Raw genomic sequence first — 57,671 nt, 5'->3', positions numbered from 1 at the left:
TCGCGGCCCTCGATCTGCTCCGGAGCCATGAATGCCGGTGTGCCCGGGGCATTTCCGGTATCGGTGTAACGGGTCATCTCGGCATCGGTGGTAACCGCCAGCCCGAAGTCGAGCACCTTCACCGTTCCATCGCCGCAGAGCATGAGATTGGACGGCTTGAGGTCACGATGGTAGATCCGGTTACGATGCGTCGCCGCGAGCACCGCCGCGACCTGCGCTCCCAGTGCGGCCACCGCTCCGAGGGCCAGCGGTCCGTGGCGGACGAGCAGACCATCGAAGGTGATGCCCTCGATGAATTCCATTACCAGATAGGGACGTTCGGGCGGGCCGAGCGAGATGCCGGCATCGTGGATCGCGGGCATACCGGGATGGCTGAGCTGCGCCATCAGCTCGGCCTCGCGCAGAAATCGCTTCGCCCAGTTCGGATCCCGATCCAGATGCGAGTAGGTGAGTTTCACCGCGATCCGGCGTTTGAGATGCCTGTCGTAGCCCTCGTACACCTGCCCCATCCCCCCGGCGCCGATCTCCCGGACGAGTTCGTACCGATCTCCGTCGATCTGTGGTTGTTCCACCACTACCTCCGCGAGTACCGAACCACCGGCCTACTTCTCGACGTCGACCGGTCGCAATTCCCCTGCCGCCAGTCCCCGCACACCGGACCGGACCAGCTCCTCGATCATGGTACGTCGGTGCCGCCATGTCATTTCGAGTTCGTTGAGCTGCCGGAACGCCGCGCCGATGCGACGCTGCTCGATGAGTGGAACCCGTGGTACCGACACCCGGTACAGATCGGTGGGACCGGATTCGACGGCCGCCCGCAGCACTCCGGCCAGAAACTGCGGATCGATCGAGTTCACGTTCCCGCGCACCAGGTGGATCCCGGGGCCCAGCAGTACATCGGCCTCGGTGCACACCTGAACAGCCGCTTCGCCGCCCATGACCACCGCGACGTCCGCGACCCGCACGACGACCGCACCCGGCACGGACGCATTTCCGCGCCGCGAGGCTGGCCGCCCCAATCGAATATCCTTGGCGGACAACATCGGTGTCTCGACATCATCGAGCCCGACGGTCGCCGGCGACTCGTGGATGCTCAGCGCGTCCGCCGCGACCAGATCCTCGAGCGAAATGGTGTCGAACACCGCCGGACCGGTAGCGAGATCCGGTGGGGCAGTGAGTGGCTCGCCGATCAACGCCGCCCGCAGCCCAGCATAGCCTCCAGCCGCATCACCGATCATGGCTTCCCCCTTTACCTTTCGCTACCGGATGCGGGGGTGAGCGCACCCGCGGTCAATCCGGTGGTGATCAGTTCGACGGCTTGCTCGGCCGCCTCGTCCGCCCTGCGCGCGGCCGTCCGCAACAGGAACAGTTGCCGGAACACCGCGCCGTACCGACATTGCTCATCGAGCGTGAACACCGGAACCCGCAGTCGGCTCGGATCGAACCGCACGGTGGATGTTCTTGTCGCCGAGATATTTTCGGCACCGGTCAGGAATCCGGCCAGGAACCACGGGTCCAGCCGCCGGGTGTCGACCCGCAGGAGATGGACGTGCGCGCCGAGCAGCACACCGGCGTCGGCCGACGTGGCGACGCGCGCGATCCGGCCGCCACCGCGTGCACTACGCACCGCGGGCATCAGAACGTCACCGGAGCGCACCTCGACAGGTTCGTCGGGCGCCGAGCCGATATCCCCGGACGCGAGATCCCCCTTCGCCACATCCGGCGCGGTCAGCACTCGCCACACGTCGCCGGTACCCGTCTCCGATCGCGGTGGTGCGGCCCGAAACCATTGCAACTGACCATGATTGGCCAGATCAGCGACGGTGACGAACCTCCGCGTCTGCCCGTCGGATTCCATGCAACCGGGCATCGCGTCGACGACACGACCCAATTCCGCGGTGGCGGCATTCAGATTGCCGAGCGACAGGGCGACCTGCTGGGACACCGCCGTCGAATCGAGTGCGGACCGCACATATCGAGCGGGGGTGAGATCGATGTCGTCGTCGAGCAGATCGACCAGCCGCACCACGGCCGAAGTCCCCGACTCGGCCGCCGAATCCGGATTCGCACCCTCGAAGGTTCGCCACATCTCGACCACGGCCTCGCGATCGAGTCGCTCACCGTCCGAATGCACCGCGGCGCCGGTGGCATCGACGAACAGCAGTGAATCCGGCACCGCGGCACCGGGTTCGGGCCGCCGCAGGATCCAGATCTGCAACCCGACGTGCCACGGTTGCGCGATTCCGGGCACCAGGCCGATCACCGCGCGCAGGGCTCCGGTGCGCACCAGATTCGACCGGATCTTGCGTCCGGAGGTCCGGGTCGCGACCGCGGGCGGCAGCAGCAGCACCGCAACCCCGCCGGGCCGCAGATGTGCGAGCGCGTGCTGCACCCAGGCGAGTTCCGGTTCGCCGCGCGGCGGCAACCCGTGATCCCAACGCGTATCGAAGGCCAATTCTCCTGAGCCCCAATCTCGTTGGCCGTAGGGCGGATTACACAGCACCGCGTCGACCAGGAGTCCGGGATGGGCGTCGGCGGTCAGGCTGTCACCGGCCAGCACGGTCGGTCGCACCGAGGTCTCTGCCTCGATCAGCAGCCGGGTGCGTTGCACCTGAACCGGGAGCGAATCCTGACCGTACAGTTCGTCGGCCCCCTGCTGTGCGGCCGCGAGCAGCAGGGATCCGCTGCCGCACGCCGGATCGAGCACACTGCGCACGGTGGGCGTGGTCGAGGACCGTGCCAGAGCTGCCATCGCCGACGCGACACCGGTCGGGGTGATGTAGACACCGGTCGCGGTGGCTTCGTCCAGGGCTCGTTCGGACAGAATGTCCAGAACGGCGCGCGCCCCGTCGACCGCCACAGCCGCGCCTACCGCCGCGACGACCTCGGCCGCCAGTTTCCCATCGGCGACGCCGGGGGCGGACCAGGTGTCGCCGGATCGGCGCATGGCCGTCATGACCTCGGTGATCGCCTGGGGTGTCGCGCGCGACCGCACCAGTGTGCGCAGCTGCGCCGTCGGCGACTCCGCCGCTTCGACATTGTGTTCTACCAGCCACTTTCGCACCGCATGCAGATCGAACAGCGGCCTGGTCTCACTCCCGTCGACCGGATCGGGGAAGTCCTCGTGCCGCCGCCGCCAGTTGCTGACCGTCGCCCGGGTGACCCCGGCGAGCCGGGAGATCTCCGCGGCACTGATCTTCGATACGGGTTCGGACATACCCCTCCTCTGAAGGTCCTGCTCACACCATGCGTGACCGTTGACCAAAAATCAATCTCCAAATCACAATTGACAATGTTTTCAGCTCATCATACTGTTTGCATCAGCGCCGCGAACGCGCCGGAACGTACCGGCTCGGTCCCGATCAGCTCATCTCCCGACCCGGCGACAACCGATCCGGTTGCCGTCCGAATCCACACGACTCCAACCGTTTTCACCCCTCAGGAAGCATCATGAACACCGCACGTACCTTCGCGTCCCTACTCGCCGCCGCGGCCACCGCCGCCCTGCTCACCACCACCGCCTCGAACGCCTTCGCTGCCCCGGACACCGGCTCGGCCTCGGGCTCGAGCGGTTGCGGCACAAGAAGTTCGGCCGATCAGCTGTTCCTGAACAGCTACGCCGAGGCATACGACACCTGCGACAGCCAGGACGCCGCGATCCAGCTCGCTCGTGCCGAATGCAATTGGCTTCGCGCATACGGGAATTCGGCCCACAACCAGATCGTCATCGCCGAACGCTCCCGCCCGAGCGTGAAGTATCCGTACATCTTCCTCGACGCCGCCATCACGGCTTACTGCCCGCAGTACGAGATCTGAGCCATCAGGGCCCCGGTCGGCTGCCTCGAACCCCATCACGGAAAGGAACGCATGATGTCTCGCCGAAGTTCGATCTCCAAACGCATGAATCTCTATCGCATGGCCGAAGATACGGCCCTCCCGGAAGCACTTCGAGAGCAGTACCGGGAGCCCTCGGAGAAGTTCGCCGTCCGGCCGGTCGATGTCGCCGGATCCAGGGCACTGCTGGTCGAGGGCGCTTTCGAAGGCCCGAGCGCGTGGACCGAGGACATATCGCGGCTGGCCGAGGTCGAGGTGTCGCAGGACAACCGCTCACCCGGTGCGGTCCTGGTCATCCAGGACAACTTCGGGGCGCTGTGGGCGTTGACCTGGGGTGTCGGCTTCCAACTGCTCGATCAGGAGAAGGTCGACTTCCGCTTCGGAACCAGGGTTCTGGCCCGCTCGGCCCTGCCGCGGGAGATCAAGTCGATCACCCGGTCGGTCCTGGGTCACCGGGCCCGCGTCGACCACACCGTGCTGCCCGGTGGCAGCACGACGCGCGGGTTCGGTGTCGACGGGTACGGCGAGATCATCAACCGGGTCGACGCGACCGCGCGGATCCCTGGACTGGCTTGGGGCAATGCACCGATTCGGTTGCACGCCAAGGATTCCCTGAGTCTGCCACTGGGCAGGCGGCCCGAAAGGCTGGTGGCGGATCTGCAGGTTCTGAACAAGTTGCTGGACGAGCCGGTCCTGCCCGGTCTGGAAAGTATCGAGCGACTGGTCGCCTTGAAACCGAAGGATCCGATGGTCGCCGAACTGAACAACCGCCTCGCCACGCGGCTGCTGGGCAAGTCCGATGAGCCGATCGGCATCAGCTGGCCGCACGCCCGCGCGGGCATGTCGAATCTGATGGAAAGCTGCCGGGTCCGCGGCCTCGGCCGGGCTGGAGACCGCGAGGACATCCCCGAGATCGACGAGGTGCTGACCTGGTTCACCGGGAAGGACCCGCAGTCCGTGCTGCGTGGTCTCGGATCGATCTCGCTGGAGATCCACAACGAGCAGGACCCCGGCGCGACAACCCCGGTCTCGACCTCGCTGCTGCTGCGCCACTGGTTGGCCTTCGAGGTGCGCGAGCACGCCAGCCGCTACTGCTTCCGTGACGGACTCTGGTATCGCATGGACGACCGTCACGCGGAGCGGATCGATCAGCGAGTGACCGAAATCCTCGCCGCGAAGAGCTCGATCCCCTTTCCGCCCTGGCTGCCGGGTGTCGAGGAACGGGCGTACAACATCGACGCGGCGGCAGCGATCGACGGCTATTCGCTCGACCGGAACCTGATGCGCACCGCCTTGCACACCCACGGCATCGAACCGTGCGACATCCACCTCCGGCCCGGCACCTTCATTCACGTCAAACGCGGCCGCGGATCCTCGGACCTGAGCCACCTGTTCGCCCAGACCCTGGTCTCCTGGGAAGCACTCACCTACGACGAAACCGCAAGGGCCGCATGGCTGGAGAAGATCTCACAGCAGGTCGGCAGTCCGGTTACCGACGCGACGATCGACGAGGTGGTGATCGCCATCGGCAAGGTGAAGCCGATCACGACGGACTCCCTGTTCACCTTCTCGAAGGTGAACCTCGTCAAACAGTTCGACCTGCTGCGCGATGTACGAGTTCGCATCGCCTGGATCCCGGAGAGCTGAACCGTCCGGATCGCGTGTCACGCAGCGCGTAACGGTTTCGCTCCACGAACCGAGAGAGCGATGTCCGAGCTTCAACCATCATCGAACAGATCCTCCACCGGATCTCGGAATCTCTACCGTTTCAGGGGGTTTCACATGTCAGACAACCATATGGGGCTGATGGAGCACGACGGCCTCGACAACGCACTGAAGGCCGCGTCCGCCGACGCCGCGGCGGCAGGGGCACGGGTGTTCCCCTGCACCGTCTTCCAGCAGGGCCGGCGCACCATGATCTCCACATCGTTCCCGTATTCCTTTCTCACCCGCCAGGTCGTCTCCGAATCGGTGGAGAAAGGCGGCGATCCCGCGAACACGACGAACCGGCCGCTGCTGACCGATCACGTCAAGAACATCAACGCCTACGTGCGCGACAACGCCGAGAACTACATCCTGCCGCCGGTGACGCTCAATGCCCGCCAACTTCCCGCTCTGCACGTCCCGCGCGGCAACTTCAAGAACCGCCTGGGCTTCATGGTGATCGGCGACAATGTCAGGTTCTACGTCACCGACGGCCAGCATCGCATCACCGCGATCAAAGGCCACGGCTCCGGCCGCGGCGCTGTACCCAGCTTGGTCGATTTGGATTGCGGCTTCGAAGACGACAGCCTCGCGGTGTTGATAGTCGTCGAAGACGAGCTCAAGCGGATTCACCAGGACTTCGCGGATGCCGCACAGACGAAGCAGATTCCGGCGAGTCTGCTTGCGGTGTACAACACTCGCGAGCCGGTCAATGGTGTCCTCGCCGACCTGGTCGACCGGACCCAGCTCTTCCGGGGTCGTATCGATGCCACGTCCAAGACGCTGCCGAAGGCTTCGCAGTCGGTCTTCCTGCTCAACCAGGTCCGGCAATTCGTCAAGGAACTGCTGTTCGCCGACTACGCCCTCTCCGAGGACTCGGTCGCTCGTCATAGTGCCCAACAGTTGGCCGACGAGTCCGCACGTGAAGAGTTCGTGACCGATGCGGTCACTTTGATCGACTCGCTGTCGGAGCATATGGACCCGTGGCGGGAAATCTGTGCCCTGCCGATCACCGGCGGGCCCGCGAACCAGGTTACGAGCTTCCGAGAGCAGTATCTGAACATGACCGCGACCGGGTTGGTCGTCATCGGACGGGTCGCCTACGAGATCCGCAAGAGCCCGGATCCGGTATGGCGAAAGGAGATGTACCGGAGGCTTGCGACGCAGGTCGATTGGCGTCGAAACGCACTGATCTGGCGGGGGAACGTCATGACTGCGGACGGCAAACTATCAACCACTCGTGTCCCGGTCCGCGATGCCGCAGACCGAGTGATGACCGAGCTGGGCTTGAAATCAGCGGTCTGAGAACGATTGCGCCGACCGGACGGCGTGTCGCTTCGGTCGGCGCGAAGACCGCCACCAGCCGAAGCGACATCCGGCCGAATCCAGGTGTCACATGACGTCCACAACCGCCGATACTGGTTTGGTCCGCCCACCCCGACCCGCAGGAGCACTGTCGATGACCGTCGCCGAACAGCCCGATACCTTCGAGGTAGCCCCCGGCTCGATCGTCGTTGTCCGCGACGAGGAGTGGCTGGTCACCTCGGCCGAACAAGGGTCCGACGGCTGGTTGTTACGGGTGCGCGGGCTGTCCGAACTGGTCGCCGACACCACGGCGACCTTCTACCGCAGTCTCGACGACATCGAGGTGCTGGATCCGGCGAAGGCGCATATCGTCCCCGACGGGTCTTCCGGCTATCGCGATTCCCGGCTCTGGCTCGAGTCACTGATGCGCAAGACCCCGTTCCCGTACGGTGATCAGACGCTGACGGTCGCGACCCGCATGCTCGCCGACTCACTCGGCTACCAGCGAGCCGCTGTCGCGAAAGCTCTGGACCCGCAACATATTCGGCCCCGCATCCTGTTGGCCGACGCGGTGGGTCTGGGCAAGACTCTCGAGATCGGCATGATCCTGTCGGAGCTGGTGCGACGCGGCCGCGGCGAACGCATCCTCATCGTCACCCCGCGGCATGTCCTCGAACAGATGCAGCACGAGTTGTGGTGCCGTTTCGCGCTGCCGTTCGTGCGCCTGGATTCGGCAGGTATCCAGAAGGTCCGGCAGAAACTGCCGGCGACCCGCAACCCGTTCACCTATTACAAGCGCGCCATCATCTCGATCGACACCCTGAAAAGCCCGCGTTACAAGGCGCATCTGGAACGTCAGCACTGGGATGCGGTGGTGATCGACGAGTCACACAACCTGACCAATGTCGGCACGCAGAACAACGAGTTGGCCCGCATCCTGGCACCCAATACCGAGGCTCTGATCCTGGCTTCGGCCACCCCGCACAACGGCAACGACGAATCCTTCGCCGAACTGCTGCGGCTGCTGGACCCCACGGCGGTGGCGGCCGACGACTCGTTCACCAAGGAGGATGTGCGATCGCTGCTGATCCGCCGCCACCGCCATCATCCGGAAGTCGCCGCCGAGGTCGGCAGCGACTGGGCCGAACGCGCCGAACCCGTGCACCGGCTGATCACCCCGTCACCCGTGGAAGAACTTGTTGCCCAGGAACTTTCACAGGTCTGGTTGCATCCGGAATCGGGACGCTCACCCTATTCCGGTGAGACCAAGGCACTGTTCCCCTGGACGCTGGCCAAGGCATTCCTGTCCTCCCCCGCCGCACTGCGCGAGTCGATCAACCAGCGCCGCAACACACTTCGCGACAAGGGCGGCCCACACGGGCCCGAACAGCGGACCGAACTCGAGGCCTTGAACACGCTCGCCGACCTGAACGACAAGGCGTTCACCGAGTCCGCGGGCAAACAGCAGGCCCTCATCGACCGGCTCCGCGAGATCGGCATCGGACCGAAATCCAGCACTCGCGCAGTGGTTTTCGCCGAGCGCGTCGCCACCCTGAAATGGCTCACCGATCTGCTGCCGATCGCCCTGGGCCTGAAACCGGACGCGGTGGCGATGCTGCACGGCGGCCTGTCCGATACCGAACAGCAGAAGATCGTCGACAGCTTCAAATTGGAGACCTCCCCGATCCGCGTCCTGGTCACCGGCGATGTGGCCTCGGAGGGTGTGAACCTGCACGCGCAGTGTCATCACCTCATCCACTACGACATCCCGTGGTCGCTGATCCGGATCGAACAGCGCAACGGCCGCGTCGACCGGTACGGCCAGAAACATCCGCCGGTGATCTCGTCGCTGATCCTGCAACCGTCGGACCCGGAGTTCTCGGGTGATCTGCGCGTACTGTCCCGCCTGCTCGAACGCGAGAACCAGGCGCACGACGCGCTCGGTGACGTGGCCTCACTGATGGGCAAACACAGTGTGGCAGCGGAGGAATCGGCGATCCGGGATGTGCTGGCGCGCAAGTCGTCCCTCGAGGACCACCTGCGCACGATCGAGGAGGTTGCCGAGGGCGACGACCTGGACGCCTTCTTCGCCGACTTCGATCTCACCGAGGACGACCCGGTCGATCTCCCCGAGGAACCGCGCCACAGCCTCTACGCCGACGACATCGGTTTCCTGGACGAGGCGTTCCGCGCCGCATTCCACGACGTCCCGCACGCCGACCCGGCCGCCGGTGGTGTGGGCTGGACCCGGCACACCAATCACGGTATCGCCGAACTGATTCCACCTCGCGACCTCAAACAGCGCTTGGGTCAGCTGCCGCAGAACTATCTGAGCCAGGGCCGGGTGCTGGAGCGGTTGCTGCTGGCCACCAGCACCGCCGTCGGCAACGCCCAGTTGCGTGCGGCGCGAGAGGGTAAGGGCGTCAACGAGACGACCTGGCCGGAAGCGCACTTCCTCGGTCCCCTGCATCCGGTCCTGGACTGGGCCAGCGATCGGGCGCTCAGCGCCCTGGGCCGCAACCAGATCTTCGCCATCCGCGGCGAGGTCGAGGCGGTCACCGTGCTGCTGATGGGCACGTTGATGAACCGTCGCGGCCAGCTCGTCTCCCGGGTCTTCTCGACCGCCGAATTCCCCAATCCGGAGAATCCGGCGTTCTGCCTGGTCGAACCGATCGAGAACCTGAATTTCCTGACCACCGACACCGGCCTGCGCCCCGGCACCTCGAATCCGGGGCCACTGCGGGATCTGGAACAGCTGCAACCACTCGTTCCCGTGGCGGTCCGCGAGGCCGCGCAGTCGATGAAGGTCGTTCTCGACGCGCAGACCACCAACGCCCAGGAACGTCTGGCGGCCTGGCGGCGCCGCGCGGACCGCTGGCACACCGGCGCCGAACAGCTGGAGTTGTTCAGCGGCAGCCGCAAGAAGGTCGAGAAACTGTCCCAGCGCATCCTCGAAGAACAGCGCCTGGCCGAATCCCTCGCTCCCACACAGCAATTGGTACGTCCCCTGCTCGTCATCGTCCCCGAAAAGGATCAGTGATCATGCCCTCCTTCGATTCCATCGTCGTCGGCGAGGATTGGATCAGCGAGCACTACTTCACCACCGATTCGGTGAAGGAGTCGTTCCACGGCAAGGTCCTGGAACTGCGCAAAACCTGGGACGCCGAGGCCAAGGAGAACCGCTCCACGGTCCGCAGCACCCTGCTGTCGGCCGCCCGCGACCTGCAAACCACCCTGGCCGGCCTGGTCGAGGATCCCCTTGCCACCTCCAAGGCGCATGCGGCGGTGCGCGCCGCCCTGGGTTACCAGGGCGAGTTGACTCCCTTCAGCAGCGAACGCGCCGGCGCCGTGTTGGAAATTCCGAACGCCCAACTGCTCGATGTTCCCAATGTGCTGTTCCTGCAAGCAGATCCGGTCGCCACTCTCGAAGAACTGCTCTCCCCCGAGACCGGCCTGCTCATCACTCCCGCTGTGGCGGATGGCAAGCCGATCGAATCGGTGTCCAAGACGCTCTCGGCCGCGTTCCTCTCCGACAACGCGCCCGCGTTCATCGTGGTCCAGGCCGGGCAGTGGCTGCTGCTCGCCGAGGCCGATCGCTGGCCCGAGGGCCGATACCTGGCCGTGGACCTGCTGGTCGTAGCCGAACGCCGCCACGAGGCCCGGGGTGGCGAAATCGACCGCACCGCAGCCATCTTCGGCTACCGATCACTGAAGGCCGATGCCGACGGCAACATCTGGTGGACCGGCGTCCTGGAGGATTCGGTCAAGCACACGGTCGGCGTCTCCAAGGATCTGCGCGAGGGCATCCGCCTGTCCATCGAGATCATCGCCAACGAGGTCGTGCAGCGCCGCGCCGCGCAGGGTCTGACGATGGAAGGCATCGACGGCAACGAACTCGCCAAACACTCCCTGCGCTTCCTGTACCGAATCCTGTTCCTGCTCTACGCGGAAGCTTCCCCCGAGATGCAGGTACTCCCCACCGGCGCAGCCGAATACGAGGAGGGCTACGGTCTCGACCGCCTCCGCGAACTCACCCTCACCGAACTCTCCACCCACCGCGCCCGCACCGGCACCCACCTCTACGAATCGTTGAAGAAACTCTTCGACCTCGTAGACATCGGCCACCACCCCGTAGTTCGAGAGACCGTCCTCGACGATCCCGCCCCCGGCCTCGAATTCAACTCCTTGCGCGCGGACCTGTTCTCCTCCAAGGCAACCGAGCTCATCGATAAGGTCGGCCTCGGCAATGAAGCCACTCAGCGAGTCCTCGAACACCTCCTGCTCACCAAGGAATCCAAAACCCGCAAGGGCGCCGACCGCGGCTTCATCAGCTACGCCGAACTCGGCATCAACCAGCTCGGCGCGGTCTACGAGGGCCTGATGTCGTATACGGGCTTCTTCGCCGAGGAAGACCTGTACGAGGTAGCCAAGAACGGCGACCCCGAAAAAGGCTCCTGGGTGGTCCCGGTAACCCGCGCCGACCACCTCGCCGAATCCGACTTCGTCCGCGCAGAAGACCCCGACACCCACGAACTGAAACCGGTAGTACACATCAAGGGCGAGTTCGTCTTCCGCCTCGCCGGCCGCGAACGCCAACAGTCCGCGTCGTACTACACCCCCGAGGTCCTGACGAAATTCGTTGTCTCCCAAGCCTTGGAAGAGTTGCTCGACCAGAACGACACCTACACCACCGCCGACGAAATCCTCCAGCTGACCATCTGCGAGCCAGCTCTCGGATCAGGGGCATTCGCCATCGAGGCCGTCCGCCAACTCGCCCGCCAATACCTCACCCGCAAGGAGAAAGAACTCGGCAAACGAGTCGATGCCGACCAAGTTCCGCTCGAACTCCAAAAGGTGAAGGCACACATCGCACTTCACCAGGTGTACGGAGTCGACCTCAACGCCACCGCCGTAGAGTTGGCCGAAATCTCCCTCTGGCTGGACACCATGGTCGCAGGCTTGCAGGCCCCCTGGTTCGGCCTCCACCTCCGCCGCGGCAACTCTCTCATCGGTGCCCGCCGCGCGGTGTACCTACCCAACCAGCTCGCCAAAAAAGCCTGGCTGAAGGCAGTCCCGAAGGACGTACCCCTCGGCGAAGAAATCGGCACAGGTATCCACCACTTCCTTCTGCCTTCAGAAGGTTGGGGCGCAGTCGTGGACACCGCCGAGGCCCGAACCTATGCCAAGGAGAAGCGTGAAGAACTTCGCCTGTGGCGCAACGAGATTCGGAAGACTCCAAGCAAATCGATCATCAAACGACTGAGCGCACTGGCACAACGAGTCGAAACCCTGTGGGATTTCACCCTGCGCCGCCTGACCATCGCCGAATCCGAAATCCGCCGAGACCTGCACCTCTGGGGCCATACCCCAATCGACCACCGCCCCGCAGTAACCCGCGAACAAATCGAAGAGGTCCTCGGCAACCCCAACGGCGCCTACCGCCGCCTACGCTGGGCAATGGACGCCTGGTGCGCACTCTGGTCCTGGCCACTCACCACCGATTTCGCACCGCCGGACTGGGATTCATGGGTCGGCGGCCTCGAAGCCCTACTCGGCGTCGCACCACAGGAAACCCGAGCCGAACGCCGAGGCCAACTCAGCCTCGCAGCAGACGCCACTTGGCAGGAACTGGGCATCGCGGAGGAAAACGACCTCATCCTGGCCCGCGCCGAAAGCGTCGGCCATGCGTACAAGCAGTTCCCATGGCTCTATGTGGCGAAGGGAATTGCTGATCAGCAAGGATTCCATCACTGGGAGCTGGACTTCGCGCCGGTGTTCGCGCGCGGCGGGTTCGATCTGCAAGTAGGTAATCCACCGTGGGTTCGGCCGGACTGGGACGAGTCGAGTGCGCTCGCGGAGTTCGATCCGTGGTGGCAGTTGGCACACAAGCCGTCGGAGCAGGTGAAGCGCGAGAAGTTGCAGGATGCGTTGGCCGACCCCGTCATTCGCGATTCGCTGCTCAACGAACGCGCCGAACAAGCCGGGCAGAACCAACACGTCGCATCCAGCGTCGACCGACCTGTACTCACCGGCCTGCAACCTGATCTGTACCGCTGCTTCATGGAGCGAACATGGCGATCAGCCTCACCGCGCGGCATCGTCTCACTCATCCACCCTGAGAGTCATTTCACCGAAGTGCGGGCGAAAGTTTTGCGCAAGGAGTGTTATCACCGGCTCCGTCGGCATTGGCAGTTCTATAATCAATTGAAAATTTTCTCCGAAATTGGAAATACTCGCCTATTCGGTGTCCATATTTACGGCGCTCGAGAGGAAATCCAATTTAAACAGGCTGCCGCGATTTACCATCCCGATGTTGTAATCCGTTCGTTGTGTCACGATGATGGCGGTCCTACGCCAGGCGTCAAAGATCCCGATGGCCGTTGGGACTTACGCCCTCACGCCCAGCGCATCATCGATGTCCAGGAAGGGGTCCTCGCCGACTGGGCAGCACTACTCGATGAGACCGATACACCCCCCACCGAATCTCGCATGCTTTACCCAGTGAACCGCTCTAGCGCTGAAGTTTTGGACAAGTTCGCTGCCGCTCCACGTCTAACCGACGTCACCTTCCTATGGACCCGCGGTTGGGAGGAAGACCGTGACCGCAAACTTGGTTACTTTGAATCTCACTCAGCTATTCCCGACCGTTGGAACGATGTGATCCTGCAAGGCCCACATCTCACGGTGGCTACCCCTCTATTTCAGCAAGCCAACCCTACTATGCAGAGCCACAAGGACTACTCATCTGTCGACCTTGAAAAAATTTGTGAAGACTTTATTCCGCGCACGAACTACCAGATAGCCCGCCCACTCTCCGACTACACCGCCGCATACCCCCACTGGAATGATGAGCCAAGTTCGGACTTCTTCCGCCTCGCCTGGCGCGAGATGTGCGACGTCGCCACCGTCCGTACTCTCCAATCAGCACTGCTCCCGCCGGGTCCGGCCCATGTACACGCGGTTCACTCCCTTACCTTGCGCAACAACAATCTTGCCTTGGTCGAACTGGCCGGAATCAGCCATTCGATCATCGCCGATTTCATGATCAAGGTCATCGGCAACGCCCACATCAAACCCTCCACTTGGCTACAACTTCCGTTCCCCCAAAACCACCCTCTCAAGCCTAACCTAATCCTCCGCACCCTCCGCCTGAACTCCCTGGTCCAGGCGTATGCCCCTCTCTGGTCCGAGCTCTACACCCCTCCCTGGCAACAGGATTCCTGGGTCCCGGACATCGAAGCCACCTACCCGAACAGGCCAGAACTCGGCGCAATAGAACCGACCTGGACCTGGCACACCCCTCTCCGCAAAGCCGCCGACCGCCGCCAAGCCCTAATCGAAATCGACGCCATTGTCGCCGTAATGCTGAGTATCACCGCTGACGAACTCCTCACGATCTACCGAACCCAATTCCCCGTCCTCCAAAAATACGAACGCGAAGCCCTCTACGACGCCAACGGCCGCCAACTCCCCACCAAACTAGCCTCCGAATACCGCAAAAAAGGCCCCCTCCCCCAATCCGACCTAACCGTAGCCGGCATCACCTACCAAGAGCCTTTCATAGGCGTAGACCGCGAGCACGACATGCAACTAGCTCACGCCCACTTCTCCACGCTTGCCAAGGCATCCGAAGGCTAGTCAGGGACTGCACAGCTCTGTCGACACTCCCCCGGATTTTCAGCAAAAGTTGCGTCTACTATCCGAATCGACTACACGACAGGTTATTCCAGTGACTCCGACTCCCCTCGCTCTCGCTACGAAATCTCGCCGTTCGAATCCCGGCGACGACAACCAGCCATACCGGTCATTCGCTCATTTCGATGCGGATAGTTCGTCACTGTTGATCATCACCCGGGAGTTCGAGGGATGGCTGGAGCGCCAGAAGAATTGGGTTGTCGATCTCAGTTCGACCGGCGCACAAGCCGACAGCAGCCGATCATTGGTTGCTGTCCGTCATTCAGTCGGAAACGCAGATCTACTGCGATTCCGACTCACTGAGGAGCAGTCGGGCACCGGTACATGGACAACCGAGTTCTCCGCCTATGCCCCGGCGCAGGGCGGCACGGGGTGGTTCCTTCTCGAGGTTGGGAACAGTCGCAAGAACTGGGTACAGGCACCCCGCGTTGTCACAAGTCTGGTCGACCTGCTTCCCGTGCGACCGGATGAATCGCAACAGTTGACACCCCAGCCTGCCCAAATAGGCATACACAGCGTGGAGGACCTCGCCACTCGTATAACCGATCCCGACCGCCACGGGTTGATCGTGGTAGCAGGCACCGACGAACGGCTGGATTTCGATCGGTTCTACGAGAAGGTCGCACTGTGGACCCAGCAAGTTGTCGGGCAGGCGGAGGTCGCTGTGCTCGACCCTCTTGCGACCGCTGAACTACGCAATGTTCTCGGTGATACACACGCCGTATCACCTTGGACCATAAGGACTTTCATCCCTGGTGCCGATCCAGCGGAACCCGGGAACCACCGGCAGCACAGGTACCTCGGCACTGGGCCACTCACCGAGCTTTCGACGCACGTACTACAGCGGATACTCGGCCGGACCGCTCGCCGTAATGCCATGCAGCGCAGGCTACCTCCGGATATTTTGAAGTATGTCCGAACTCTGAATCGGGTTGAGAACAATGAGGCCCTGACAAGCCTTCTTCCAAGGTCGACACCGGAGAAGCACACCGAGCTGACCGAAAGCTCAGCTTCACCGGAAGACTCGACTCCATACCGTCCGGCGACTGCGGAAAGTCCGGCACCGCTCAAGAGTCCCGTCGGCGCTGTCGACATCGAAACGCCTGATACCCCGCCTCTCGCTCCAGGGCAGACGCCGATTCCCCCCGCCGCTGCTCCGAAGCAGACTTCGGACAGCACTGCGCAGCAAGCACTGCATCTCGTGATGGAGGTGCTGGGCGTGACGAGTATCGACCGGGCAGAGCTCGAATCGATCAGACACCGGGCCGAGCAAAGCACAGACCGCGATGCCCTGCGCGGTGCCGCAGTACAGCTGGTGAACCAGAAGCAGGAAGAGATCGATGAGCTTAGAGACGAGCTCGCTGAGCTTCACGAGGACGTTCAGTCGTGGCAGCTCGAAGCGGGTGAGGCACAAGAGGATCGGCAGCGGCTCTCTGATGAGACTCGTTGGCTACGCGGGAAGCTCCGAGAGGTCAAGGCATTCGAGGTAGCCAATTCGCTCACGCCGGACTCGGAAATCACCGAATACCCCAACGACTATCACGATCTTCTGAAATTCCTCCGGGACATCGAACACGAAGGCATCGTGTTCACCGGCGATCCGGAGGAATGCCGCTCCTTGGCAGACCACGATCCGCTCTGCACGTCTGCCCGCACCTGCTGGGAGGCAGTGCTCGCCTTGCGCGGGTACATCCGTGCCCGCACCGACGGCGCATGGTCCAGAGGAGTTCACGACTACCTGATGCAACCTCCCGATGGCTACCGCGCAATCTCGGCGAAAAAGCATCGGCCTAAAGAATCGAATCCCACCATGCAGCAGTGGGGTGATCAGCGACGCTTCCCGGTCCCGCTGGAGGTCTCACCTGCAGGAAAAATTGAAATGAAAGCCCACTTCAAGATTGGCACAAACGGTACAATCAGCCCACGCATGCACTACCTCGACCGCTGGTCCCAGGATCACAAGATCTACATCGGCTACATCGGCCGACACCTGAAAAACACCAAGACAAACTGATATTGGTCCCTACGGTCGGGTGCCCGCTGCCGCACTTCTCGGCCGCAAAATCCATCTCCATTGAGGGTAGCGTTCCATTGACGGGCGCTATCACCAGAGTCGAACATCAGAGAGTAGGCAGACCCATGGTCAGAGGGCGGGCGTGGACCGGGTTCGAGGCCGCTGCGTTGCAGGAGGCGATGCGGAAGTCGGTGCGGGACTTCGCATCTCTGCTGGGTATCGAGGCCACAACTGTGGTCAATTGGCGGACCGGGCTTGGGGGTGTGAAGCTGCGGTCGGGTACGCAGGGGATCTTGGATACGACCCTCGACCGGTGGGCGACCGCTGACGACAGGGCTCGGTTCGAGCAGATCGTGGCTGAGGGTGAGGCCGTCTGGCGGCAGAGGCATCGTGGTGCTACCGAGGCGACGAGCCTGACACTGGACAGGACTGCTGTCTCGGCATCTCCAGTTGGCGAGAGCACCTCGACAGTCGACCCGCCGATGCCTTTCCGAGAGTTCGATCGTGAGCCTGGAAAAACCGAGGAGCACAACGACTCTCGGCGGACAGGAGGTCTGATCGATGTGCTCCGCCGGATCCATCAGCTGAGTCGATCGATCAATCCGGAAGTCATTCAGCACCTCCGTGACAGCACACTGCACAACATCGCGCACTACGAAACTCTCGATCCAACGGCGCTGCTGCCGGACCTCCAGCAGCAGCGCATCTGGCTCGATGAGCTGATCGACGAGTGCAGCCACCCGGACCAACGTCGGCAGCTGTACGAAATTGCTTGCGCCACTTCCGGTCTACTCGGATATATCGCGACCGGACGAGGCGAGTTTCCCCTCGCCCGGGCCTACTGCCGGGAATCGCTGCATCTCGGTGATCACGCCCAAGACCGCAACCTCGAGGCGTGGGCGCGGGGGCTCCAGAGCTTTTGCGAGTACTACGCCGGTCGATACGACGATGCGCTTCGTTACGCGGAGCAAGGGCTCGCGGTCGCCCAGGACGGACCGCAGGCCGTGCGGCTCGCGGTGAACTGCGCCGCAAGGGCTTCAGGGAAGCTGGGGAATGTCGGCGGTGTGCATCGAGCGGTCGCTCATGCCTATGAGCTGTTGTCGTACGGCCCAGCGCCGGACGGGGTGCCGTCGAGTATCTCGCTCGATTCCTATAGTCCAGCGCAGGCGGCCGGTAATGCTGCGACAGCGTATCTTTCGCTCGCGATGCCGGATCGAGTCGAGCATTATGTGGCGCTCGCGCTGCCGGAGATGAATGGCACGAATTCACCGTGGGGGCGCTCGCTGGTGATGATCGACTCGGCCCGCTCACACCTCCTGTCCGAGGGACCGGACCTGGATATGGCTACCGACATCATGCTGGACGCACTGGCCTTGACACCAGGTAGGCCGGGGATTCAGATGCAACGGCGAGCAACGGAGTTCATTCGCGCCGCAGAGGCACGATGGGGATCCACGACACCGGTCGCCGAGGTCCGAGACGCACTGGCAAGTGCAGCAAACCCACGATGACCACCGATGATTCATATGACCGGCGTCCAGGCATACTCGGGCACTACTGGTTCCTGACCTTCGGGCATGCGCCCGCGCTCCACGCCATGGCCACAGCCGTCCAGCAAACGATCCCGGTCACCGACTTTGCCCCGGTACCTGTCACCGGCCTGCATTTGACCCTGGACCGAATCGCGCGACCCGAAAAGTGCAGTGCGCAGCAACTCGATTCGATCGCCCGAGCAGCCCAGCACGCATGTCGTGACCGAACGCCGTTCACCGTTCGGATCGCTGGGGTGACCAACCTGCACGGCGCGTTGGCGTTCACGTTCGAGTCGTCCAACCGCATCCGAGAACTGAGCGGAATCCTGCGCGCGGCGACGTTATCCGTGTACCCCGCAGCATCATTCAAGGATTCTCACGCTGCGCCACACATCACGATCGCATATCCGATCGCCACGGACATGTCGGTCGACGCAAGCTCGATCGCCGACAGGATGAATGAGGCAATCGCTGAGGTCGGTGTAGTGATCGCAGAAGCCGAGCTAGTCCTGTTGGAACGCCATCTACACGCTTATTCCTGGACCACAGGGTCCCGAATTCCTCTCGGCAGCAACATCAATCGATAGAGTCCGCGCGTCAACCACTCCGGGGCTCCCTCTCCTTGAAGCATCACTGATTCTGCTTCCGTCTGTCGTAACCGCGGACCGCCGAACGTCGAATGCCGCGCCCTGATCCGGGCAAACGCTCACATTGCGCCACCAATACCCCACCTCTACACGATCGCTACGCCCCTACTCCGTCCAGCAGAGTTGATCAGGTACTCGGCGGCAAGCCGACGTCGTTCTCCGCAGCGACGCACCCGGCTCGGAGCGGCCGGGCGGGGTGGCGAAAGCCCTTGCCGCCGAGTGCCTCCCGGATCCTCCTATCGGAAAGTGCCGATCATGTCCGAAGCGACCGATCCGCCAGGGCCCCTCAAGCGCATTCGGATCGAATCCGGTTCCCTCACAGCGGAATACCGCGCATCCGCCGAGCAGGCTCGGAACGTGGCCGACCGGTTGAGGCACACAGGGCTCGAGCTGACCGTGACCGTCGACGCCGATGTCCGACCGGATCTGCCGCTGCTGCCGTGTGCTCGGTTGTGGCAGTGGCCCGACCACCGAGCAACAGGCAGCTCACCCAATCGGAGCGACTGAATGCGATCGAATCCCGTGCAGCACAAGGTATTCGTCCACGCCGACGGTGCACTCGCCGAATTCATGTGTCACGTCCACGTGATCGGGCTGACCATGGCTCGTGCCCGCGAGCTCATCGATATCCACCGCACACATCTACCCGACGAGTGCACCGTCCATCTGGAGTCCGCATACCTCTTGACCACCGAAGACGGGCTTTGACATCCGTCAGTCGAACGGGTGGCGATTCACAGACCCCGCGAACGGCCTGCCGGATTCACCACGACCTCTGGCGTGGAAACAGGAAGTGGTCCAACGCCTGTGATGTGATGACCGACCCACCACACGGTGGGTACCGGGACAGGACCTGGTGATATTGGTGCTGGCCGGCCCGAGCAACGCCCCCCAGGCGCCGATCGGCTCGGAAGAGGTGCACTCGCTCTGCACACTGTGGCAACATGTGCTGAAAGACCTTGCAGGGGAGGCAGAACCGGGTGGGACTCTACGAACGAGAGGCATTGCTGCCACAGCAGCGGCAGTATGCGCAGGAGAAACTTCGATGCTTGCTCGAGACGAAATCCGGTGCTGAATTCGAAAACCTCTTTCACCAGCTGATGGAGTTGCGCCATGGCGACTACATGCAGGTTCGAACGCACGGCCAGCTCGGTGACCTCGGGGCCGACGGCCTACGTACCGGTGTCCGTCGTCTATACGCATGCTATGCACCGGAGACCTTCGATATAGGGAAAGTCCGCGCCAAATTTCACAGTGATGTGTCGAGCGCAATCATGCACCGTCCGGAGCAGTTCGATACTTTTGTGTTCGTACACAACGACAGACGCGGCGGTATCCATCCGGTCGTATCATCGCTGTTGGTCAATGCGCATACAGATTTTCCCGATATCACCTTTCAGCAGATGGGCCCGAACAAGCTCTGGATCGAGGCCGCCTATCTGGATCGGGTGCAGATGGAGCACCTCATCGGTGAGGCTATCCCGATAAATCCTGTGGTCTACGCCATAGGACTGGCCGATATCGAACCACTATTGACGCACCTTGCCGAGAATCGACGACCGGACGCGATCGTTGGCTCGATCCCGATCCCCACGGTTTACAAGGTTGATTTCAATAAATTGTCGCAGGATGCCCGGGAGACACTGCAATCCGGCCGACCGTACTCATATCTCGTCGACGAGTACTACCGCGGACTGCTCGACCCGCGTGAGCGCGACGAGGCCGCAGCGGCCTTCCGCGCGTACTACCACGCAATGCGTAGCATGCATGGCGACGACACCGACGAGATCCTGTGGGAGATGGAGGGCTACGTGCTGGGCCAGGAACGCCCCCGGCCCAGCCGGGGCGCTGCGGCCAAGGCAGTTCTGGCCTACTTTTTCGACGAGTGCGATATTTTCGACGTACCGCCGCCCGGCTGGCGCCCGACATATCCGAGCGGAGGTGCCACTTGATCACCCCCACGAAAGGCATCGCACCGGATCGCTCGCTGCTGGCTGTCGGGGCACAGATCGCCATGCAGCTGGACCAGCCCCGCACGGTCAGTCAGGTCTGGACAAAGCTACGAGAATGGCGCAAGGCCAACGGACATCCGGCACCGATCTCATTCGGTTGGTTCGTACTGGCACTCGATACGCTCTACGCGCTCGGTTCGGTCGAGTTCGCCGACGATCTTCTGGTTCGGAGGCCCGCTGATGTTACGTAGGCTGAGCGCGGACGATGATCGATTCAAGACCTTGGAATTCCGGGACGGACTCAATCTTGTCGTTGCGAAATCGACTTCCGATTCCAGCGCGACCGACAGCCGAAACGGCACCGGCAAGTCCAGCACGATTGAGCTTCTCCACTTTCTCTTGGGTGCGCGGGCAGACCGCAGACATCTCGTCGCCCGGAAAGAATTGCGGCGGATCGTTTTTTCTCTGGATATGGACTGGCCGACACTCACCGGCCCACTCGTCATTTCCAGGTCTGGCAGCAATCCCCAGAGCGTTACTCTGAATCCCGGCCTCCTACCCGATGGCGGAGCATCAGGCGACGGCAGAATAAGTAGGTTGGGCCGGGCCACGGAGAAATCTCCCACCACGCACCAGGAGGAATTCCACTTTCCGTACGCCGTCCCGGGGAGTCAAAGGCAGGGCAAAACCCTTGCATCTCCGCGAACAGTACCGGTCACGGACTGGCAGCACATGATCGAACGGCAGCTTTTCGGACTGCGCGGCGAATATCCGGGCGTATCCGGCCGGACATTACTGTCTTTCCTGATTCGCAAGGTCGGCGATCACGGATTCAATGAAGCCACCCGAACCTTCGCACGTCAGCCGGAAGCTCAAGCGACACCCAACCTTGCCTATCTGCTGGGGCTGGATTCCACGCTCGCCGCAAAATATCAGGACATCGCCGCTCGCCGAGCCACCCGAGACCAGCTCAAGAAAGTCGTCGATGATCCGGTATGGGGAAAAGTGGTCGGGCGGGCATCGGATCTGCGCGGCGAGATCGCTGTGCAGCGTTCCAAGATCTCCGACCTCGAGCGTCAGATGAACAGTTTCCGCGTGGTTCCACAGTACGAGGCGCTCAAGATCCGCGCCGACGAGCTGGCGCGCAGGATTCAGCAACTGCACACCGAAGATGCGATCGATCAGCGCAATCTGGATCATCTGGAGCGAGCGGTAGCCGAAGCGATCGATCCCGAAGTTCGTTATCTGGAACCCGTCTACCAAGAACTGGGGATCGCGCTACCGGATCAGACGCTGCGCCGCTTCGAGGATGTGCGGGATTTCCATTCAGCAGTCGTACAGAATCGACGAATTTACTTGGAGGAAGAGATCGAGTCCACCCGCGCCGCGCTCGAGCATCGAAAGACCGAGCGCGCCCGGCTCGGAGAAGAGCAGAGTTTCCTCCTGCGTGAGCTCAGCGAAGGTGGTGCACTGGAGGCCCTGACGACCCTCCAAAAGGCATTCGCCCAAGAGGAGGCAACGCTGGGAGCACTCGAAAATCGCCTCGCGGCGGCACAGACCGTGGAGTCGACGAGCCGCGAAATCGATTCTGCACGAATCGAGCTCGCTCGACAGGTGGATCAGGACCTCAACGAACGTCAGCCTCGCATCAACGAAGCATCGGTACTGTTCAATAAATTGGTAAGCGAGTTGTACGGGGAAGATCGGCCCGCATATCTGGCCGTCGAAGCCGGGCGCAGCAGCCTGAAGATCACCCCGAAGATCAATAGCGACGACAGTCAGGGGATCAACAGGATGCTGATCTTCTGTTTCGACTTCACACTGGCCCTCATCGCACATCGCGCCGGGCGTGGTCCGGATTTCCTCGTCCACGACAGCCATATGTTCGACGGAGTAGACGATCGCCAACTCACCCGAGCGCTCGAAATGGCGGCTGCCCGAACCGAAGCAGAGAACATGCAGTACATCGTCACATTGAACGACGACGACCTTTCGAAAGCACGGAATCTCGGCTTCGAACCCGATCCTTACATCGTGCCTCCCATCTTGACCGATGAGTATGTCGAGGGTGGCCTGTTCGGTTTCCGTTTCGGGTGATGCTTGCCCCGCGAGTACCCGCGAAACCACCCCGACGACCCCCTTCGCGCAGGCACGGGCCTCCACACAGGCGGTGCGGTGCTCACCGGAGGTAATCTCACGACCATGGTGGACACCCCCTTCGGTCGGGTCATCACAGCGATGGTGACCCCCATGCACGCCGACGGCTCGATCGACTACGACGGCCTGCAGCGCCTTGCCGTACATCTCGCCGACCACGGCCATGACGGATTGCTGGTCAACGGGACCACCGGTGAGTCCGCCACCACCACCGACGAGGAGGACTACGCCTGCGTGCGGGCGGTGGTCGAGGCCGTGGGCGACCGGGTCCAGGTGATGGCCGGCTGCGGCACCAACGACACCGAACATTCCACTCGTGCGGCGCGCGAGATGGTTGCCTGCGGGGCCGACGCCCTGCTCGTCGTCACGCCGTACTACAACAAGCCGCCGCAGGACTGCATCCTCGAACACTTCCGTCTGGTCGCCGAGGCCGGCGGCGGCGCGCCCGTCATGCTGTACGACATCCCGGGCCGGACCGGGACGGCGCTGAGCACCGACACCATTCGCCGCGCGGCCGACATTCCCGCCGTGCGCGCCGTCAAGGATGCCAAGGGTGATCTCTTCGAAGCCAGTCGGCTCATGACGCAAACCGACCTGCTCTGGTATTCCGGCGACGACGTCATCAACCTGCCGCACCTCGCGCAAGGCGCGACCGGCATCGTGTCGGTGGTCGGTCACGTCGCGGGCGCTCGCTACGCGGAGATGATCGCCGCCGTCGACCGCGGCGACCTGTCTCGGGCCCGTGAGATCCACCGACGTCTCATCCCCGCCATCGACGCGATCATGCACGTCTCGCAGGGCGCCATCCAGGCCAAAGCCGCCATGAAAATGCTCGGCGTCATCTCCTCCGACGCACTACGTATGCCATACCGGCAGGGCCCGCCCGAGCATCAGCAACGTCTGCGTGCCGGGCTCGAGGAATCCGGTCTGCTGTAGGCAGGCGCATGAACGTCGCTGTGCAGCGGCACCGATTGCCCTGCGGCACAAGACAACTGGCGATGGCGAGCCGGAGAAACCTGGTCGAACCACGCCGACTGACAACTACCGAACAGCCGCCTTGTCGCTATACGGCGACAATCGGCAATGTCGCCATACGGCGACAGTCAAGGCGAATCGCCCGGGCGATTGTCTTCGTTCGCAGACAAAACCAATTGTCCACGAACGTAGACAGTGTCGCCGTATGACGACAATAACGCTTGTCGTCATACGGCGACAAATGATATTGTCGCCGTATGACGACAACCAGGGTGGATCGGCCCGACGACTTGGGCCCCGCCCTGCGCGAGATCAGGGTTGCCGATGAGATCACACAGTCAGCACTGGCGGCACTGGCCGGCGTCGGCCGTCAGTGGCTCAACGCCTTCGAGATGGGCGACAAATCATCAGCACCACTCGACATGGTGATGCGCGTAGCCGCGGCCCTGGACGTGACGCTGGTGCTGGCTCCGCCCGACAGACACCGAATCGACATGCAGTACGGCATCGACGATGAACCGATCGACCTCGCCGCACACCTGGAGCAGTACAACCGATGAGCATCACGGACGAGCACCGGTTGGACGTAGTAATGAACGGCCACGTGATCGGCGACGTCCAACACACGGGCAAACGCCGGATGCGGCTGCGCTATTCGGAGCCTCCCAGCCAGAGTTTCACCCCGCTGTCCGTGTCGATGCCGGGCCCCACGGGGCGATACCGCGAGTCCGTGCTGGACCCGTGGCTTTCCGGCCTCCTTCCGGATCGCCCCGAGACTCTTCGGCAATGGCGACGTCAGTTCGGTATCTCCCACGAGACCGACGCCTATTCGCTCTTGCAACACGTCGGCGAGGACTTGGCCGGCGCGGCACAATTCGTTCGCCCCGAACGCCTCGAATCAGTGCTGGAACGATCCGGACGTCTGAGTCCCCTGGATGGCTCCCGGATTGCCGAAATGCTCCGCCGCGCCAAGGCCGATCTGCCCGTCTCAGGAGAAGACAGCAGGCAGGGCAAGTTTTCCCTCGCAGGTGCCCAGGCGAAGATCGCACTCCATCACATGGAGGGCGGCTGGAGTGACCCCTCGGGTAGCGTGCCTTCCACCCATATCCTCAAGCCCGCCATCCCCGGCATGGCCGACCAGGATCTGATCGAGGCCGTCACACTGCGCACAGCGAGCAACCTGCACCTGAATGTCGCGAAGTGCTCGATCGAAAAGTTCGCCGACGAGCGCGCCATCGTCGTGGAGCGCTACGACCGCGCCCGCAAATCCGACGGGCAGTGGACTCGCGTGCACCAGGAAGACATGTGTCAGGCGCTGGGCATATGGCCGAGTCGCAAGTACGAAAGCCAGGGTGGCCCGAACGCAACCACGCTGTCCGATCTGATTCGCAGAGAAAGCGAAGATCCTTCGGAGGACGTACAGCGATTCGTTCAGGCGCTCATTTTCAACTGGCTCGTCTGCGGTACCGACGGCCATGCCCGCAACTACTCACTCCTGCTCAGTGGCCGAACCGTACGCCTGGCCCCGCTTTACGACCTCAACTCCCATCTCGCCTATTCCGATGGATCCGGGAACAGCTTGTCGATCTCGGTCGCGGGAGTGTTCCATGCCGATCGAATCACGGTTGACAGCTGGGTACGGTTCGCTCCGGCTCTGCACGTCGAACCGGACTGGCTGCGCAATGAGATCGACCGCCAACGAGACAGCCTGTTGAATGCCATGGCGGCGGCCGCGGCTTCGACCGACATCGCGACCTACGACAGCCCAACCGTCCATCGGCTGCTGTCGAACACCGCCGACTGGTTGGAGCGCCGGTTCAAACCCGGAGGTGAGCGGTAACGGGTAGGAATCCTGCGACGAAGTCCGGCCAACAGCGCCCCAACCGAAGGACACAGCCGTGACAGACTCCACGCTCGCCCCTGTCGACGTCGTCAAACGCCGAAATCCCCTGCTCGTCTGGTTGATCTGGCCGCTGATCACGCTCGGCATCTATAACCTGGTCTGGTACTACAAGATTCATCGAGAGATGCGGGATCTCACGCGGGACCCGCAAGCGCCCGTCGCGGGACCGATGCTGGTGATCTTGTTGCTGGGCTGGACGGTGATCGGCCCGCTGATCAGCTACTTCAGAACAGGGCATCGCATCCGGCAGGCACAGATGGCCGCCACCGGCCAGGCAACTTGCAATCCGTGGGTCGGATTGATCCTGTGCTTCGTCTTCGGTCTGCAGATCATTTACTACCAGCTCGAACTGAACAAGATCGCAGTCTGAGTCGGCCGTTCGACGACGGCACCGGGCGGGACCGATATGGCGCCCTGATCCGGGATGCACTCCTCGCTACTGGGAAACACATAGCGGCGCAAGCGATTCAGGTGTTCGATGCCCGACCGCTGCGGTAGCCCAGCAACCCCTCGACCCCCCGCAGGAACGTTTCCGTGACGGGTTCCGGATCCGTGAGACACCCCGCTGCCATCGCTCCGTCGCGGAGCATGACGAAGTGGCGGGCGGCTGGTTCGGGGTCGGGTTTGGTTGTGGCGGTGAAGAGTTCGGTCATGGTGGTGAGGAACCAGTGGCGGTGGTCGAGGACTGCTCGGTGGACGGGGTGGGTGGGGTCGGGGAATTCGGCGGCGGCGTTGAGGAAGGCGCAGCCGCGGAAGCCGTCTCGGCGGATGTCGTCGGCGATGGCGTGGGCGACGGCTCGGATGACGTCGTCGGGGGCGGTGCCGGGGGTGCGGGCCTGCTGGGTGCGGGTGCGGATGGCGTCGTCGGCTTGTTTCAGGTAGGCGACGAGTAGGTCGTTCTTGCCGGGGAAATGGCGGTAGAGGGTGGCTCGGGTCACCTTCGCCTCGCTGATGACGCGTTCGACGCCGACGGCGTGCAGGCCCTCGGCGTAGAACAGGCCGGTCGCCGTATCGAGCAGCCGAGTGCGCGCTTCGGACATCGTGCTCCATCCGTTCGGTCGAGGTGTCGTTGTCAGGCTAGCAGAAAGAACGATCGGTCTTGACAGTCGCAGGCCCATGCCGCAAGCTCAGGGAGACCGATCGTTCTTTCTCTCCATCGGGACGTCGGGATCATCCACCGCACCACCACTCCGAGAGGGACCCTGATGTCCAGCCCATTCGCCACCGCCGACCGCGACATCGCCCCGGTGTCCACCACCGGCAGCACCCGCACGCTGCGCAACCTCTACTACGTCCGATTCGCATTCGCCGTCGTCTGGGCCGTGCTGCTGATGACGGTCGCCAAGACGATCACCCCCGGAACCACCGTCCTGCTGGCGATCTACCCCCTGTTCGACCTCGCCGCGGCCGTGGTCGACCTCCGCTCGTCGGGGGCCACCCGGGCCAGGACGCCCCTCTACATCAACATGGCCCTGAGTTTGGCCGCCACCGTCGCGCTGTGCGCCGCGGCCACCTCCGGAATCCCGGATGTGTTGCGCGCGTGGGGAATCTGGGCGATCACCGCCGGAATCGTGCAACTGGTCGTCGCGATCCTGCGCTACCGCCTCGGCGGCCAGTGGGCGATGATCCTCAGCGGCGGCATCTCCGTTCTCGCCGGAAGCAGCTTCATCGCGATGGCGGGCGGACCGAACGCCGCGCTCACCTCCGTCGCGGGATATGCGGTTCTCGGCGGTGTTTTCTTCCTGATCTCCGCGATTCGGCTGCATCGCGTGGCGGCGAGAGCCGAGTGATATTCGCGCCCTGACATCCGCTCGCCCGACCCGGCCGCTCACCCGGCCGCCTCGGGCGAGCGGATGCGTCTTCGCAGCTCATCGCGGCGTTTCGGACGGGCGAGTCTCGGTCATCGGGAACGGTGCGGTGCCATACAACGGTGCGATCTAGCGTTGATTTGTGCCCCGTAAAGCAACTTTTCCGCACCTGCTCGCCCCCGGAACCATCGGGCCTGTCACGGTGCCCAACCGGGTCGTCCTGCCCGCGATGGATATGAATCTGTGCGAGGACGGGGAGATCGAGCAGGCGGACATCGATCATTTCGTCGCGCGGGCGGCCGGTGGGACAGGGCTGATCATCACGGGGTGCTGCGCCGTCGCCTATCCGATCGGGTGCGCGAGCACGAAAGAGCCTGGGCTGTCGGAAGATCGGTTCATTCCCGGACTTCGTGCGCTGGCCGATGCCGTGCACGACGCGGGGAGCAAGTTGTGCGTGCAGATGACCCATCACGGCAAGATCGCCCGAATCGACACCGTCGCCGGACGACCGCTGCTGGTGCCGTCGATACCGACCGGGTCCGCCGACCTTTCCGCCTTGGGAGACAACACTTCTGGCGAGATGCGGAAGATGGCCGCGGTGACCGGCGGCAAGCAGGCCACCTATCGCGAGGCCACCCGGGACGACATCGATTGGCTGGTGCGGTGTTTCGCGGAGGCGGCCGGGCGGGTGCGGGCGGCCGGTGCCGACGCGGTCGAAATCCACTGCGCGCACGGATACATTCTCGGCGCGTTCCTGAGCCGCGCGGACAACAGGCGCACCGACGAATACGGTGGGGCACTGGCGAATCGGGCACGATTGGCAGTGGAGGTGATCCGGGCGGTCAAGGCCGAAGTCGGTGATTCGCTGGCGATTCTGGTGCGCATCGCCGGGCGCGAATTCGGCGAGGACGACGCGTTGACCACCGAGGAGGCCGTGCAGGCGTCCGCACTGTTCGAGGCTGCCGGTGCCGACGCGATCCACGTCACCGGGTGGGGACGAAATCCGTTCTCCAACTTCACCGATGGCCCGCTGCCCGATCGCGTCGGCGCGTACACCGAGCTGGCGGGTGAGGTGAAGAAGGCGGTGTCCATTCCGGTGATCACCGTCGGACGGGTACTGCCGGAGGTCGGCGAGCAGGTGATCGCCGCGGGGACAGCCGATTTCGCCGCGATGGGACGGCAGTTGCTCGCCGATCCCGAGCTGGTGAACAAGCTCGCGGCCGGGACACCCGAAAACGTCCGCCCCTGCATCAATTGCTATGTGTGCGTACAGGAGAACTTCTGGGACGACACCCCGATCTGCGCGGTGAATCCGGCGCTGGGCAACGAGAAACTGCTACCGCTGACGCCCGCTCCGACTGCGAAACATGTCGTCATCGTCGGAGCGGGCCCCGGCGGGCTGGAGGTCGCCCGGATCGCCGCCGAGCGGGGACACCGAATTACCTTGTTGGACAAGACTGATCGGCTCGGCGGGACGCTCTGGTTCTCCAGCCTCACCACGCCGGACAATCAACGTCTGCTGGACTGGTTGAAGGTCCAGGTCGGGCAGCTCGACATCGATATCCGCTTGAACACCGAGGCCAGCGCGACCTCGATCGCCGCTCTGCATCCGGACGTGGTGGTGGTAGCCACCGGTGCGGTGCGCGGACGACCGGACGTTCCCGGCAGCGATCTGCCGCACGTCCATACCGGAGATACCTTGCGCGCCTTGATGACCGGGTCCGGTGATGTCTCCGCGGTACCGCTGCCCCTTCGCGCGATCGCGAAACTGGGAAAGTTGTCCGGCATCACCGGTAGCCCGGCCGCCATTCGCACGGTCACCCGAAAGTTCCTGCCGATGGGCAGGAATGTCGTCGTGATCGGCGGTTCGCTTGTGGGACTGGAACTCTCGGAGTTCCTCGCCGAACGCGGCCGCAACGTCACCCTGCTCGAGGAGGGGCAGCAACTCGGCGTGCCCATGGCCATGCCCCGCCGCTGGACGGCGGTCCGCCACGCGGGCGAGCACGGCGTGCGGATTCACCGGCATGCGACGGTGCAGCGAATCACCAAGCAGCACGTGGAGTTTCGTGTTACCGACGAGACGATGACCGCCCCGGCGGATATGGTCGTCGTCGCCTCGGGAGTATCCGCTCGGGCTCCGCTCACCGACGCCCTCGCGGGCGTGGTTCCCGAGGTGCACGTGGTCGGAGACGCCGCCGAGGTCGATTACATCCAGGGCGCGATGCACTCCGCGTGGAAAGTCGCCGCCGAGTTGTGAATTCGCTCAGGCCGCAGGTCGAAGCTTCCGCGAGGCCCATTCCGCGAAACTCGTGACGGGGATACCGAGATCCCTGGCGAACTCCGGGCGGGCGGGCTGCGGAACCACGTTCAACAGATCCAGCCCGGCACCCATGGCGGGCATTCCGGCCGCCCGCGCCTGTTCCTCGGTCATGTTCGGTGCAGACAGCGGCGTATCCAGCACGCGGGCAAGGACTTCGGCGATCTCGGTCATCGTCGACAGATCACTGGCGAGTTCGAGTTCGACGCCGTCGAACCGCTCGGGCGCGAGGAAGGCCGCGGCGGCGGCACGACCGATATCGTCCACCGCGACCAGCGACAGGCGAGTCTCCGGTTTGATGACGCTCACCAGCCCGCCCTCGACACCGCGCGGGAACAGATACGCCGCGGACGGCAGAAAGTTCTCCATGAAGGTCGCGGGCTTGAGCAGCGTCCAATGCCGGAAACCCGCCGCGCGCACCCGATCCTGAATCACGGCCTTCGCCCGCAGACTGGCCTCGGCCATCGGCCAGCGGCCCTCGGTCCAGCGCGGATCCTCGGTGCGCTGCCCCGCGCCGGAAACGGAAGTGTGCACGAACTGCGTTACTCCCGCAGCCAGCGCCCCCTCGACGAGATTCACCGCTTGCGCGATCTCACCGTCGAAATCTGGTCCGGCCGAACCAAATTCGGGCATCTGCACGGAAAATACCGCCCGCGCTCCCGCGGCCGCCCGGATGATCGAATCGCGATCACGCAGATCACCGGTGACCAGTTCAGCGCCGAGCGCCGCGACGGCCGCGGCGCGCGCGGTGTGCGGATCACGAACCAGAGCACGAACTCCGACGCCCGCCTCGAGCAGCGCACGGGCGGTAGCGCCACCCTGCTGACCGGTGGCCCCGGAAACCAGAACCGGTGCGGAATCTGTAGACATGATGCCCCTAACATGCGGATTCACTAAACGGCGAGGCCCGCCGTTTATCTTCCACTAAGATATGGCGGGGCCCGCCGTTTAGCAACCCAGGAGGTGACGCCGTGCCCGGACAGCAGCGTGCCGACGCACGCCGCAACTACGCACGCGTCCTCGCGGTAGCGGAAGAGGAGATCGCCGCCCACGGCGCCAACGCGTCCATGGAACGAATCGCCCGCATCGCGGGAGTGGGCTCCGGAACCGTACGCCGCCACTTCCCCACCCGCCGCGCACTGCTGGAAGCGGTGTCCCACAAGCGAATCGAAGCGCTGTGCACCCGCGCCGAGGAACTACTCGACGCCCCCGACAGCCGCGCCGCGCTCCTGGAATGGCTGACCGACGTCCTCACCTACTGCATAGGCGCCCGCGGACTTGCCGCCACTCTCACCCAGGACCTCACCGACCCGGTACACGACAACGCCTGCTCGGCAGCCCTGGAAAAATCCGGAAACCCATTGCTACACAGAGCAGTTCAGGATGGCACGGTAACAACCACCGCAACCGTCGCGGAACTGATCATGCTGATCGTCGGCATAGCCCTCACCACCGAAACCTCCCCCGACCCCACCACCCGAGCCACCCGCCTACTCGACCTGACCATAGCCGGACTCCCCCCGACCCAACCGCAATAGCCGGACCACACAGTTCCCCCGAAAGCACAACGGCTTCGCAGGGACTGGACAATCCATTTCGAAGGAGCCCGCAGACCTCATGCGGTCGACGCCGCATCCCCGATCAGCGATGCCGCATCCTGATCACGCCGGTGCGATCACCTGAAGCCGCGGAAAGTAAGTCCGGAAACGCGCCGCATCCCGGGTGAGCAGTCGATACCCGGCGACCACGGCATGCGCACCGATGTAGAAGTCGGGCAGCGGACCGCGCCTCTCCCCGCCCTTGCGCCGGTAGGCGACGAACGCCTTACCGGCCACGAACCCCGCCGTATACGGCAGATCTTCCCGCCCCAACTCCGCTTCGGGGAGCGCCGCGTCGAGGTCCTCGATGGCGTCGAAACCCGCGGCGACCTCGGCATAGACGATCGGGTTGATGACCAGCGACCCGACATTGCGGGCCCGGGCGAGCGCACGATCCGACCAATCCGCCCAGGTGGGGTCGTTGGTGAGGACATCGAGTAACACACATGAATCCACCAGCGTCGTCGGACGATCGGCAACAACACGAAGACCGGGCTCATTCACCACGGAAAAGTTCCATCAACTCATCGGTCGTCATCTTCGTGGTGGCACGCCCGCGCATATGCTTCACCAAGCGTTCGCCGCGGCTCTCCGCCCCCTGTCTCCGCACGATTTGCAGAGCACCACCCACGTCGACGACATCCACCTCATCCCCCTCTTCCAGCGCGTATTTGTGCCGCAGTTCCGCGGGAATCGTGACCTGCCCCTTGCTGTTGAGCCGCATCGGCCACCTCCCGTGGTACGTAATACCTACGATACGTATTACACGACGGGTACGCAATGCCCGACGACCCGTACCCCAGGAGCATCACGTGGGCTCCCGGGGTATGGATTCGGCAGGTCAGGCGGCGGTGAGGACCAGGCCCGAGGTGGGGACGCCGGTGCCGGCGGTGACGACTATGTTCTGGACGTCGGGGACCGGGTTCACCGAGGTGCCGCGGATTTGGCGGACGGCTTCGGCTATGCCGTTCATGCCGTGGATGTATGCCTCGCCCAGTTGGCCGCCGTGGGTGTTGAGGGGGAGGCGGCCGCCCAGTTCTATGGCTCCGTCGGCGATGAAGTCCTTGGCTTCGCCGCGGGGGCAGAAGCCGAGTTCCTCGAGTTGCATGAGGACGAAGGGGGTGAAGTGGTCGTAGAGGATGGCGGCTTGCATATCCGTTGGGCGCAAACCGCTTTGGGACCAGAGTTGGTCGCCTACCAGGCCCATTTCCGGGAGGCCGGTGAGGGCGTCGCGATAGTAGCTGGTCATGACGTACTGGTCTGCGCCGGAACCCTGTGCGGCGCCGGCGATCACGGCCGGTTTCTGCGGAAGGTCCCGTGCGCGTTCGACACTCGTGACCACGATGGCGACGCCGCCGTCGGTCTCCTGGCAGCAGTCCAGCAGGTGCAGGGGTTCGGCGATCCAGCGGGAGTTCTGGTGATCCTCGAGGGTGATCGGCTTGCCGTAGAAGTGGGCCGCCGGATTGACCGCCGCGTGCTTGCGGTCCGCCACCGCCACCTTGCCGAAATCCGCACTGGTAGCGCCGTATACGTGCATGTAGCGCCGGGCGACCATGGCCACCTGCGCGGCGGGCGTGCCCAGCCCCTGCGGGTATCCCCAGGCCGCGTCCACGCCCGAGGAGGTCGGGGCGGCGGCGAGGTGAGTTGCGAACTGGCCGAAGCGATGTCCGGAACGTTCGTTGAAAGCCCGGTATGCCACAACGACATCCGCGACTCCGGTCGCCACCGCCATGGCGGCCTGCTGCACGGTCGCCGCCGCCGCACCGCCGCCGAACGGAATGTTGCTGAAGAACTTCAGCTGCGGCACACCAACCGCACGCGCCACCGCGGCCTGCGTGTTGGTGTCCATGGTGAACGTCGTCAGCCCGTCCACATCCGCGGGCGTCAACCCGGCGTCGGCCAGCGCGGCGGTGACAGCCTCTGCGGCCAAACGCAATTCGCTGCGCCCCGAATCCTTGGAGAAGTCCGTGGCCCCGATCCCGACGATGGCGGCCCTGCCGCTGATACCCGTACTCACGAGGTCTCCTGCAACTCGATCACGGCCTTCGCGGTGATGTGGTCACCGAGGCTGTCCTTGCCGACCACATCGATGTGCACCACGGCACCCTCGACGGCGGTCACGGTGCCGCTCAACGTCAACGTGTCACCCGCGTACAGCGGCACACCCAGCCGCAACGCCACCGATTTCACGACCGCGCCGGACCCGGCCCAATCGGTCACGAACCGTTGCACCAGACCGGTATCGGTGAGGATGTTGACGAAGATGTCCTTCGAACCCCGCTGCACCGCCTTGTCCCGATCGTGGTGCACGTCCTGAAAGTCCCTGGTGGCCAACGCCGAACTGACCACGAATGTCGGATCGGCGTGAATCACCAACTCGGGCAGGGCATTTCCGACCTGCACGGCCGAAACTCGCAGCGTCATCGGACCGCCTTCCAGTACGGCAGCGTGTTGTCCTCGTCGAGTTTCTCGAACGCGACCTCCACCGGCGCGCCCACGCTCACCTCGTCGGGCTCGATACCGCGCAGCTCACCGAGCACGCGCACACCTTCCTCCAACTCGACCAGCGCCACCACGAACGGCAGCGTCCGTCCGGGCACCTTCGGCGCGTGGTGCACCACATAGCTGAACACCGTGCCGCGCCCCGAGGCCACGACGTAGTCCGGCGTCTTGTCCCTGTCCTGCCACAGCGCCGGAACCGGCGGATGCCGCAGCGACCCGTCCGGCAGCCGCTGAATCCGGAGTTCGCCGAGTTTGGCTCCCTCCCAGAAGAATTCGGTGTCCTTGGAGACGATGGGCCGCACCCGCTTGCTCAGATCCTCCTGCGGCGCAGCGGGTTTCCCGGTTCCTGGAATGAATTTCAGCATCCGGAACGACATCTCGGTGACGGCCTCGTCCCCGACGTACCAGGTCAGCAGGTAGGTGGCGAACCACCCCTCCCCCAGCCCGGTGTGCTTGGGCCCGACCAGATCCTGCAATCGCGTTCGCGCATAAGGCTTCTCACCGAGTCGCAGATAGCGGTGATAGGTCTGCTCACAGTTCGTCGCCACCACCGAGGTGTATCCGGCGGCGTCGAGCAGATCGTTGACCGCGTTCATCGGATCGTCCGCGGGCCGCGCGCCGTGCAGACCGGGCATGGTCCACACCTGCGCCATCGCGGGCGGCGCGACGATCCCCGGATGCCCCGCGGCCCGCGCGGCCTCCTCGTCGACGTAGACCGGATTCGCGTCGCCGATGGCCTCGATCCAGTTGTTGATCATCGGCTGATTCACCGGGTCACGGCCATAGCGGGGGGCGCATTCGCCCTGCGCCATGATCCGGTCCCCGGCCGCGACGATCTCGTCAGCGGTGCTGTTCTCCGGCACTCCAGGCTCCTATCTCGGTACGCGGGGCAGCCGCAGGCCGGCGGTCGCGATGAGTTCGCGCATGACTTCGTTGACGCCGCCGCCGAAGGTCACCACCAGGTTCTGCTTGGTGCGCCGATCCAGCCAGCCCAGCAGTTCCGCGGTCGCGGGCTCGGCCGGATCGCCGTAGCGACCGACCACCTCCTCGGCCAAACGCCCTGCCTCCTGGAGGGATTCGGTCGAATAGACCTTGGTGGCCGAGGCGTCGGCGATGACCCCGTTGGGGTCCTCCTCGGCCTCGCCGGCCTTCGCCGCGACCTGCCAGTTCAGCAGTTCGTTGAGCCGCGTCATGGCGTGCAGCCGACCCAGCGTGCGCTGCACCCCGGACTCGCCCAGCACATCCTGCGCCTTCGCCCAGTCGTGCACCCGGTCGTAGAGCTGCTCGATCTTGCCCGACGGCCCGAGCCCCACCCGCTCGTGATTGAGCTGTGTGGTGATCAGCTTCCAGCCCCGATTCTCCTCGCCCACAAGCATGTTCGCCGGCACGCGGACGTTGTCGAAGTAGGTCGCGTTGGTGTGGTGCGCGCCGTCGCAGGTGATGATCGGAGTCCAGGAGTAGCCCGGATCCTTGGTGTCCACGATCAGGATCGTGATCCCGCGATGCCGCGATTCGGTGGTACCGGTGCGGCAGGCCAGCCAGATGTAATCGGCCTCGTGCGCGCCGGTGGTGAACACCTTCTGCCCGTTGACGATCCAGTCCCCGTCGCTGTCCCGCACGGCGCTGGTGCGCAGCGCGGCCAGGTCGGTACCGGCCTCGGGTTCGGAGTAGCCGATCGCGAAATGAATGTCGCCGGAAAGGATTGCGGGCAGGAACTTGCGCTTCTGCTCGTCGGTGCCGAACTGTTGCAGCGTCGGTCCGACGGTCAGCAGCGTCACCAGCGGCAGCGGCACATCCGCGCGCACCGCCTCGTTGTAGAAGATCTGCTGTTCGACGGGCCCGAATCCCTGGCCGCCGAATTCCTTCGGCCAGCCCACACCGAGCCAGCCGTCCCGGCCCATGCGGTGCACGACGGCGCGGTAGGCGTCGCCGTGCCGGTTGATCAGCATCTCGGCCGCCTCGTCGGGAGTGACGAGATCGTCGAAGTACGAACGTAATTCGGCGCGCAGCGTGCGCTGCTCGAGTGTCAGATCGATGAACATCTGGCCCCCAGACGGTCCAGCCGGAACGATTCGCCGCCGAGCCAGCGGGCGATGTCCTTGGCCTGTGAGTAGTAACGATGCAGCGGATGGGTCACGTCGACGCCGATACCGCCGTGCAGGTGATGGCATTTCTGCATGGCCGCGGGCAGATCCGACGCGACCGCGTAGGCGAGCACATCCAGATCATCATCAGTTCTGTGTCCAATTGCCTCCGCTTCGCTCCGGCGGGCAGCGGCCCCCGAAGTCTCGGTCCTTCCCTCCTCCGCTCCTCCGCTTCGCTCCCCCGCTCCGTCAGTCCAGGACCGAGACGGGCCGCTGCCGAGATGTGTCGCAAGTGCCCAATTCGCCGAGGCCGCCGCCACGTGCAACGTCCGCGAGACGACGTACACATCGGCGATTTCCTGTGCCACGGCCTGGAATTCGGCCAGCGGACGGCCGAACTGCTGCCGGGTCCGCACATGTTCGGCGGTCAACGTCAGCACACCCTTGAGCAGCCCGTCCGCGACCGCCCCGATGGTGGCCACCGCGAACCGGTGCAGGTCACCGAACCCGACCGGCAACAGCTGCTCGGCCGGCACGATCACCTCGTCGAATCGCACCGAGAATTCCGGGAATCCGGCCGAGGTCGGACTCTCCACATAACTGATCCCGGTCGCGTCACCGTCCACCACGGCCAGCCCGGCATCGGTCGGCACGAGGATCCACTCCGCCTGATCCGCGTACGGCACAGCGGTTTTGCGGCCGGAGATCCGGACCGAGTCACCCTCGGTGACCGCGGTGGTCCGCGGCGTCGTGGTGAACGGCGCACCCGGCTCATGCAGTGCGGCGGTGAGCACCGCGCCCTTGGCGACGGCGGGAAAGATCTTCTCCGCCAACGCATCCGGGAGGTTGCCGACCAGTGGCAGCACACCCAGTCCGAGCGTCGCCAGGGCGGGTACCTGTACCGCGTCGGTGGCCAGCTCGGTCAGCATCGCCGACACCTCGAGCAGGCCCATATCGTCGCCGCCGAACCGTTCGGGCAGGGCGACCGCCAGCAGACCGCTGTCCACGAGGGTCGGCCACAGCTCGATGTCACGCTCGGTATTGCGTTCCAGCAAACTTACGACAACCTCGGCGACAGCGTCCTGGCTCTCATCTGCGTTGAAGTCCAATTCCATGCTCCAGATCGAGGTGGGGCTACGCCTGCGGTTCGCGCGGGAGGCCGAGTATCCGTTCACCGGCCACCGTCAGCAGGATCTGCTCGGTACCGCCCGCAATCGACAAACAGCGCGTCAACAGGAATTCTTTCACCAGATCGGTGTCCTGCGCACCTGCCGTACCGGTAAGTTCGACGGCGAATTCGGCTACCGCCTGCCGGTGTCGCACACCGACCAGTTTGCGCACGCTGCTCTGCGGTCCAGGATCCCCGCCGGCGAGCATGCGCTGCGCCGCACGAGTCTCCAGCAATAGACCGGCAACAGCGTCGGAGACGAGTTCGCCGATGCGGTCGGCGATCAACTCAGCCCCGGGGCCCGAGGTCGGGGCCGCGGCGATGAGCGCCTCGAGGGCGTCACCGATTCCGCTGCCGCCCATGGCAACCCGCTCCGAGGACAACGTCGAACGCGCGATCTTCCACCCCGCGCCGAGCTGCCCGACCAGGCACTCGTCCGGAACGAAGACGTCGTCCAGGAACACCTCGGAGAACCGCGCCTCACCGGTGATCTGCACCAGCGGCCGCACCTCGATGCCCGGACTGCTCATATCGACCAGGAAGTAGCTGATCCCACGATGTTTGGCCGCGCTCGCATCGGTGCGAGCCAGGCAGATTGCCCAGTTCGCGACGTTGGCCAGCGAGGTCCACACCTTCTGCCCGCGCAGCTGCCAACCGCCCTCGACGCGCGTCGCGGTGGTGCGCAACGCCGCCAGATCCGATCCGGCCTCCGGCTCGCTGAACAGCTGGCACCAGATCACCTCGCCGCGCAACGTCGGCCGCACGAAACGTTCGATCTGCTCGGGACTGCCGTGTTGCAACAGCGTGGGCACCGCCCAGTTGCCGATCGTGATGTCCGGCACCGTGATTCCGGCGTTGCGAACCTGTTCGTCGATCAGCGTGCGCAGGATCGGGCCCGCGCCCCGGCCGTACGGCGCGGGCCAGTGCGGCGCGAAAAGTCCGGTGTCCACCAACGCATCTCGCTGCTGTTCGACCGGAAGTGCCGCGATGCGAGCGAGATCCGCGGCCAGTTCGGTCGCCTGCGCGGCGTCCAGGCCGAGCGATTCCCACGCCTCGGTGTCGTTCCGCGCGTCCTCACCGGCGCTCGCTTCGGGCCCGGAGGCGGCAGCTTGCGTAACCACGGAGGGCCCAGCGAGCGCCGCATCGGACACAGCACCCAGGTCCAGGCCGACGGTTCGCCGGTGTCCCCGGCGCACCAGATCGGTCACCCGCGCTCGCCACGTCCCGCCCCCACCGAGCAACTGCCGCAACGCAATTGCCCGACGCAGGTAGAAGTGCGCGTCGTGCTCCCAGGTGAAGCCGATCCCGCCGAGCACCTGGATGCAGTCCTTGGCGGTCTGCACGGCGGCGTCCAGCGAGATCGTCATCGCGATGGCCGCGGCGATCGGCAGTTCGGGGTTGCGCCCCTGATCGACCGATGCGGCGGCCGCGGCATCGGCGGCGACCGCGCGGATCAGCTCCGCCCGGCACAGCATCCACGCGCAAATATGCTTCACCGCTTGGAATTCGCCGATCTTGCGCCCGAATTGCTCACGGACCTTGGCGTATTCGGTGGCGGTCGCCAGGCACCAGCCCGCGATACCGGCGGCCTCGGCGGCGACCAGTACTGCGGCCAGATCCCTTACCGCACAAGCGGGTTCGAAGACGTGCTCGGCGGGAACCCGCACCCCGGCGCATGCCACCAGGGCCAGCGGCGTGCTGTGATCGAGCGGTTCGAGCGGTTCGATGCGCAGTCCGGCGGTATCGGGCGTGATCAGGCACCACACCTCGCGATCACCGCGCGACACCGGCAGCAGCACCGCGCCGCCCGGCGCCGCACCCAGCACCACGGGCCACGTCCCCGACAGCTCCAGCTCACCGGATCCGTTGTCCGACACCGGAACCGGACCGTCCAGCGCGACTCCGCACGGCACGTCCTCGGCCAGCGCGGCACCGACGACCAATCCGGCCAGGGCGGTCGAGAGCACCGGCCCACCGACCAGATCGTGTGCCGCCTGCTCGATCAGCACGGCCAGATCACTCACCGAACCGTCTGCGGCGCCGTCGTCTTCGGCGACGGCGACCCGGAAAACGCCGAGCCCGACCAGGCTCGGCCAATACTCACGCCAGGAATCGGTCGCGTGATGTCCATCGGATCCGGCCGCGTCGCGCTGCCGCGCCGCGCCGTTCGATCCCAGTCCAGCGCGCATTGTTGCAATCGGGCCGACCGTCGCCGCCCATGCGCTCATCGACTCCTGAACGGCTTTATGCTCGTCAGTGGTGGCGATGGTCACACTCCATACCGCCTTTCCGGCGTGACTCCCACACCTAGAACATGTTCTAATATCCTCATCGGGCGGATGTCAACCGCCGTCCCACCAACCGACGAGACGCACCTCGCCACCGGATGAGGCTTGTGCAGGAAAGGACTTTCATCGATGGCCAGTCCCTCCCGAGAGCAGGCAGCAGACTCGGGGGCGCAGAACGGCGGCCGTTCACGCGCGACCCCGGTGTCCACGCTCAGTGAGGACGAACTGAGCTCGAGCGCGCAGCGCGAACGCCGCAAACGCATCCTCGACGCCACCCTGGCCCTGGCCTCCAAGGGCGGGTACGACGCGGTGCAGATGCGCGCGGTGGCCGAACGCGCCGACGTCGCGGTGGGAACGCTGTACCGGTACTTCCCGTCGAAGGTGCACCTGCTGGTCTCGGCGCTGGCACGCGAATTCGAGCAGTTCGACAGCAGACGCAAACCGCTCGCCGGGCAGAGTCCCCGCGAACGCATGCACCTGATGCTCACCCAGGTCACCCGGGCCATGCAGCGCGACCCGCTGCTCACCGAGGCGATGACGCGCGCGTTCATGTTCGCCGACGCGTCGGCCGCGGCCGAGGTGGACCGGGTCGGCAAGGTGATGGATCGCTTCTTCGCCCGCGCCCTCAACGAGGACGAGCCGAACGAACGGGACCTCGCCATTGCCCGCGTGATCAGCGATGTGTGGCTGTCGAATCTGGTCGCCTGGCTGACCCGCCGCGCCTCGGCCACCGATGTCGCCGAACGCCTCGAATTGACCGTCGACCTACTCCTGGGCTCGCAGACCTAACACCCGCCGGAACCGAAACTCACACCGAATCCAGGTGATTCGGCGGTCCCGAGCGACTCGCCGGGTTTGCGACGTTTGTCGCTGCTTCCCTCCGGCTAATAAGGTGACGCACCGCAGAGACCTCACAACCGGGGACGCACGAGACCGATGAGTCGGCGACGCGCGCGAAACACCAGAGCAACCCCCACCAAGTAAGGTTTCTCGCGCCCCCGGTATTTCTCCTCCGATCACAAACAAGGTTGGATGCGTGAGCGCACAGGATCTGCCAATCGAACTTCGCCGTGCGTTGTCGGCGGTGGCCCGCATGCCGCGGCTACTGGTCGCCTCGGACTACGACGGGACACTCGCGCCCATCGTCAGCGACCCGGCGAAAGCCTATCCCCATCGTGAGTCGGTGAGCGCCCTGCGCGCGCTCGCCGGTCTGACCGCCACCACCGCGGCCGTCATCTCCGGCCGCGCCCTGCGAGATCTCGCGGCACTGTCCCGACTCCCCGTCGAGGTGCAACTGATCGGCAGCCACGGTTCGGAATTCGACGTGGGTTTCGTCCATGCCATCGACAGCGACGCCCGAAAACTGTTGCAGGAGGTGCAGAACGCGCTGACCCGCATCGCCCAGGACAACCCGGGCGTCTCGGTCGAGGTGAAACCGGCCAGCGTCGCGTTGCACGTGCGCAATGCCGCACCCGAGGTCGGGCGACGCGCGTTGCAGCAGGCGGGCCAGGGGCCGGCCAGCTGGGTCGGCGTGCAGGTGACCGAGGGTAAAGCGGTCATCGAACTGGCCGTCATCCAGACCGACAAGGGCGCCGCGCTGGACATCATCCGGCATCAGGAAGGCGCGTCGGCGGCGGTGTTCTTCGGCGACGACGTCACCGACGAGAAGGCGTTCTCGCGGCTGGCCGGGCCGGATGTCGGCATCAAGGTCGGCGAGGGCGAGAGCCTGGCCGGATATCGGGTCGCCAGTACCGAGGAGGTGTCCAAGGCCCTGGCGTTCCTGCTCGAGGAGCGCCGCACCTGGCTGGCCGGCGCCTCGGCCCCCCGAATCGAACGCCTGACCATGTTGGCCGGGCCCCGCGCGAAATCCCTGGTCACCCCAGACGGCACCATCACCTGGCTGTGCCACCCCGAACCGGATTCCGCGGCGGTGTTCGCGCATCTGCTCGGCGGGCCCGAGTCCGGGCATTTCACCATCGTGCCCGAGCGGCCCGGACTGCCGCTCTCGCAGCGCTACATCGACGGCACCATGACCGTCGAAACCCGTTGGGCCAGTTTGCAGGTCGTGGACTACCTGCCGCACGACGTGGCCACCGAGCGGACCGATCTGACGCGCGTCATCACCGGTGACGCCAAGGCCGTGGTCACCTTCGCGCCGCGTCCGGAATTCGGTCAGGTGCCGGTCACGCTGGTACAGGAGCCGTCCGGGCTGCGCGTGCACGGCACCAACGATCCGATCGTGCTGCGGTCCCCGGGCGTGCGGTGGACCATCCTCGAAGAAGGCATCCACCACGTCGCAACGGCCGTCGTGGATCCCTCGCGCGGGCCGATCGTGCTGGAAATGCGTTGCGGCACCTCCGATCTCGCGCCCGCGATGGTGAGCGAGCCGGACCGGCGCGGCGAGGCCGAACGGTACTGGAAGGACTGGGCCGAGCAGCTCGAACTGCCGCCGCTCAAGCCGGATCTGATGAAACGTTCCGCGCTGACGCTGCGCGGCCTGGTGCACGCGCCGTCCGGGTCGATCATGGCCGCCGCGACCACCTCGCTGCCGGAGGACATCGGCGGCGTGCGCAACTGGGACTACCGCTACTGCTGGCTGCGCGACGCCTCGCTGACCGCGCACGCGCTGGTCGCGCTGGGCTCGTTGACCGAGGCCGAGGAATTCCTGGCCTGGGTGCACCGCGTACTGGAAACCCTCGCCGGACCCGAACGTCTGCACCCGCTGTACACGCTCTACGGCGAGACCCTGGGCCCCGAGGCGGTGCTGGATCAGCTGCCCGGTTACGCCGGATCCCGGCCGGTCCGGGTCGGTAACGCGGCCAATATGCAGGTGCAGCTGGACGTGTTCGGCCCGATCGTGGACCTCATCGCGGCCCTGGCCGACGCCCGCGAGCGCAAGGGCATCCTCGATCCGGCCCAGGCCCTGCCCGATCAGGACTGGGAGCTGGTCACCGCGATGGTTTCGGCCGTCCGGCGCCGGTGGAGCGAACCCGATCACGGCATCTGGGAAATCCGTGGCAACCCGCGGCACCACGTGTACTCGAAGGTGATGGGCTGGCTGACCGTGGATCGCGCGGTGCGGCTGGCCGACAAGTTCGCGCGGCGGGCCGATCCGGCCTGGGCCGAACTGCGCGACACCATCGCGGAGGAGGTCCGGACCAAGGGCTGGAACGACGAGGTGCAGTCCTACACCGCCGCCTACGACGGGACCGATCTGGACGCGGCGACCCTGCACATCGGGTTGAGCGGGTTGATCGAACCGTCCGATCCGCGGTTCGCGGCGACCGTGGTGGCGACCGAGGCCGAGCTGCGCAGCGGTTCGACGGTGTACCGGTACCACCACGACGACGGGCTGCCCGGCGGCGAGGGCGGGTTCCACCTGTGCGCGGCCTGGCTGGTGGAGGCGTATCTGCTGATCGGCAAGCGGGCCGACGCCGAGGCGCTGTTCGCCCAGCTCGTGGACGTCGCGGGACCGACCGGACTGCTCAGCGAGGAGTACGACCCGGTGGCCGAGCGATCATTGGGCAACCATCCGCAGGCGTACAGCCATCTGGGTTTGCTGCGGTGTGCGCAGTTGCTCAGCCAGCCGGTGCCCGCGCTGGCGTAGTGCCGCGGTAGTTCACGCGAGATCTCGAACGGCCCGTCCGAGTGGACGGGCCGTTCGCCATCGATGGCCCGAGTGCGCTGATTCACAGGGACGAATCGGACAGACGATACCGCCGGTTCTGGACACGTGAGCTACATTCAAATGGAAATCATTTCCGTTATCAGTAGTGCCAGGAGTCACCCGCGTGTCCAGAGGTCTGATCGCCCGAGTTGCTGTCATCGCATTAGGGGTTGCCACCGCCGCAACGCTCACCGCGTGCGGAACATCGAAGAACGACTCCGGCAAACCGTCCATCGTCGCCTCGACCAATGTCTGGGGGAGCGTCGCGGCCGCCGTCGCCGGTTCCGATGCCCAGGTCAGCTCGATCATCTCCAGCCCGACCGACGATCCGCACTCGTACCAGACCACCCCCGAGGACGCCGCCAAGATCCACGACGCGGACCTGGTGATCTACAACGGCGGCGACTACGACGAGTTCGCCGAGAAGGCCGCCGACGGACGCGGCAAACCCACCATCGACGCGTTCAAGCTGCGTCCGGCCGCCGCGGCGCAGGACGAGAACGAACACGTCTGGTACGACGTCAAGACCGTCGCCGCCGTCGCCACCAAGATCGCCGCCGAGCTCGGTTCCCTCGACAAGGCGCACGCCCAGGCGTACACCGACCGCGCGATCCAGTTCGATTCCAAGCTGAAGAACATCACCGCGATCACCGACCAGATCGCCACCGCCCACCCCAAGGCGCCCGTCCTGCAGACCGAGCCCATCGCCCACTACCTGCTGCTGGCCGCCGACGCCGACGACCGCACCCCGCACCCCTTCGAGGAGGCCATCGAACAGGGCACCGACCCCGCCCCCGCCGACCTGGCCGCCGTCCGGGACCTGTTGAACAACAAGCAGGTTCGCGCCCTGGTCTACAACATCCAGACCGAGGACAAGACCACCCAGAACGTCGCGGCCACCGCGAAGGCCGCCGGAATCCCCGTCGTGAACGTCACCGAAACCCTGCCGGAGGGCACCGACTATCTCGGCTGGCAGACCCAGAACGCCAACGCCCTGGCCGCAGCCCTGAACTGATCGGCACCCCATGCCCCCCACCCGCACCACCCCCGAAACCACCGCGCCGGAATCGAATCCGAACGTCGCCGAGCGCGACAACCGGCCCACCCGCACGACCGCATCGGACACGGCGGACTGCTTCATCTGCGGACCGACCGAGTCGACGGACCCCGACGGAGCCGAAACTCCTTCCGCCGAAACACAACCCGATACAGACCAGGTTGACGATGCGACCGCTGCGGCGAGCAGGCCGCAGCGGTCCGAAAGTCACACCACGGCAACGGAGTCGGCTGCCACTCGCGGCAATGGATCCGTAACGCACCGTGCTGAAACAGGATTCGACGCAGTCGATGAGACGGGCACGGATGGAGCCGATCGTCCGGACGCAACGCTTCTGGGGATGATCGATACCTCCACTGCGACTTACGAATCGGATGTTTCAGGGGACGGAGACCGGCTACCGGTAGCGCCGGTGTCTCAGCGGGATCGTGGGTCGTCGCGCGCGACCACCGTGACAGCAGTCGAAACTTCCGCTGCGACTGCGGAATCCACCACGTCAAGGGCAGACGCTGCCCCGATATCGGCAACCGCCGAATCCCGGCAGGATCGTGAGCCGGTGGTGGAGTTGCGGGGGGCGCGGTTGGCGTATGGGGAGCGGATTCTTTGGGACGGGCTGGATCTGGCGGTTCGGGCCGGGGAGTTCATTGCGGTGCTGGGGCCGAACGGGTCCGGGAAGACGTCGCTGTTGCGGATGTTGCTGGGGCAGGTCGCGCCCAGTGCGGGAACCGTGGAGATCGCGGGATCGGCTGCGCGGGTGGGGAATCCGCATATCGGGTATGTGCCGCAGCAGAAGACGATCGATGCGGGGGTGCGGTTGCGCGGGGTGGATCTGGTCGGGCTCGGGGTGGACGGGCATCGGTGGGGGTTGGGGTGGCGTGGACGCAAGGAGCGGCGGCGGCGGATCGCCGAGGCGGTGGCGCAGGTGGGGGCGCAGCACTACGCGCACGCGCCGCTGGAGTCGATGTCCGGCGGTGAGCAGCAGCGGTTGCGGGTGGCCCAGGCGCTGGTGGGCGATCCGCGGGTGCTGCTGTGCGACGAGCCGCTGCTGAGCCTGGACATGGCCAATCAGCGGCTGGTGGCCGAGCTGATCGACGCGCGCCGCCGCAGTCACGACACCGCGGTCCTGTTCGTCACCCACGAGATCAATCCCGTACTGCCCCTGGTGGATCGGGTGCTGTACCTGGTCGACGGAAAGTTCCGGATCGGCACCCCGGACGAGGTGATGACCTCCGAGGTGCTCTCGGAGCTGTACCGCACCGAGGTCGACGTGCTGCGGGTGCGCGGGCGGCTGGTCGTCGTCGGCACCGGGGACACCATGGACGCACTCGGCGGGGAGCACGCATGAGACCGGGCACCCTGCCGGATCGGCTCGCGCCGGAGCACGGCGGTAATACAGAACGACGCGGGGGCATCAGCGAGCGCAGTGATATCACCTGCGCTGAAAGGGATTTCGCGTCATGAACGGAAAACTCACCGATATCTTCGGCAAGCTGCTGGATTTCCACACCACCGGCGACCTGCTGTCCTACGACTTCGTGCAGCAGGCGGTCCTCGCGGCGGCGCTGCTCGGTCTGCTGGCCGGGGCGATCGGCCCGCTGATCGTGAGCCGCCAGATGTCCTTCGCGGTGCACGGCACCAGCGAGCTGTCCCTGACCGGCGCGGCGGCGGCGCTGCTGGCCGGAATCGGGGTCGGCGCGGGCGCGATCATCGGCTCGGTGGTCGCGGCCGTACTGTTCGGACTGCTCGGATCCCGTGCGCGCGAACGTGATTCGGTGATCGCGGTGGTGCTCTCGTTCGGCCTCGGCCTGTCGGTGCTGTTCCTGTGGCTGGGCCCCACCCGCGCCGGATCGAAGTTCTCGCTGCTCACCGGACAGGTCGTCAGCGTCGGCAACAACGGGCTCACCCTGCTGTCCATCTGCACGGTCGGGGTGCTGCTGGTGCTCGCATTCGTCTACCGCCCACTGCTTTTCGCCAGCACCGACCCGGAAGTCGCGGTCGCGCGCGGTGTTCCGGTCCGCGCGCTGTCGGTGGTGTTCGCGGTCCTGCTCGGCATCACCGCCGCGTTCGGCGTCCAGATCGTCGGCGCGCTGCTGGTGCTGTCGCTGCTGATCACCCCCGCCGCGGCCGCCGCCCAACTCACCGCGAGCCCGCTGCGCGCCGCGGTCCTGTCCATCGTCTTCGCCGAGTTGGCAGCGGTCGGCGGCATCATCCTGTCCCTGGCCCCCGGCGTCCCGGTGTCGACCTTCGTCACCACCATCTCGTTCGCCATCTACCTGATCTGCCGAGCCATCGCACCCCGGCTCAACGCCGGTCGCCGCGCTCGACCACAATCCCGATCAGCGAAAACGGTTCCCGCCGAAGCAATTTCAACCGCGAGCTGAACCCTCCGGCGATATTCGGCGAACCGGATCACACGAGACTCCCGTCCGCGGTCGGGATCGCTGTCAGGCCGATCAATCGGACACGCACGGAACATCATCCGGCGATCAGGCTCCGGCTTCTCCGGCAAGCGCGAACAAACCGTCCGAAGTCTGCTCGACCAGACCATCGGTGAGCAGAGAATCCAGGGCTCGGGCACGCTGCCCCGGATCTCGAGTCCACGCGAGATCCAGGGCAACGCGCTCGACGGGCCCGGAAGCTCCCCGCAACACGTCCAGCAACCGCCCCCGCGCCTGACGATCGGTACCGTCGTATTTCTGCGTGCGCCGCACCACATCCGACGCGGGCCGCCCCGCCGCGACCCACGCACAACTCGGCAACGGACACAACTCACAATCGGGCGTACGAGCGGTACACACCACCCCACCCAACTCCATCAACGCCGCGGAAAACACTGCGGCACGGTCGATTCGCACCGGCAGCAGTTCCTCGGTCTCCATCAGATCCCGGGCCGCCGGATTCCCCGCCTCGGCCCTACCGTGCACCGCCCGCGCGACCACCCGCCGAACATTGGTGTCCACCACCGGAACTCGCTGTCCATACGCGAAACACGCCACGGCCCGCGCGGTATACGCCCCGATCCCCGGCAGCCCGAGCAGCACCTCGACATCGTCCGGCACCGCGTCGCCGTGTTCCTCGGCCAACACCCGCGCACATTCGTGCAACCGCAACGCCCGCCGCGGATACCCCAGCTTTCCCCACGCCCGCAACACTTCTCCCGGCGACGCCGCAGCCATCGCCGATGGCACCGGCCACCGCGCCACCCACTCCCGCCACACCGGCTCCACCCGAACCACCGGCGTCTGCTGCAACATGATCTCGCTCATCAGAATCTGCCACGCCGACACCCCCGCCCGCCGCCACGGCAGATCCCGCGCCGTCTCCTCATACCAGTCGATCAACACATCGGAGTCGATACTCACCGCCGCACCCCCGCCGCTCCGACACATCCCGGGGCCACCGCCCGCACAAGCGAATTCAGTCGCCGAACCATCACACGACCATGATTCACCCCGTACCTCCCCCGTCCACACCCGGTCTACCTCACCACCAGCCCGCGCCATCGCGACAACAACCCACACAACTCATCGTCGGGCCATATCCGATATGCGACGTCTCGGCGACAAGGAACATTCGACGCTTGACCCGCACCATCGCGACCGCACGAGAATTCCGGGTGTTCGGATGATGGCGCACATTTCCAGGCAGCCGCCCGGACAAGCTCCACAGGTTCTCTGACCACGATCGACCGAACGGGATCTCGAGGACGAGGACACAGCACTGCTCGCCATCTCCCGGTGGCGAGTATCCGATCACACCTCGGCACCGACCGGGTCGCGTTCACGATGCGACGAGACCCTGCCGCCCTCACCATCACCCCGGAGAACATCGGCGTTGCTATTAGCCGGGATGTAACCAAACGGACTGGCCGGTAACCATAACCGCATGGAAAATGGGACGCATGCCTCATACCAACCCGATCAGCGCCTGGAAGTCCCTCCGCGAGGGCAATGACAGGTTCGTCAGCGGTAGCCTGCTGCACCCCGGTCAGGGCACGGCAGACCGCGCGAAACTCGTCAACGGCCAGCAGCCCGCGGCGATCCTGTTCGGTTGCGGAGACTCCCGCGTGGCCGCGGAGATCATCTTCGACCAGGGGCTCGGCGATATGTTCGTGGTCCGCACCGCCGGGCACGTCCTGGACAACTCGGTGCTCGGTTCCATCGAATACGGCGTGGAGATCCTGAACGTCCCGCTGATCGTGGTCCTCGGCCACGACAGCTGCGGCGCGGTCGCCGCGACCATCAACGCGCTCGACGGCGGCGACGTCCCCGGCGGATTCATCCGCAGCGTCGTGGAGAAGGTCACCCCGTCCATCCTGATCGGCCGCCGCGAGGGCCTGACCGGCGTCGACGAGCTCGAGGCCCGGCACTGCGTGGAGACCAGCCGCCTGCTCATGCAGCGCTCGATGATCATCTCCCAGCGCGTGGCCACCGGCCAGTGCGCGATCGCCTCGGTCACCTACAAGCTCGCCGACGGCCGTGCCCAGCTGCACCGCGCGGTCGGCAACATCGGCGAAACGGTCTGATCCGCGACCCGTTCCACACCGACACGCCGCGCGGTACAGGGGCGAGTTGCCCGATCGGGCACTTACCGTGGTGTCGTGCTGGAACCGACTGGACCACTGCCGCCGGAGATCTACTGGCGTCGACGCGTGTTCGCCATCGGCGCGATCGTGATCGTGCTGGCGCTGGTCGTCTGGCTGGCGATCATGCTGCTGCACGGCGGCGGCTCGTCGAATTCGACGGCCGCCGCGACCTCGACCTCGGCGACCACCGGTCCCGCGGCCGGATCGGCGACGACCACCCCCACCGCCACCTCGGCCGCCGCAGCCTCGGCCACCCCGACCCCGTCGGGCACGGTCAACGCCACCGCGGCCAGCGCACCGGCCTCCTGCCCGGATCAGTCGCTGGCGGTGAAGGTGACCGTCGGACAGCCGAGCTACAAGGCGGGTGACAAACCGGTGTTCGGGATCGTCATCACCAATATCTCGACCCTGGCCTGCTCCCGCGACATGGGTTCGGGCCTGCAACAGGTGTCGGTGCAGTCCCTCGACGGCCAGCGTCGGCTGTGGACCAGCACCGATTGCGATCAGGGCGGCCAGCCCGACGTGCGCACCCTCAACGGCGGCCAGCAGGCGGCGTTCACCCTGACGTGGTCCGGCACCACGTCCCAGCCCAACTGCGCGGGCGAACGCGTCCCGGTCCCGGCGGGTTCCTACGCGGTGAGCGCCCTGTTCGGTTCCATCCACAGCTCTCCGGAGACGTTCAACATCTCGTGACCGTCCACGCCGCTCGGCAGCCGAACCGGGCGGGTGACGCGATTCCGTTCAGACACCGCCGGATTCGGCGAGCCGCGACAATCCCTCGCGGATCTGCCGGGCCAGCTGCGAATCCATACCGTCCAGCGTTTCGAGTTCACCGGCGGTGGCGGACAACAGACTCGACAGCGAACCGTACACCGCGACAACGGATTCCACGCTACTGAGCGACACCCGGGGAATCTCCGCGAGCAACCGGTAACCCCGCGGCCCCACGGCCGTGTCCAACGCCTCCAGCGTGGCCGGAAAGCCAAGTGCCGGACCGAGATTCGCCAGATCCAGCAACTCCACCTCGAGCAACGCGTCCAATTCGGCCAGCGCCACATCGACACTCGCGTCGTCCACCGGACACTTGCGCAGATAATCCCGCACCAGCAACCGCCGCAGCGTATCGGTCTCCCCCACCAACTCCGCGAGTTGCAGGGCCAGCTGCCGCCCGTCGACACCGAGTTCTCCCACATCGGAATCGATCTCGCGCGCGACCCGACGCACCAGTTCCAGACAGTGCAACGCGGACAACACATCCCGCAGCGTGGTGAAGTCCTCCAGCTCCACGATCGACAGCAGCCGCGTCGTCTCGTCCAGCCGCGAGCGGTAACGCTCGAGCGTGCCCATCGCCTGATTGGCCCGCGACAGAATCGACTGCGAGGGCTGCACCAGATGCCGCAACCCACCCAGATACACCGTCACGATCCCGGTCGACCGGCTCACCGAGATCACCGGAAATCCGGTCTGCGCCGCGGTGCGCTCGGCGGCCTTGTGCCGGGTGCCGGTCTCCACGGTGGGCAGCGCGGGATCGGGCACCAGATGCACATTGGCCCGCCGGATGCGCGCGCCGTCGCCCGAAAGCACCACCGCCCCATCCATTTTCGACAATTCGCGCAGCCGCATCGGGGAGAATTCGATATCGAGCTCGAACCCGCCGTCGCAGATCCGCTCGACCGGCTCGTCGTAGCCGAGTACGACCAGTGCGCCGGTGCGGGCCAACAGGATCCGGTCGATACCGTCGCGCAACTGCGTCCCCGGAACCAGCCGCGCGATCACCTCACGCAATGCGATGTGCGCGCTATCATATTGCGCCACAGCAGAATTCGATTGCTCGCCGCCCATCGCGGGCTTACCGAGCAGGTTGGTGACCCAACGCCCTGGGTTCATTGGGCAGCCTCCGCATGTTCGCCCCCTCGCTTCGACAAACCACTCGACGCGACCGCCGCACGAACATTCGCGACCTCACGCACCCTCATGGAGAGTCCGGAGCAATCCACGCCCGGCGGCACCAGCGCCTCAGTGAAACCTAGCCGCTCGGCCTCGGCGAGTCGACGCCCGGCCCCCGTGACACGCCGAACCTCACCGGCCAGCCCCACCTCACCCAGAATCACCAGTCCACTCGGCAGCGAGATCCCCCGCTCGGAACTCGTGATCGCCAGTGCGACAGCCAGATCCGCACCCGGTTCGGTCAGCCGCATACCACCCACCGTCGCCGCGTAGACGTCGTGTTTGCCCAGATAGACGTGACAGCAACTCTGCAACACCGCGAGCACCATGGAAACCCGGTTGTAGTCCAGCCCACTTACCGCGCGACGCGGTGCGGGCGCGGGCGTCGACACCGTCAGCCCCTGCACCTCGGCCAGCAGCGGACGTTTGCCGTCCATCGCGACCGTGATGGCCGTACCCGGCACCGGATCGGAACGGTGATGCAGGAACAACCCGGACGGATCGGGCACCCCGGCGATCCCGTCCTCGTGCAGTTCGAAACAACCCACCTCGTCGGCGCTGCCGAACCGGTTCTTCACCCCGCGCACCATCCGCAACGTGGAGTGCTTGTCGCCCTCGAACTGCAACACCACGTCGACCAGATGCTCGAGCGTGCGCGGCCCGGCCACATTGCCGTCCTTGGTGACGTGCCCGACCAGCAGCACCGCGATCCCGCTCGCCTTGGCCAGCGAGGTCAGCGCCGAGGTCACCGCCCGCACCTGGGTCACCCCGCCGATCACGCCGTCGACGTCCGCGGCCAGCATGGTCTGCACCGAGTCGACCACCAGCAGCGAGGGCCGCACCTGGTCGACATGCCCGAGAATCGTGGCCAGATCCGATTCGGCGGCGAGGTAGACCCGATCGTGCACCGCCCCGGTCCGATCCGCGCGCAACCGCACCTGACCGGCGGATTCCTCGGCGGTCACATAGAGTGCGCGCTCCTCCCGCTGTCGCGCCCAGCGATGGGCCACCTCGAGCAGCAGGGTCGATTTGCCCACCCCCGGCTCGCCCGACAGCAGCACCACCGAGCCGGGCACCACCCCGCCGCCCAGCACCCGGTCCAACTCGCTCACCCCGGTCGGACGCGCCCGGGTGACCTGCGAATCGATGGTGGAGATCGGCGCGGCGGCCGTGGAGGGCAGCAGCGCGCGCCGCCCGGTCGAGACCGACGCGGGAGCGCTCGCCTGTTCGTCGATCGACCCCCATTCACCGCAGGACGGGCAGCGCCCGACCCACTTGGCGACCTCGTGCGAGCAGGCGGAGCAACGGTAGAGCGATTTCACCTTGGCCACGTGCGCAGCCTAAGGATCGACTCCGACAGTATTTTCCGGCCTCCGCTCCGCGGGGTGCCCGACGCGTCAGCCCGCGGCGTGCGGAGAACTGCCGCCGTCGACCGGGACGTTCACCAGCACGGTTCCGGCGTTCTTGAAGTTGAACGTCACCGGGTAGGTCGGGCCGGGGGTGATGTCCTTGGTCAGACCGGAGATCTCGACCACGATCGGCTCGGCCGCACCGGAGGTCTCCTTGCCGTCGGCGGCTGCCGCGGCGGAGGTGGTCGGCGCGGCCGCGGTGGTGCTCGACGCCGCGGCGCTGCTCGACGGCGCACTGCTGGTCGACGTGGCCGGCGCGCTGACCTGCACGGCTCCGGGCCCACCCGCGACGACGGCCCGGCCCGGATCCAGCGTGACACCGGCCGGAGTGATCTTGATGGTGCCCAGGTCGGTGGTGATGCTGCTGAGCTCGTCGGCCTGGGCCGCACCGAAGTTGACCGCGCTGAACGCGAGCAGCGCCTTACCGCCCTTGGCATTGGTGTACTGCTCGGACTGCGGCAGCAGAATGCGCACGTCGCGCAGCGCCACGTTGCCGATATCGGCAGTGTTGCCGTTCACCGCGGACACCTGCCGGGCGGTCTGCGCGATCTGGCCGGAGCTGCACCCCGACAGCGCGAGTGCGGCACCCGCGGCCAGCGCGGCAACTGCAACAGCACTGCGACGCACGGCACGGCGGCGCGCCTCGGACGCTGAGGTGGCTTTCAGGGCAGTCACGGGTTGTCCTCCATGTCGACCGGGCTCACTCCACGATGCAGAGTAGTAGTACGGAGCGTAATAGTTGTCCGGGCACGCGGATCGACGGCCCCCCGAGCGATCCGCCCGGTACCCCCGCCGCGCCGACACCCGCACGTAACCCGTTCTGGCACAACAAGATGCACAACGATTTACTTCTGTCAACCCCCAGCGCTCCGCTGTTGTGGCCCTGACCTGCGTCGTTGATCGCGCCGTTATCGAGTCGCATGTTAAACTGTGAGCATCGAAAGGGGCACGGGACACATGATTTTCAAGGTCGGAGACACCGTCGTTTACCCCCACCACGGAGCGGCGCTGATCGAAGCAATCGAGACTCGCACCATCAAGGGTGTGCAGAAGGAGTATCTGGTCCTCAAGGTCGCTCAGGGCGATCTCACCGTACGGGTTCCCGCCGAGAATGCCGAATACGTCGGCGTTCGTGACGTCGTGGGCCAGGAGGGTCTCGATCGAGTCTTCCAGGTGCTGCGTGCGCCGCATACGGAGGAGCCGACGAACTGGTCTCGGCGTTACAAGGCCAACCTGGAGAAGCTCGCCTCCGGCGATGTGAACAAGGTGGCCGAGGTCGTGCGTGATCTCTGGCGGCGCGAACAGGACCGCGGCCTGTCCGCCGGCGAGAAGCGGATGCTCGCCAAGGCTCGTCAGATCCTCGTCGGTGAACTCGCCCTTGCCGAGGGCACCGATGATGTCAAGGCCGAGACCCTGCTCGACGAGGTTCTCGCAGCGGCTTCCTGACCGTGAACCAGGTGCACGACACGAGTCGTGTCGTGGCGTTGGTGCCTGCCGCCGGTCGGGGTGTTCGCCTGGGTGAGTCCATGCCCAAGGCGTTCGTCCCGGTCGGCGGCTGCCCCATGCTCACACTCGCCATCGACGGTTTGATCGCGTCCGGGGTCGTGGACCACATCGTGATCGCCGCGCCCGCCGAACTCATCGGCGAGGCGCGAGTTCTGCTCGGCCACCGCGCCGACCCGGCATGCCCCGTGCCGGTCAGCGTGGTTCCCGGCGGCGCGGAACGGACCGATTCGGTGCGTGCCGGCATCGCCGCCGCGCCGCGGGCCACCCACTTCCTCGTGCACGACGCCGCACGCGCGCTGACGCCACCGTCGCTCATCGCGCGGGTGGTGGCCGAGTTGACCTCCGGCTGCCCGGCCGTGGTGCCGGGTCTGCCCGTCACCGACACGATCAAATCCGTCGACTCCGACGGCACCGTGACCGGCACCCCCGATCGCGCGGTGCTGCGCGCGATCCAGACGCCCCAGGGCTTCCACGCGGATCTGCTGCGCGCGGCGTACGCCGCCGGGATGCGGGCGACCGACGACGCGGGCCTGGTCGAGGCGTTCGGCGCGCAGGTGCGCGTGATTCCGGGCGATCCGATGGCTTTCAAGATCACCACCCCGCTCGATCTGCGGCTGGCCCGCACCCTGCTCGCCGAGCGCGACACTCCCGGGCCCGGCCTCGATATCGCATCGATCACAACTCCGGCTTCGTCCGAGGTCGCGCGATGACCGACGTGACCGCCATGCGCGTGGGGATCGGCACCGATGTGCATCCGATCGAGCCCGGCCGTCCCTGCTGGATGGCCGGACTGCTGTTCGAGGGTGAGAGCGGTTGCGCGGGGCATTCCGACGGTGACGTCGGCGCGCACGCGCTGTGCGACGCCCTGCTCTCGGCCGCCGGGCTCGGCGATGTGGGCGCGGTCTTCGGCGTCGGCCGCCCCGAATGGGCCGGGGTATCGGGTGCGGACATGCTGCGCGAGGTCCGGCGGCTGCTGGACGAGGCCGGCTACACCATCGTCAACGCGGCTCTACAGATCATTGGCAATCGTCCCAAGATCGGACCTCGGCGTAGCGAGGCGCAACAGGTCCTGGGAGAATTGCTCGGTGCACCGGTTTCGGTGTCCGGCACGACCACCGACGGTCTGGGACTCACCGGCCGCGGCGAGGGTGTCGCGGCGGTCGCCACCGCATTGCTGTGTTGTTGCGGCTGATTCGCCGCATCCCTGAGCTGCCGGATGTCCCGTTCCCGGCGCCCGCCCTGTACCTTACGCAAAATCCCTGAACAGTAGGATGGCTGGTCGTGACTCTGCGCCTGTTCGACACCGCGACGCGGACCCTGCGTGATTTCACGCCTCTGGTCCCCGGCCGAGCGTCGATATATCTGTGTGGCGCGACCGTCCAGGGCGAACCGCATATCGGACACGTCCGCAGCGGCGTCGCGTTCGACGTCCTGCGCCGCTGGCTGGCCGCGGGCGGATTCGACGTGGCTTTCGTGCGAAATGTCACCGATATCGACGACAAGATCCTGAACAAGGCCGCCGCCGCGGGCCGCCCCTGGTGGGAATGGGCCGCCACCCACGAACGCGCCTTCGACCGCGCCTATGCCGCGCTCGGGGTGCTGCCGCCGTCGGTGGAGCCGCGCGCGACCGGGCACATCACCCAGATGGTCGAGATGATGGAGCGGTTGATCGAACGCGGTCACGCCTACGCCTCGGCCGGGAACGTCTATTTCGATGTGCGCAGTTATCCCGAATACGGCGCGTTGTCCGGACACAAACTCGACGACGTGCACCAGGGCGAGAGCGCGGGCGAGGGTAAACGCGATCCGCGCGATTTCACGCTCTGGAAGGCCGCCAAACCCGGCGAGCCGACCTGGCCCTCGCCGTGGGGTCCGGGGCGCCCGGGCTGGCATCTGGAATGCTCCGCGATGGCCGGTTTCTATCTCGGACCGGAATTCGATATCCATTGCGGCGGAATGGATCTGGTTTTCCCGCATCACGAGAACGAAATCGCCCAATCCCGTGCCGCCGGTGACGGTTTCGCGCGCTACTGGCTGCACAACGGCTGGGTGACCATGGGCGGGGAGAAGATGTCCAAATCCCTGGGCAACACCCTGGCCGTGCCGAACGTACTGGAACATGTTCGGGCCGTGGAACTTCGGTTCTATCTGGGCAGTGCGCACTACAGCTCGATGCTGGAATATTCCGACCAGGCGTTGCGGGATGCGGCCCAGACCTATCAGCGGCTCGAGGCGTTCGTGCGCCGGGCCACCGAACGACTCGGTGAGATTCCGGTCGGAAAATGGACCGACGCGTTCGCCGAGGCGCTCGACGACAATCTCGGAATTCCCAAGGCGCTGGCCGAAATTCACCGCGTCGTGCACGAGGGCAACAAGGCGCTGGAATCCGGCGCCACCGATACCGCCCGCGAGGCCGCCGGACAGGTGCGCGCCATGCTCGGCATCCTCGGCGTGGATCCGCTGGATCCGCACTGGTCCGGGCCGCGCGACAGTTCGTCGGCGAACGACGCGCTGGAGGTGCTGGTGAGCGCCGAACTCGACCGTCGGCAGCGGGCCCGCGCGACGAAGGACTGGTCCGAGGCCGATGCCGTGCGCGATCGACTGCACGCGGCGGGCGTCGAGGTCACCGATACACCCGACGGCCCGGAATGGTCGCTGGTTTCACCGACGGCACGAAAGGCGAACTGATGGCAGGCAATTCGCAACGGCGTGGCGCGGTGCGCAAGAGCGGCACCAAGAAGGGACAGGTCGCCGGTTCCGGCGGGAAGCGTCGCCGTGGGCTCGAGGGCCGCGGCGCGACCCCGCCCGCGACCGAACGCAAATACCATCCCGCCGCCAAGCGCGCCGCCGCGGCGGCCAAGGCCGCCAACAAGACTCGCGGTGGTTCCACCGCGAGCCGGGTCGCCGGACGTCGCAATGCCGACGGCCCCGAACTCGTGCTCGGCCGCAATCCGGTGGTGGAGTGCCTGCGCGCCGGTGTGCCGGCGACGGCGCTGTACGTCGCGGTGGGCACCGAGAACGACGAAAGGCTCACCGCCTCGGTGAAACTCGCCGCCGACGCCGGGATCTCGATCCTGGAGGTGCCGCGCAGCGACCTGGATCGCATGAGCTCCAACGGATTACACCAGGGCATGGCGTTGCAGGTGCCGCCGTACCGGTATGTGCATCCGGACGATCTGCTCGAATCCGCCCGTGGCTCCGGCGAACCCGCGCTGTTGGTCGCGCTGGACAACATCTCCGATCCGCGCAATCTCGGCGCGGTGATCCGCTCGGTGGCCGCGTTCGGCGGGCACGGTGTGGTGATCCCGCAGCGGCGCAGCGCGAGCGTCACGGCGGTGGCGTGGCGGACCAGTGCCGGGGCCGCGGCCCGGCTGCCCGTCGCGCGCGCGACGAATCTGACTCGCACGCTGAAGGATTGGGCCTCGACCGGCGTGCAGATCGTCGGGCTGGACGCGGGCGGGGACACCCTCCTGGACGAATTCGACGGCAGCACACCGACAGTCGTGGTGGTCGGCTCGGAGGGCAAGGGCCTGTCCCGGCTGGTGCGCGAGACCTGCGACGAGATCCTGAGCATTCCGATGGCCGGGCCCGTCGAATCGCTGAACGCCTCGGTCGCGGCGGGTGTGGTGCTGGCCGATATCGCACGTCAGCGGCGGTCCTGACGGAGCCGAATCGGCCCGTCCCGGAGCGGTTTTCTGCTCGCGGCCGGGCCGGGCCATGTGAATTGGCGCGCGTCCGGCCGATGAAACGGCCCGCGTCACCGTAGACTTGACCGGTGGCCATGTGGAATCAGCCGCCCTATTGGGAGGGAGAGCTGCCCGATCAGATCGGGCAGCCCGTCGAGCATCCGCACGCAACGACGGTGCTCCTACTCGGGGCGCTGAGCATATTCTGTTGCGGCGCACTGGGTCCGGTGGCGTGGGTGCTGGGCAAGCAGGCGCTCAGTCAGATCGAACGCTCCGGCGGTCAGCTCGGCGGACGCTCGCAGGTACTCATCGGATACGTGCTCGGCGTCGT

49 protein-coding genes (2 of these 49 only partly in view) are annotated in these 57,671 nt (G+C 65.5%); 32 read left to right on the top strand and 17 right to left on the bottom strand.

Annotated elements, in window-relative coordinates:
• The 3 genes in view from NRB20_RS05590 to NRB20_RS05580 are tightly spaced (at most 30 nt apart) and all read right to left on the bottom strand, a layout consistent with a single transcriptional unit that may run on beyond the window.
• A protein-coding gene (locus NRB20_RS05590; protein WP_319944509.1) for a serine/threonine-protein kinase crosses the window boundary here: on the bottom strand, positions 1-572 show its start. Its footprint begins 901 nt before the window's first position; only the first 572 of its 1,473 coding nucleotides appear in the window; its start codon is at positions 570-572; its stop codon lies beyond the left edge, outside the window.
• Positions 573-602: 30 nt separating this feature from the next.
• Positions 603-1,238 carry a hypothetical protein gene (locus NRB20_RS05585; protein WP_153408125.1) on the bottom strand — a complete coding sequence of 212 codons (636 nt, stop codon included), beginning with the start codon at positions 1,236-1,238 and terminating at the stop codon, positions 603-605.
• 11 nt (positions 1,239-1,249) lie between these two features.
• Complete coding sequence (locus NRB20_RS05580) at positions 1,250-3,217, bottom strand: N-6 DNA methylase (RefSeq protein ID WP_153408122.1); 1,968 nt, start codon at positions 3,215-3,217, stop codon at positions 1,250-1,252.
• 233 nt (positions 3,218-3,450) lie between these two features.
• Here NRB20_RS05580 and NRB20_RS05575 point away from each other — a divergent pair, with 233 nt between their 5' ends.
• From NRB20_RS05575 to NRB20_RS05500, 16 genes are all read left to right on the top strand, one after another.
• Positions 3,451-3,816, top strand: a complete 366-nt coding sequence (locus tag NRB20_RS05575; protein WP_153408120.1) for a DUF732 domain-containing protein — start codon at positions 3,451-3,453, stop codon at positions 3,814-3,816.
• Positions 3,817-3,870: 54 nt separating this feature from the next.
• Positions 3,871-5,481, top strand: coding sequence for a DUF6119 family protein (locus NRB20_RS05570; RefSeq protein ID WP_194289733.1), 1,611 nt, complete (start codon positions 3,871-3,873; stop codon positions 5,479-5,481).
• A 60-nt stretch (positions 5,482-5,541) separates the two neighbouring features.
• The gene (locus NRB20_RS05565) at positions 5,542-6,843 is read left to right on the top strand and encodes a DNA sulfur modification protein DndB (RefSeq protein WP_227833224.1); all 1,302 of its coding nucleotides are present in this window, start codon (positions 5,542-5,544) and stop codon (positions 6,841-6,843) included.
• Positions 6,844-6,997: 154 nt separating this feature from the next.
• Positions 6,998-9,883 (top strand): helicase-related protein, encoded by a 2,886-nt coding sequence (locus tag NRB20_RS05560; RefSeq protein ID WP_153408116.1) that lies wholly within the window; start codon positions 6,998-7,000, stop codon positions 9,881-9,883.
• A 2-nt stretch (positions 9,884-9,885) separates the two neighbouring features.
• Complete coding sequence (locus tag NRB20_RS05555; RefSeq protein ID WP_153408114.1) at positions 9,886-14,481, top strand: DNA methyltransferase; 4,596 nt, start codon at positions 9,886-9,888, stop codon at positions 14,479-14,481.
• Between the two features lie 91 nt (positions 14,482-14,572).
• Complete coding sequence (locus tag NRB20_RS05550) at positions 14,573-16,552, top strand: hypothetical protein (protein ID WP_153408112.1); 1,980 nt, start codon at positions 14,573-14,575, stop codon at positions 16,550-16,552.
• A 179-nt stretch (positions 16,553-16,731) separates the two neighbouring features.
• Entirely contained in the window at positions 16,732-18,063 is a 1,332-nt protein-coding gene (locus NRB20_RS05545) for a tetratricopeptide repeat protein (protein WP_153408110.1), read from the top strand.
• Positions 18,060-18,671 (top strand): 2'-5' RNA ligase family protein, encoded by a 612-nt coding sequence (locus NRB20_RS05540; protein ID WP_194289732.1) that lies wholly within the window; start codon positions 18,060-18,062, stop codon positions 18,669-18,671. The genes NRB20_RS05545 and NRB20_RS05540 overlap by 4 nt, the downstream gene beginning before the upstream one ends.
• 567 nt (positions 18,672-19,238) lie before the next feature.
• Complete coding sequence (locus tag NRB20_RS05535) at positions 19,239-19,439, top strand: hypothetical protein (protein WP_153408106.1); 201 nt, start codon at positions 19,239-19,241, stop codon at positions 19,437-19,439.
• Positions 19,440-19,711: 272 nt separating this feature from the next.
• Positions 19,712-20,683, top strand: a complete 972-nt coding sequence (locus NRB20_RS05530; RefSeq protein ID WP_153408104.1) for an ABC-three component system protein — start codon at positions 19,712-19,714, stop codon at positions 20,681-20,683.
• Complete coding sequence (locus NRB20_RS05525) at positions 20,680-20,934, top strand: ABC-three component system middle component 6 (RefSeq protein WP_153408103.1); 255 nt, start codon at positions 20,680-20,682, stop codon at positions 20,932-20,934. Before NRB20_RS05530 ends, NRB20_RS05525 begins: the two co-directional genes overlap by 4 nt.
• Positions 20,924-22,780, top strand: a complete 1,857-nt coding sequence (locus NRB20_RS05520; RefSeq protein WP_153408101.1) for an ABC-three component system protein — start codon at positions 20,924-20,926, stop codon at positions 22,778-22,780. The genes NRB20_RS05525 and NRB20_RS05520 overlap by 11 nt, the downstream gene beginning before the upstream one ends.
• A 105-nt stretch (positions 22,781-22,885) precedes the next feature.
• Positions 22,886-23,776 (top strand): 4-hydroxy-tetrahydrodipicolinate synthase, encoded by an 891-nt coding sequence (gene dapA, locus NRB20_RS05515; protein ID WP_153408100.1) that lies wholly within the window; start codon positions 22,886-22,888, stop codon positions 23,774-23,776.
• Between the two features lie 296 nt (positions 23,777-24,072).
• Positions 24,073-24,375: a helix-turn-helix domain-containing protein gene (locus NRB20_RS05510; protein ID WP_153408099.1), complete on the top strand. Its 303-nt coding sequence runs from the start codon at positions 24,073-24,075 to the stop codon at positions 24,373-24,375.
• On the top strand, positions 24,372-25,655 hold the full coding sequence (locus NRB20_RS05505; protein WP_153408098.1) for a type II toxin-antitoxin system HipA family toxin: 1,284 nt from the start codon (positions 24,372-24,374) through the stop codon (positions 25,653-25,655). Before NRB20_RS05510 ends, NRB20_RS05505 begins: the two co-directional genes overlap by 4 nt.
• Before the next feature lie 58 nt (positions 25,656-25,713).
• On the top strand, positions 25,714-26,088 hold the full coding sequence (locus tag NRB20_RS05500; protein ID WP_319944508.1) for a DUF4234 domain-containing protein: 375 nt from the start codon (positions 25,714-25,716) through the stop codon (positions 26,086-26,088).
• Between the two features lie 97 nt (positions 26,089-26,185).
• Here NRB20_RS05500 and NRB20_RS05495 read toward each other — a convergent pair whose 3' ends face one another.
• Positions 26,186-26,758, bottom strand: coding sequence for a TetR/AcrR family transcriptional regulator (locus NRB20_RS05495; RefSeq protein ID WP_153408097.1), 573 nt, complete (start codon positions 26,756-26,758; stop codon positions 26,186-26,188).
• 165 nt (positions 26,759-26,923) lie between these two features.
• Here NRB20_RS05495 and NRB20_RS05490 point away from each other — a divergent pair, with 165 nt between their 5' ends.
• Both NRB20_RS05490 and NRB20_RS05485 read left to right on the top strand, forming a co-directional pair.
• Positions 26,924-27,508, top strand: a complete 585-nt coding sequence (locus NRB20_RS05490) for a hypothetical protein (RefSeq protein ID WP_153408096.1) — start codon at positions 26,924-26,926, stop codon at positions 27,506-27,508.
• A 160-nt stretch (positions 27,509-27,668) separates the two neighbouring features.
• Positions 27,669-29,783, top strand: coding sequence for an NAD(P)/FAD-dependent oxidoreductase (locus NRB20_RS05485; RefSeq protein WP_319944507.1), 2,115 nt, complete (start codon positions 27,669-27,671; stop codon positions 29,781-29,783).
• 6 nt (positions 29,784-29,789) lie between these two features.
• Here NRB20_RS05485 and NRB20_RS05480 read toward each other — a convergent pair whose 3' ends face one another.
• Positions 29,790-30,713, bottom strand: a complete 924-nt coding sequence (locus NRB20_RS05480; protein ID WP_153408095.1) for an NmrA family NAD(P)-binding protein — start codon at positions 30,711-30,713, stop codon at positions 29,790-29,792.
• A gap of 101 nt (positions 30,714-30,814) precedes the next feature.
• Here NRB20_RS05480 and NRB20_RS05475 point away from each other — a divergent pair, with 101 nt between their 5' ends.
• A complete protein-coding gene (locus tag NRB20_RS05475) occupies positions 30,815-31,381 on the top strand; it encodes a TetR/AcrR family transcriptional regulator (protein WP_319944506.1) in 567 nt (188 codons plus the stop codon).
• 123 nt (positions 31,382-31,504) lie between these two features.
• Here NRB20_RS05475 and NRB20_RS05470 read toward each other — a convergent pair whose 3' ends face one another.
• The 8 genes from NRB20_RS05470 to NRB20_RS05430 form a co-directional block, all read right to left on the bottom strand.
• Positions 31,505-31,897 (bottom strand): type II toxin-antitoxin system VapC family toxin, encoded by a 393-nt coding sequence (locus NRB20_RS05470; RefSeq protein WP_319944585.1) that lies wholly within the window; start codon positions 31,895-31,897, stop codon positions 31,505-31,507.
• 40 nt (positions 31,898-31,937) lie between these two features.
• Positions 31,938-32,165, bottom strand: coding sequence for an AbrB/MazE/SpoVT family DNA-binding domain-containing protein (locus tag NRB20_RS05465; RefSeq protein WP_153408094.1), 228 nt, complete (start codon positions 32,163-32,165; stop codon positions 31,938-31,940).
• A 117-nt stretch (positions 32,166-32,282) separates the two neighbouring features.
• Positions 32,283-33,458 (bottom strand): lipid-transfer protein, encoded by a 1,176-nt coding sequence (locus NRB20_RS05460; RefSeq protein ID WP_319944505.1) that lies wholly within the window; start codon positions 33,456-33,458, stop codon positions 32,283-32,285.
• Entirely contained in the window at positions 33,455-33,865 is a 411-nt protein-coding gene (locus NRB20_RS05455) for a MaoC family dehydratase (RefSeq protein WP_153408093.1), read from the bottom strand. Before NRB20_RS05455 ends, NRB20_RS05460 begins: the two co-directional genes overlap by 4 nt.
• Positions 33,862-34,755 (bottom strand): bifunctional MaoC family dehydratase N-terminal/OB-fold nucleic acid binding domain-containing protein, encoded by an 894-nt coding sequence (locus NRB20_RS05450; RefSeq protein WP_153408703.1) that lies wholly within the window; start codon positions 34,753-34,755, stop codon positions 33,862-33,864. Before NRB20_RS05450 ends, NRB20_RS05455 begins: the two co-directional genes overlap by 4 nt.
• Before the next feature lie 60 nt (positions 34,756-34,815).
• Positions 34,816-35,985: an acyl-CoA dehydrogenase family protein gene (locus NRB20_RS05445; RefSeq protein WP_153408092.1), complete on the bottom strand. Its 1,170-nt coding sequence runs from the start codon at positions 35,983-35,985 to the stop codon at positions 34,816-34,818.
• Entirely contained in the window at positions 35,970-37,136 is a 1,167-nt protein-coding gene (locus NRB20_RS05435) for an acyl-CoA dehydrogenase family protein (RefSeq protein WP_227833223.1), read from the bottom strand. The genes NRB20_RS05445 and NRB20_RS05435 overlap by 16 nt, the downstream gene beginning before the upstream one ends.
• Positions 37,137-37,161: 25 nt before the next feature.
• Complete coding sequence (locus tag NRB20_RS05430; protein WP_153408091.1) at positions 37,162-39,423, bottom strand: acyl-CoA dehydrogenase family protein; 2,262 nt, start codon at positions 39,421-39,423, stop codon at positions 37,162-37,164.
• A 189-nt stretch (positions 39,424-39,612) separates the two neighbouring features.
• Between NRB20_RS05430 and kstR the strand changes: the two genes are divergently transcribed.
• The 5 genes from kstR (at position 39,613) to NRB20_RS05405 (ending at position 46,588) form a co-directional block, all read left to right on the top strand.
• Positions 39,613-40,272, top strand: coding sequence for a cholesterol catabolism transcriptional regulator KstR (gene kstR / locus NRB20_RS05425; protein ID WP_153408090.1), 660 nt, complete (start codon positions 39,613-39,615; stop codon positions 40,270-40,272).
• A gap of 247 nt (positions 40,273-40,519) precedes the next feature.
• Positions 40,520-43,090 carry a trehalose-phosphatase gene (otsB, locus tag NRB20_RS05420; protein ID WP_319944504.1) on the top strand — a complete coding sequence of 857 codons (2,571 nt, stop codon included), beginning with the start codon at positions 40,520-40,522 and terminating at the stop codon, positions 43,088-43,090.
• A gap of 184 nt (positions 43,091-43,274) precedes the next feature.
• Complete coding sequence (locus NRB20_RS05415) at positions 43,275-44,165, top strand: metal ABC transporter solute-binding protein, Zn/Mn family (protein ID WP_319944503.1); 891 nt, start codon at positions 43,275-43,277, stop codon at positions 44,163-44,165.
• Positions 44,166-44,724: 559 nt separating this feature from the next.
• Entirely contained in the window at positions 44,725-45,552 is an 828-nt protein-coding gene (locus tag NRB20_RS05410; protein ID WP_319944584.1) for a metal ABC transporter ATP-binding protein, read from the top strand.
• 112 nt (positions 45,553-45,664) lie between these two features.
• Positions 45,665-46,588, top strand: a complete 924-nt coding sequence (locus NRB20_RS05405; protein WP_153408089.1) for a metal ABC transporter permease — start codon at positions 45,665-45,667, stop codon at positions 46,586-46,588.
• 105 nt (positions 46,589-46,693) lie between these two features.
• On the opposite strand, the gene NRB20_RS05400 is transcribed toward NRB20_RS05405, so the two are convergent.
• Complete coding sequence (locus NRB20_RS05400) at positions 46,694-47,596, bottom strand: HhH-GPD family protein (protein WP_153408088.1); 903 nt, start codon at positions 47,594-47,596, stop codon at positions 46,694-46,696.
• A gap of 512 nt (positions 47,597-48,108) precedes the next feature.
• On the opposite strand from NRB20_RS05400, the gene NRB20_RS05395 reads away from it, so the two are divergent.
• Together NRB20_RS05395 and NRB20_RS05390 are read left to right on the top strand one after the other, a co-directional pair.
• Positions 48,109-48,732 (top strand): carbonic anhydrase, encoded by a 624-nt coding sequence (locus tag NRB20_RS05395; protein WP_153408087.1) that lies wholly within the window; start codon positions 48,109-48,111, stop codon positions 48,730-48,732.
• 75 nt (positions 48,733-48,807) lie between these two features.
• Positions 48,808-49,485, top strand: a complete 678-nt coding sequence (locus NRB20_RS05390) for a hypothetical protein (protein WP_319944502.1) — start codon at positions 48,808-48,810, stop codon at positions 49,483-49,485.
• A 48-nt stretch (positions 49,486-49,533) separates the two neighbouring features.
• Here the strand turns inward: NRB20_RS05390 and disA are convergent, their stop codons facing one another.
• The 3 genes from disA to NRB20_RS05375 all read right to left on the bottom strand — a co-directional run bounded on the left by disA (position 49,534) and on the right by NRB20_RS05375 (position 52,823).
• Positions 49,534-50,634, bottom strand: a complete 1,101-nt coding sequence (gene disA / locus NRB20_RS05385; protein WP_153408693.1) for a DNA integrity scanning diadenylate cyclase DisA — start codon at positions 50,632-50,634, stop codon at positions 49,534-49,536.
• A gap of 41 nt (positions 50,635-50,675) precedes the next feature.
• Positions 50,676-52,070 carry a DNA repair protein RadA gene (gene radA, locus NRB20_RS05380; RefSeq protein WP_319944501.1) on the bottom strand — a complete coding sequence of 465 codons (1,395 nt, stop codon included), beginning with the start codon at positions 52,068-52,070 and terminating at the stop codon, positions 50,676-50,678.
• Positions 52,071-52,136: 66 nt separating this feature from the next.
• Positions 52,137-52,823: a copper chaperone PCu(A)C gene (locus tag NRB20_RS05375; protein ID WP_319944500.1), complete on the bottom strand. Its 687-nt coding sequence runs from the start codon at positions 52,821-52,823 to the stop codon at positions 52,137-52,139.
• 282 nt (positions 52,824-53,105) lie between these two features.
• Between NRB20_RS05375 and carD the strand changes: the two genes are divergently transcribed.
• The 6 genes from carD to NRB20_RS05345 all read left to right on the top strand — a co-directional run.
• Positions 53,106-53,594, top strand: a complete 489-nt coding sequence (carD, locus tag NRB20_RS05370; RefSeq protein ID WP_019931623.1) for an RNA polymerase-binding transcription factor CarD — start codon at positions 53,106-53,108, stop codon at positions 53,592-53,594.
• Positions 53,595-53,605: 11 nt separating this feature from the next.
• Positions 53,606-54,364, top strand: a complete 759-nt coding sequence (gene ispD / locus NRB20_RS05365) for a 2-C-methyl-D-erythritol 4-phosphate cytidylyltransferase (RefSeq protein ID WP_319944499.1) — start codon at positions 53,606-53,608, stop codon at positions 54,362-54,364.
• 14 nt (positions 54,365-54,378) lie between these two features.
• Positions 54,379-54,846 carry a 2-C-methyl-D-erythritol 2,4-cyclodiphosphate synthase gene (ispF, locus tag NRB20_RS05360; protein ID WP_153408689.1) on the top strand — a complete coding sequence of 156 codons (468 nt, stop codon included), beginning with the start codon at positions 54,379-54,381 and terminating at the stop codon, positions 54,844-54,846.
• An 89-nt stretch (positions 54,847-54,935) separates the two neighbouring features.
• Complete coding sequence (gene cysS / locus NRB20_RS05355) at positions 54,936-56,342, top strand: cysteine--tRNA ligase (RefSeq protein WP_319944498.1); 1,407 nt, start codon at positions 54,936-54,938, stop codon at positions 56,340-56,342.
• Positions 56,342-57,316: a 23S rRNA (guanosine(2251)-2'-O)-methyltransferase RlmB gene (gene rlmB, locus NRB20_RS05350; protein WP_153408084.1), complete on the top strand. Its 975-nt coding sequence runs from the start codon at positions 56,342-56,344 to the stop codon at positions 57,314-57,316. Before cysS ends, rlmB begins: the two co-directional genes overlap by 1 nt.
• Before the next feature lie 119 nt (positions 57,317-57,435).
• On the top strand, positions 57,436-57,671 hold the 5' portion of the coding sequence (locus NRB20_RS05345; RefSeq protein WP_153408687.1) for a DUF4190 domain-containing protein. 67 nt of this gene lie beyond the right edge of the window; the window shows 236 of its 303 coding nt (coding positions 1-236); the start codon lies at positions 57,436-57,438; its stop codon lies beyond the right edge, outside the window.

Source organism: Nocardia macrotermitis, from assembly GCF_009604405.1.
GTDB lineage: Bacteria > Actinomycetota > Actinomycetes > Mycobacteriales > Mycobacteriaceae > Nocardia > Nocardia macrotermitis.
The sequence above is the reverse complement of the archived record's forward strand: the minus strand, read 5'-3'. Positions and strand labels throughout refer to the sequence as shown.

Coding starts and splice junctions, on each gene's coding strand:
- NRB20_RS05585 (WP_153408125.1), bottom strand. CDS start 1,238: ATGATCGGTGATGCGGCTGGAGGCTATGCTGGGCTGCGGGCGGCGTTG.
- NRB20_RS05580 (WP_153408122.1), bottom strand. CDS start 3,217: ATGTCCGAACCCGTATCGAAGATCAGTGCCGCGGAGATCTCCCGGCTC.
- NRB20_RS05575 (WP_153408120.1), top strand. CDS start 3,451: ATGAACACCGCACGTACCTTCGCGTCCCTACTCGCCGCCGCGGCCACC.
- NRB20_RS05570 (WP_194289733.1), top strand. CDS start 3,871: ATGTCTCGCCGAAGTTCGATCTCCAAACGCATGAATCTCTATCGCATG.
- NRB20_RS05565 (WP_227833224.1), top strand. CDS start 5,542: ATGTCCGAGCTTCAACCATCATCGAACAGATCCTCCACCGGATCTCGG.
- NRB20_RS05560 (WP_153408116.1), top strand. CDS start 6,998: ATGACCGTCGCCGAACAGCCCGATACCTTCGAGGTAGCCCCCGGCTCG.
- NRB20_RS05555 (WP_153408114.1), top strand. CDS start 9,886: ATGCCCTCCTTCGATTCCATCGTCGTCGGCGAGGATTGGATCAGCGAG.
- NRB20_RS05545 (WP_153408110.1), top strand. CDS start 16,732: ATGCGGAAGTCGGTGCGGGACTTCGCATCTCTGCTGGGTATCGAGGCC.
- NRB20_RS05540 (WP_194289732.1), top strand. CDS start 18,060: ATGACCACCGATGATTCATATGACCGGCGTCCAGGCATACTCGGGCAC.
- NRB20_RS05535 (WP_153408106.1), top strand. CDS start 19,239: ATGCGATCGAATCCCGTGCAGCACAAGGTATTCGTCCACGCCGACGGT.
- NRB20_RS05520 (WP_153408101.1), top strand. CDS start 20,924: ATGTTACGTAGGCTGAGCGCGGACGATGATCGATTCAAGACCTTGGAA.
- dapA (WP_153408100.1), top strand. CDS start 22,886: ATGGTGGACACCCCCTTCGGTCGGGTCATCACAGCGATGGTGACCCCC.
- NRB20_RS05510 (WP_153408099.1), top strand. CDS start 24,073: ATGACGACAACCAGGGTGGATCGGCCCGACGACTTGGGCCCCGCCCTG.
- NRB20_RS05505 (WP_153408098.1), top strand. CDS start 24,372: ATGAGCATCACGGACGAGCACCGGTTGGACGTAGTAATGAACGGCCAC.
- NRB20_RS05495 (WP_153408097.1), bottom strand. CDS start 26,758: ATGTCCGAAGCGCGCACTCGGCTGCTCGATACGGCGACCGGCCTGTTC.
- NRB20_RS05490 (WP_153408096.1), top strand. CDS start 26,924: ATGTCCAGCCCATTCGCCACCGCCGACCGCGACATCGCCCCGGTGTCC.
- NRB20_RS05480 (WP_153408095.1), bottom strand. CDS start 30,713: ATGTCTACAGATTCCGCACCGGTTCTGGTTTCCGGGGCCACCGGTCAG.
- NRB20_RS05465 (WP_153408094.1), bottom strand. CDS start 32,165: ATGCGGCTCAACAGCAAGGGGCAGGTCACGATTCCCGCGGAACTGCGG.
- NRB20_RS05455 (WP_153408093.1), bottom strand. CDS start 33,865: ATGACGCTGCGAGTTTCGGCCGTGCAGGTCGGAAATGCCCTGCCCGAG.
- NRB20_RS05450 (WP_153408703.1), bottom strand. CDS start 34,755: ATGGCGCAGGGCGAATGCGCCCCCCGCTATGGCCGTGACCCGGTGAAT.
- NRB20_RS05445 (WP_153408092.1), bottom strand. CDS start 35,985: ATGTTCATCGATCTGACACTCGAGCAGCGCACGCTGCGCGCCGAATTA.
- NRB20_RS05430 (WP_153408091.1), bottom strand. CDS start 39,423: ATGAGCGCATGGGCGGCGACGGTCGGCCCGATTGCAACAATGCGCGCT.
- kstR (WP_153408090.1), top strand. CDS start 39,613: ATGGCCAGTCCCTCCCGAGAGCAGGCAGCAGACTCGGGGGCGCAGAAC.
- NRB20_RS05405 (WP_153408089.1), top strand. CDS start 45,665: ATGAACGGAAAACTCACCGATATCTTCGGCAAGCTGCTGGATTTCCAC.
- NRB20_RS05400 (WP_153408088.1), bottom strand. CDS start 47,596: ATGTGTCGGAGCGGCGGGGGTGCGGCGGTGAGTATCGACTCCGATGTG.
- NRB20_RS05395 (WP_153408087.1), top strand. CDS start 48,109: ATGCCTCATACCAACCCGATCAGCGCCTGGAAGTCCCTCCGCGAGGGC.
- disA (WP_153408693.1), bottom strand. CDS start 50,634: ATGGGCGGCGAGCAATCGAATTCTGCTGTGGCGCAATATGATAGCGCG.
- carD (WP_019931623.1), top strand. CDS start 53,106: ATGATTTTCAAGGTCGGAGACACCGTCGTTTACCCCCACCACGGAGCG.
- ispF (WP_153408689.1), top strand. CDS start 54,379: ATGCGCGTGGGGATCGGCACCGATGTGCATCCGATCGAGCCCGGCCGT.
- rlmB (WP_153408084.1), top strand. CDS start 56,342: ATGGCAGGCAATTCGCAACGGCGTGGCGCGGTGCGCAAGAGCGGCACC.